The 42,805-nt window shown below is 66.3% G+C and carries 43 protein-coding genes; 28 read left to right on the forward strand and 15 right to left on the reverse strand.

The window, feature by feature from the left end; genetic code table 11:
• Positions 1 to 512: 512 nt before the first annotated feature.
• On the reverse strand, positions 513 to 1,118 hold the full coding sequence (locus tag ASD82_RS17625; RefSeq protein ID WP_157599180.1) for a hypothetical protein: 606 nt from the start codon (positions 1,116 to 1,118) through the stop codon (positions 513 to 515).
• 427 nt (positions 1,119 to 1,545) lie between these two features.
• Complete coding sequence (hemB, locus tag ASD82_RS04370) at positions 1,546 to 2,538, reverse strand: porphobilinogen synthase (protein WP_056715975.1); 993 nt, start codon at positions 2,536 to 2,538, stop codon at positions 1,546 to 1,548.
• A gap of 160 nt (positions 2,539 to 2,698) precedes the next feature.
• On the opposite strand from hemB, the gene glk reads away from it, so the two are divergent.
• From glk to ASD82_RS04385, 3 genes are all read left to right on the forward strand, one after another.
• On the forward strand, positions 2,699 to 3,715 hold the full coding sequence (glk, locus tag ASD82_RS04375; RefSeq protein ID WP_056715985.1) for a glucokinase: 1,017 nt from the start codon (positions 2,699 to 2,701) through the stop codon (positions 3,713 to 3,715).
• 31 nt (positions 3,716 to 3,746) lie between these two features.
• Positions 3,747 to 4,430 carry an HAD family hydrolase gene (locus ASD82_RS04380; protein ID WP_056715989.1) on the forward strand — a complete coding sequence of 228 codons (684 nt, stop codon included), beginning with the start codon at positions 3,747 to 3,749 and terminating at the stop codon, positions 4,428 to 4,430.
• 267 nt (positions 4,431 to 4,697) lie between these two features.
• The gene (locus ASD82_RS04385; protein WP_056715992.1) at positions 4,698 to 5,018 is read left to right on the forward strand and encodes a hypothetical protein; all 321 of its coding nucleotides are present in this window, start codon (positions 4,698 to 4,700) and stop codon (positions 5,016 to 5,018) included.
• 9 nt (positions 5,019 to 5,027) lie between these two features.
• Here ASD82_RS04385 and ASD82_RS04390 read toward each other — a convergent pair whose 3' ends face one another.
• From ASD82_RS04390 to secB, 3 genes are all read right to left on the reverse strand, one after another.
• Positions 5,028 to 8,048 (reverse strand): DEAD/DEAH box helicase, encoded by a 3,021-nt coding sequence (locus tag ASD82_RS04390; RefSeq protein ID WP_056716086.1) that lies wholly within the window; start codon positions 8,046 to 8,048, stop codon positions 5,028 to 5,030.
• Positions 8,049 to 8,158: 110 nt separating this feature from the next.
• Positions 8,159 to 9,184, reverse strand: a complete 1,026-nt coding sequence (locus ASD82_RS04395; RefSeq protein WP_056715995.1) for an NAD(P)H-dependent glycerol-3-phosphate dehydrogenase — start codon at positions 9,182 to 9,184, stop codon at positions 8,159 to 8,161.
• A 9-nt stretch (positions 9,185 to 9,193) separates the two neighbouring features.
• The gene (gene secB / locus ASD82_RS04400) at positions 9,194 to 9,697 is read right to left on the reverse strand and encodes a protein-export chaperone SecB (protein ID WP_007810352.1); all 504 of its coding nucleotides are present in this window, start codon (positions 9,695 to 9,697) and stop codon (positions 9,194 to 9,196) included.
• A 292-nt stretch (positions 9,698 to 9,989) separates the two neighbouring features.
• On the opposite strand from secB, the gene rpmB reads away from it, so the two are divergent.
• The 4 genes from rpmB to ASD82_RS04420 all read left to right on the forward strand — a co-directional run bounded on the left by rpmB (position 9,990) and on the right by ASD82_RS04420 (position 11,475).
• Positions 9,990 to 10,226 (forward strand): 50S ribosomal protein L28, encoded by a 237-nt coding sequence (gene rpmB, locus ASD82_RS04405; RefSeq protein ID WP_007810354.1) that lies wholly within the window; start codon positions 9,990 to 9,992, stop codon positions 10,224 to 10,226.
• A gap of 10 nt (positions 10,227 to 10,236) precedes the next feature.
• Positions 10,237 to 10,404 carry a 50S ribosomal protein L33 gene (gene rpmG / locus ASD82_RS04410; RefSeq protein ID WP_007810357.1) on the forward strand — a complete coding sequence of 56 codons (168 nt, stop codon included), beginning with the start codon at positions 10,237 to 10,239 and terminating at the stop codon, positions 10,402 to 10,404.
• Between the two features lie 89 nt (positions 10,405 to 10,493).
• Positions 10,494 to 11,069 (forward strand): DUF4166 domain-containing protein, encoded by a 576-nt coding sequence (locus ASD82_RS04415; RefSeq protein ID WP_056715998.1) that lies wholly within the window; start codon positions 10,494 to 10,496, stop codon positions 11,067 to 11,069.
• Positions 11,059 to 11,475, forward strand: coding sequence for a thiol-disulfide oxidoreductase DCC family protein (locus ASD82_RS04420; protein ID WP_056716001.1), 417 nt, complete (start codon positions 11,059 to 11,061; stop codon positions 11,473 to 11,475). The genes ASD82_RS04415 and ASD82_RS04420 overlap by 11 nt, the downstream gene beginning before the upstream one ends.
• Here the strand turns inward: ASD82_RS04420 and ASD82_RS18060 are convergent.
• The 3 genes from ASD82_RS18060 to ASD82_RS04430 form a co-directional block, all read right to left on the reverse strand.
• The gene (locus ASD82_RS18060; protein WP_235580635.1) at positions 11,465 to 11,668 is read right to left on the reverse strand and encodes a hypothetical protein; all 204 of its coding nucleotides are present in this window, start codon (positions 11,666 to 11,668) and stop codon (positions 11,465 to 11,467) included. The two genes, ASD82_RS04420 and ASD82_RS18060, sit on opposite strands and share 11 nt — an antisense overlap.
• A complete protein-coding gene (locus ASD82_RS04425) occupies positions 11,637 to 12,578 on the reverse strand; it encodes a saccharopine dehydrogenase NADP-binding domain-containing protein (RefSeq protein ID WP_235580636.1) in 942 nt (313 codons plus the stop codon). Before ASD82_RS04425 ends, ASD82_RS18060 begins: the two co-directional genes overlap by 32 nt.
• A 76-nt stretch (positions 12,579 to 12,654) precedes the next feature.
• Complete coding sequence (locus ASD82_RS04430; RefSeq protein ID WP_056716003.1) at positions 12,655 to 13,848, reverse strand: fatty acid desaturase; 1,194 nt, start codon at positions 13,846 to 13,848, stop codon at positions 12,655 to 12,657.
• Between the two features lie 163 nt (positions 13,849 to 14,011).
• Between ASD82_RS04430 and ASD82_RS04435 the strand changes: the two genes are divergently transcribed.
• The 6 genes from ASD82_RS04435 to ASD82_RS04460 all read left to right on the forward strand — a co-directional run bounded on the left by ASD82_RS04435 (position 14,012) and on the right by ASD82_RS04460 (position 19,222).
• A complete protein-coding gene (locus ASD82_RS04435; RefSeq protein ID WP_056716005.1) occupies positions 14,012 to 14,773 on the forward strand; it encodes an ABC transporter ATP-binding protein in 762 nt (253 codons plus the stop codon).
• Complete coding sequence (locus ASD82_RS04440) at positions 14,770 to 15,525, forward strand: ABC transporter permease (RefSeq protein ID WP_056716008.1); 756 nt, start codon at positions 14,770 to 14,772, stop codon at positions 15,523 to 15,525. The genes ASD82_RS04435 and ASD82_RS04440 overlap by 4 nt, the downstream gene beginning before the upstream one ends.
• On the forward strand, positions 15,525 to 16,880 hold the full coding sequence (locus tag ASD82_RS04445) for a GldG family protein (protein WP_056716012.1): 1,356 nt from the start codon (positions 15,525 to 15,527) through the stop codon (positions 16,878 to 16,880). The genes ASD82_RS04440 and ASD82_RS04445 overlap by 1 nt, the downstream gene beginning before the upstream one ends.
• Before the next feature lie 3 nt (positions 16,881 to 16,883).
• A complete protein-coding gene (locus ASD82_RS04450; protein ID WP_056716023.1) occupies positions 16,884 to 17,381 on the forward strand; it encodes a hypothetical protein in 498 nt (165 codons plus the stop codon).
• Positions 17,382 to 17,547: 166 nt separating this feature from the next.
• Positions 17,548 to 18,375 carry a bifunctional DNA-formamidopyrimidine glycosylase/DNA-(apurinic or apyrimidinic site) lyase gene (gene mutM, locus ASD82_RS04455; protein ID WP_056716026.1) on the forward strand — a complete coding sequence of 276 codons (828 nt, stop codon included), beginning with the start codon at positions 17,548 to 17,550 and terminating at the stop codon, positions 18,373 to 18,375.
• Positions 18,376 to 18,622: 247 nt separating this feature from the next.
• Positions 18,623 to 19,222: a nitroreductase family protein gene (locus tag ASD82_RS04460; RefSeq protein WP_056716030.1), complete on the forward strand. Its 600-nt coding sequence runs from the start codon at positions 18,623 to 18,625 to the stop codon at positions 19,220 to 19,222.
• A gap of 144 nt (positions 19,223 to 19,366) precedes the next feature.
• On the opposite strand, the gene ASD82_RS04465 is transcribed toward ASD82_RS04460, so the two are convergent.
• The 3 genes from ASD82_RS04465 to ASD82_RS04475 all read right to left on the reverse strand — a co-directional run bounded on the left by ASD82_RS04465 (position 19,367) and on the right by ASD82_RS04475 (position 22,264).
• Positions 19,367 to 20,137 (reverse strand): hypothetical protein, encoded by a 771-nt coding sequence (locus tag ASD82_RS04465; RefSeq protein ID WP_056716033.1) that lies wholly within the window; start codon positions 20,135 to 20,137, stop codon positions 19,367 to 19,369.
• Positions 20,138 to 20,159: 22 nt separating this feature from the next.
• Positions 20,160 to 20,792, reverse strand: coding sequence for a thymidine kinase (locus tag ASD82_RS04470; RefSeq protein ID WP_056716036.1), 633 nt, complete (start codon positions 20,790 to 20,792; stop codon positions 20,160 to 20,162).
• Positions 20,793 to 20,920: 128 nt separating this feature from the next.
• Positions 20,921 to 22,264, reverse strand: coding sequence for an NAD(P)/FAD-dependent oxidoreductase (locus tag ASD82_RS04475; protein WP_082585237.1), 1,344 nt, complete (start codon positions 22,262 to 22,264; stop codon positions 20,921 to 20,923).
• Between the two features lie 104 nt (positions 22,265 to 22,368).
• On the opposite strand from ASD82_RS04475, the gene ASD82_RS04480 reads away from it, so the two are divergent.
• The gene (locus ASD82_RS04480) at positions 22,369 to 24,351 is read left to right on the forward strand and encodes a UvrD-helicase domain-containing protein (RefSeq protein WP_056716039.1); all 1,983 of its coding nucleotides are present in this window, start codon (positions 22,369 to 22,371) and stop codon (positions 24,349 to 24,351) included.
• A gap of 36 nt (positions 24,352 to 24,387) precedes the next feature.
• On the opposite strand, the gene ASD82_RS04485 is transcribed toward ASD82_RS04480, so the two are convergent.
• A complete protein-coding gene (locus ASD82_RS04485; RefSeq protein WP_056716042.1) occupies positions 24,388 to 25,419 on the reverse strand; it encodes an AI-2E family transporter in 1,032 nt (343 codons plus the stop codon).
• Between the two features lie 138 nt (positions 25,420 to 25,557).
• On the opposite strand from ASD82_RS04485, the gene ASD82_RS04490 reads away from it, so the two are divergent.
• From ASD82_RS04490 to ASD82_RS04515, 6 genes are all read left to right on the forward strand, one after another.
• Complete coding sequence (locus tag ASD82_RS04490; protein WP_056716043.1) at positions 25,558 to 26,454, forward strand: HAD family acid phosphatase; 897 nt, start codon at positions 25,558 to 25,560, stop codon at positions 26,452 to 26,454.
• 294 nt (positions 26,455 to 26,748) lie between these two features.
• Positions 26,749 to 27,678: a hypothetical protein gene (locus ASD82_RS04495; RefSeq protein WP_056716046.1), complete on the forward strand. Its 930-nt coding sequence runs from the start codon at positions 26,749 to 26,751 to the stop codon at positions 27,676 to 27,678.
• Positions 27,679 to 27,709: 31 nt separating this feature from the next.
• Positions 27,710 to 30,358 (forward strand): glycerol-3-phosphate 1-O-acyltransferase PlsB, encoded by a 2,649-nt coding sequence (gene plsB / locus ASD82_RS04500; RefSeq protein WP_056716048.1) that lies wholly within the window; start codon positions 27,710 to 27,712, stop codon positions 30,356 to 30,358.
• Positions 30,359 to 30,386: 28 nt separating this feature from the next.
• Positions 30,387 to 31,154, forward strand: a complete 768-nt coding sequence (ubiE, locus tag ASD82_RS04505) for a bifunctional demethylmenaquinone methyltransferase/2-methoxy-6-polyprenyl-1,4-benzoquinol methylase UbiE (RefSeq protein WP_056716051.1) — start codon at positions 30,387 to 30,389, stop codon at positions 31,152 to 31,154.
• Positions 31,155 to 31,233: 79 nt separating this feature from the next.
• Positions 31,234 to 31,500, forward strand: a complete 267-nt coding sequence (locus tag ASD82_RS04510; RefSeq protein WP_056716053.1) for a DUF2249 domain-containing protein — start codon at positions 31,234 to 31,236, stop codon at positions 31,498 to 31,500.
• Positions 31,500 to 32,114 (forward strand): hypothetical protein, encoded by a 615-nt coding sequence (locus ASD82_RS04515; RefSeq protein WP_056716056.1) that lies wholly within the window; start codon positions 31,500 to 31,502, stop codon positions 32,112 to 32,114. Before ASD82_RS04510 ends, ASD82_RS04515 begins: the two co-directional genes overlap by 1 nt.
• Before the next feature lie 12 nt (positions 32,115 to 32,126).
• Here the strand turns inward: ASD82_RS04515 and ASD82_RS04520 are convergent, their stop codons facing one another.
• Positions 32,127 to 32,825, reverse strand: coding sequence for a glutathione S-transferase family protein (locus tag ASD82_RS04520; protein ID WP_056716059.1), 699 nt, complete (start codon positions 32,823 to 32,825; stop codon positions 32,127 to 32,129).
• Positions 32,826 to 32,844: 19 nt separating this feature from the next.
• Positions 32,845 to 33,762, reverse strand: coding sequence for a DMT family transporter (locus ASD82_RS04525; RefSeq protein ID WP_056716061.1), 918 nt, complete (start codon positions 33,760 to 33,762; stop codon positions 32,845 to 32,847).
• A gap of 139 nt (positions 33,763 to 33,901) precedes the next feature.
• On the opposite strand from ASD82_RS04525, the gene ASD82_RS04530 reads away from it, so the two are divergent.
• The 8 genes from ASD82_RS04530 (at position 33,902) to ASD82_RS17630 (ending at position 42,222) form a co-directional block, all read left to right on the forward strand.
• Positions 33,902 to 34,396 carry an Lrp/AsnC family transcriptional regulator gene (locus ASD82_RS04530; protein ID WP_056716064.1) on the forward strand — a complete coding sequence of 165 codons (495 nt, stop codon included), beginning with the start codon at positions 33,902 to 33,904 and terminating at the stop codon, positions 34,394 to 34,396.
• Between the two features lie 23 nt (positions 34,397 to 34,419).
• A complete protein-coding gene (gene acpA, locus ASD82_RS04535; RefSeq protein WP_056716066.1) occupies positions 34,420 to 36,117 on the forward strand; it encodes an acid phosphatase in 1,698 nt (565 codons plus the stop codon).
• A gap of 186 nt (positions 36,118 to 36,303) precedes the next feature.
• Positions 36,304 to 37,257, forward strand: coding sequence for a prolyl aminopeptidase (gene pip, locus ASD82_RS04540; protein WP_056716068.1), 954 nt, complete (start codon positions 36,304 to 36,306; stop codon positions 37,255 to 37,257).
• A 44-nt stretch (positions 37,258 to 37,301) separates the two neighbouring features.
• Positions 37,302 to 38,594 carry an NAD-dependent epimerase/dehydratase family protein gene (locus tag ASD82_RS04545; protein WP_056716071.1) on the forward strand — a complete coding sequence of 431 codons (1,293 nt, stop codon included), beginning with the start codon at positions 37,302 to 37,304 and terminating at the stop codon, positions 38,592 to 38,594.
• On the forward strand, positions 38,591 to 39,067 hold the full coding sequence (locus tag ASD82_RS04550; RefSeq protein ID WP_056716074.1) for a DUF2269 domain-containing protein: 477 nt from the start codon (positions 38,591 to 38,593) through the stop codon (positions 39,065 to 39,067). Before ASD82_RS04545 ends, ASD82_RS04550 begins: the two co-directional genes overlap by 4 nt.
• 406 nt (positions 39,068 to 39,473) lie before the next feature.
• Entirely contained in the window at positions 39,474 to 40,478 is a 1,005-nt protein-coding gene (locus tag ASD82_RS04555) for a thymidylate synthase (protein WP_056716076.1), read from the forward strand.
• A gap of 15 nt (positions 40,479 to 40,493) precedes the next feature.
• Positions 40,494 to 41,330, forward strand: coding sequence for a hypothetical protein (locus ASD82_RS17295; RefSeq protein WP_200946051.1), 837 nt, complete (start codon positions 40,494 to 40,496; stop codon positions 41,328 to 41,330).
• Positions 41,281 to 42,222, forward strand: coding sequence for a hypothetical protein (locus ASD82_RS17630; protein WP_157598759.1), 942 nt, complete (start codon positions 41,281 to 41,283; stop codon positions 42,220 to 42,222). The genes ASD82_RS17295 and ASD82_RS17630 overlap by 50 nt, the downstream gene beginning before the upstream one ends.
• Before the next feature lie 9 nt (positions 42,223 to 42,231).
• Here ASD82_RS17630 and ASD82_RS04565 read toward each other — a convergent pair.
• A partial coding sequence (locus ASD82_RS04565; protein ID WP_157599181.1) for an ImmA/IrrE family metallo-endopeptidase occupies positions 42,232 to 42,805 on the reverse strand: 574 nt, incomplete at its 5' end.

A 42,805-nucleotide genomic window follows, 5' to 3' on the forward strand; every position in this document is an offset into this window, starting at 1 on the left:
CCCGCCCGCCGCTGCAGAGGGGCCCCGGGTAGAGCAGCGGGCCATCCTGGCCAGCACTTTTCAGAAAAGCCGGATCAAGAGCAAAGCGCGGCGACCCGGAGCCTTGTGCTCTGGCTTTTTGCTCCAGCTCTGGCTTTTGCCTTTCTGCTTCACCACCGAGTGCGGGCCACGATGGCCCGCTGCTCTACCCGGGGTCCCTTGTGCGGCGGTGAGTCGGGGACGACAGGCCGCGCAGCGGGAGTCGACAGGACGTCGACTCCTTTTCGCACGGGCAGGAGGCCCGTTCGAAAAGCCCGGCACCGGCTCACGGACTTGTTGGGCAGGATGCCCAACAAGCGCCAAGCGGAGTGGCCTTTCTCTTTGGTTATCTTCCTCTTTGGCCACGCAAAGAGAAAGTAACTCGCGCGCCGAAGGCGCACGAAAGCTCTTGCTTCTGCAAGTGCTGCGCCTACTGCAAGAACCGAGGCTAACTGCGATATGGAGCACTATTTACGTCACGTCGCATATGAACTCTACGCGGACGGCATCACCCTGTTCGCCACACGAAACGATCGCTCTGTAGAGTCGAAAAGGCGTAGAACATCGATGCGGAACCGGCTGCAATTCTCTGGCAAATCTCGATAAGCAAACCAGATTTTCACCGCTTCTCGGCAATGACGAATTGCGGTTGCGCGATGCACTCGGGTCATTTCTTCCAACGAGACGACCTGTCCGCATTGTGCCTTTACTCGAGTCAATCGCTGATTTTCTGCTTTTCGGAAAGAAGGCTCAAGCTCTCGGCGAAGGTAAGACTGCAGCAAACTCTGCGCAAATAAGTAAAAGGACGTCGTAACCAACGCCTCACCTTCAGATGCATATAACTCGCGATTGGCCGCCTCCACTGCGTCGGGAATTGACCCATGGCCACCTCTCAGCAACTGTCGATACAACTCAATCATGCTGTCGAGTAGCCTCGATGGGTTGACTCTAGAGCTAAAGCCCACCAGCGCCGAAAAGGGCGCGGCTTGCCTGATATTGAAACCATCGAGCGCAGTGAGCCCGAAACAAGCAGCGCCAACAAGCAATAGCTGAAAGTAAGAAGCGATGTTCAGCTGGCCTAATAGCGGAGTGAGACTCACCCAGAGAAGATCCTCTTCCCCTCCCACCCCGTCCGGCCCTCGGAGCCCTGAGTCATCACCCGCGACTGGAGACTCGAGGCCATGGGCTTCTAAATGTATAACTGGCACCTCTCCAGTTATACGCAGACGGTCTAACGCGCCATAGAGCGCAACCAACACATCCTTCGCAGAGTGACAGCAGCACAACTCAACGGCAGAACCCCATGACCTTAGGCGTTCGGCCAATTCCGTACCGGTCTTCCGCTCATCATCGGCCAACCATTCAATGATCAGAGTGTGGTGTGAGCCCGCAGTCCACGTAATCTTCCGAGAACCCCGTCTGCGTTTAGCATCTCCCATGTGCTACTCGGCTCTTCATAGTGTTGAGTTTGACTAGCCGAAAGGTGTGTGCCGTGCCGTGACCTAACTAGCTACTCTCTAACCTTTTTCACTCCCCGCGCAACCACCGCGCCGCGTCCACTGCGTAATAGGTCAAAATCGCGTCCGCGCCCGCCCGCTTCATCGAAGTGAGCGACTCCAGTACAACGGCTTTCTCATCCAGCCACCCATTCTGCGATGCCGCCTTCAACATCGCGTACTCGCCCGACACCTGATACACAAACGTCGGCACGCCGAACGCATCCTTCACTCGACGCACGATATCGAGATATGGCAGACCCGGCTTCACCATCACCGCATCGGCGCCCTCGGCGATGTCCAGCTCGATTTCGTGCAGCGCTTCGTTGCTGTTGCCGACATCCATCTGGTAGGTGTGCTTGTTGCCCTTGCCGAGGTTGGCCGACGAACCGACTGCGTCGCGGAACGGGCCGTAGAAGGCGGAGGCGTATTTCGCCGAGTAGGCGAGGATGCGGGTGTGGATGTGGCCGGCGTCTTCCAGCGCTTCGCGGATGGAACCGATGCGGCCGTCCATCATGTCCGACGGCGCCACGAAATCCATGCCGGCTTCGGCCTGGGCCAGCGACATCTTGATCAGCGCCTCGACGGTGGGCTCATTCATCACGTAGCCGCTGTCGTCGATCAGGCCGTCCTGGCCGTGGGTGGTGTACGGGTCGAGCGCGACATCGCCGATCAGGCCCAGCTCGGGATACTTCGCCTTCAGCGCGCGGGTGGCACGATGCATCAGGTTGTCGGGGTTCCACGCTTCGCTGGCATCGAGTGATTTCACGTCGGCCCCGGGCGACGGGAACAGCGCCAGCGCAGGGATGCCCAGGCGCACGCATTCGCCGGCCAGCTTCAGCAGCTCGTCGATGGAGAGACGGTCGACACCGGGCATCGACGGCACCGCTTCGCGCTGGCCTTCGCCTTCGATCACGAAGGCCACCATGATCAGGTCGCTGACCAGTAAGGTGTGCTCGCGCATCAGGGCGCGGGAAAAGGCGTCGCGGCGCATGCGGCGCATGCGGATGACGGGGAAGCTCATGGCGTGGTCTCGTGGCGGGGCATCCGCCCATTTTACGCCGTTGCGGCGAGCCTCCACCGAATGTACCGGCCCGGCCATTCTGCGCCGTACGGTGAGCAAAACACTGGACTAACCGCCAGCGGGCCGGCAGGCTTGTCGCTTCACGTCGTCAGGAAGCTCCATGAGCCAGTCTCGCAGCGCCCCCACCCTGCTGGTCGATCTCGGTGGCACCAATGTCCGTTTCGGCGTGGCCGACCCCTCGCGCGACAAGCCGCTGATCACCGACAGCATCCGGCGCTACCGCGTGGCCGAGCACGACTCGCTGGTTTCCACCGCGAAGCAGTACCTCGCCGACACCGGCCTGGAAGTGCGCCGCGCGATCGTGGCTGCAGCCGGGCGCATCGTGGACGGCGAGACGGTCAAGGTCACCAACAATCCGTGGGCGATCTCGGCGCAGCAGACCGCCAGCGCGCTGGACCTGGAGTACGTGCATCTGGTCAACGACTTCGCCGCGCAGAGCATGGCGGTGACCCTGCTGCACGGCGACGACCTGGTCGACGTGGGCACGCTGCCGCGACCGGTGATCGGCGCCGAGGCCGAGCAGACCTTCGCCATCGTCGGGCCGGGCACCGGCCTGGGCGTGGGCGGCCTGCTGGTGCGCGCCGGCCACTGCAGCGTGCTGCAGACCGAAGGCGGCCACGCCGGCTTCGCCGCGCACACGCCGGAAGACATCGCGATCCTCGACTACCTCAACCACAAGTACGGCCGCGTCTCCAACGAGCGACTGATCTGCGGCCAGGGCCTGGTCAACCTCTACGACGCGATCTGCCACATGGTCGGCGCGACACCCGCCGACCTGAAACCGGAAGACATCACCGCCCGCGCGAAGGACGCCAGCTGCCCGCTGTGCACGCGCACGGTGGAAACCTTCGCCGGCATCTTCGGCAGCGTCGCCGGCGACCTGGTGCTGACGCTGGGCGCGTGGGACGGCGTCTATCTCACCGGCGGGCTGATCCCGATCCTGCTGCCGTGGCTGGAACGCGGCCGCTTCCGCGAACGCTTCGAAGCCAAGGGCCGCTTCCGCGACATCATGGAAAAAGTGCCGACCCAGGCGATCATGAATCCGGAGCCGGGCCTGCTTGGCGCGGCGGCGCTGGCGGTGCTGGAGTCGGGGCGGTCGCTGTTGCAGCGGCCCTGAAACCACCTACCGATCCAGCACGGAGTCCCCCATGCCCCGCCGCGACACCGCCTTCCTGTTCGACCTTGACGGCACCCTGATCGACAGCGTGTACCAGCACGTGCTGGCGTGGAAGGAATCGCTGGATCGCGAAGGCGTGGAGCTTTCGGTGTGGCGCATCCATCGCAAGATCGGCATGAGTGGCGGACTGTTTTCCCACATGCTGCTGCGCGAAACCGGGCTGGAAATCACCGAGGACCGCCTCGAACGCCTGCGCCGCTGGCATGCCGAGGCGTTCAACCGACAGCATGCGCAAGGTGCCGTGCGACCGCTGCCCGGCGCGCGCGAACTGCTGGACTACCTCACCGCGCAGGACATCCCGTGGGCGATCGCCACCAGCGGGCGGATGGAAACCGCCGCGCCCAACCTGCAGGCGCTGGGCGTCGACCCGGCGAAGGTGCCGGTGGTGACGCGTGACCAGGTGCGTCACGCCAAGCCCGACCCGGACCTGTTCATCGCCGCCGCCGAACGCCTCGGCGTGGACATCCGCCAGTCGCTGGTGATCGGTGACAGCGTGTGGGACATGCTGGCCGCGCAGCGTGCCCGGGCGCTGGGCGTGGGCGTGCTCAGCGGTGGCTACGGCATGGCCGAGCTGCAGCAGTCGGGCGCGTTCCGCGTGTATGACGATCCGGCCGACCTGCTGCGCCACGTGGACGAAGTGGCGGCGCGCGACTGAGAGGTTGTGCTTTTTTCAACCTCGAAGTCCGGCCAGGGATGGCCGGACGCGGATCGGTCACGCCAGTGACTGATCTGCGTGAGCGAGTCCGGGCGTGTACTGGACTCGCGATGGAAGAAAACCACGGGAAATGGTTTTCTTCGCAGGTTCTGAGCGCATGCGCGGCAGCTGAATCGCCACGCGCCATCTCATGAAAAATTAATCACCGGCCACGGGCGACGCAGTAGGCTCCGCTGCATCCTGCACTCATCGCCAAGGGAGCCGCCCATGCGTCGACTTCTCGCCAGTCTGCCGCTCGCCCTGTTGCTCGCCGCCTGCTCGCCGGCGCCGGCGCCGCCGGAAGCCGCTACCGCCCAGGGAGCGAAGGCCAATGCCGCACTCGGTTCCACCCAGTGGTATGCCTGGGTCGATCAATCCCTGCATATCAGCGACGACGGCCACGGCCCGGACCAGGGTTCGGCCGAATGGAACCAGGCGGTGCAGCGCAAGCTGGGTGAGGAAGCGCCCCAGTCGCAACCCGGCTCACCGGAATGGCAGCAGTCGGTGGATGCCCTGCTGCGCACGCGACTGCCGCCGCAGTCGTCCTGACCGGACCCTTCAACCACCCGGCGCCAGCAGCGCGTCCAGGTCGCCTTCGTCGAAACTGAGCTTCTGCCGGCTGCCGCCGCCTTCCAGCACGGCAGCGGCCAGTTCGGCCTTGCGTTCCTTCAGTTCCTCGATGCGCTCCTCCACCGTGCCCGAGGTGATCAGGCGGAACACGAACACCGGCTTGTCCTGGCCGATGCGGTGGGCGCGGTCGGACGCCTGCGCTTCGGCGGCGGGATTCCACCACGGGTCGTAGTGGATCACGGTGTCAGCGGCGGTGAGGTTCAGGCCCACGCCGCCGGCCTTCAGCGACAGCAGGAACAGGGGCACGTCGCCGTTCTGGAAACGCTGCACGGGCTCGGCGCGATCGCGGGTGTCGCCGGTGAGGGTGACGTAGCGGATGCGCCGGCGATCGAGCTCGGCGGCGATCAGCTTCAGCATGCCGGTGAACTGCGAGAACAGCAGCACCTTGCGGCCTTCGTCGAGCAGGGCCGGCAGCATGTCCATCAGCAGTTCGAACTTGGCCGATTCATGCACGCCGCGCGCGGCCTCCAGCTTCACCAGGCGCGGGTCGCAGCAGACCTGGCGCAGCTTGAGCAGGGCGTCCAGCACCACGATGCCCGAATGCGAAATGCCGCGCTCGGCAATCACCTCGCGCAGCTCCTCGGCCAACGACAGGCGCAGGCCTTCGTACAGTTCGCGCTGGCGGCCTTCCAGCACCACGTGACGGGTGATCTCGGTCTTCGGCGGCAGCTCCTTGGCCACCTGCGACTTGGTCCGGCGCAGGATGAATGGCGAGATGCGCAGGTTCAATCGCTGCTGGCATTCCTCGTCGTGCTGCTTCTCGATCGGCACGCGGTAGAAACGCCGGAACGCACTCTCGTCGCCGAGCAGGCCGGGCACCGCCAGGTCGACCTGAGACCACAGCTCGCCCAGATGGTTTTCGAGCGGCGTGCCAGTGAGGCAGACATAACGCGGCGTGCGCAGGCTGAGCAAGGCGCGGCGCGCCTGGGTGCGCGGGTTCTTCACCTGCTGCGCTTCGTCCAGCACGATCAGCGCGAACGGTTGCTGGCGCAGCGCCACCACGTCGCGCGGCAACAGTGCATAGCTGGTCAGCACGATGTCCTGCGCGCCCAGCTGGTCGAACTCCTCGGCGCGCTGCGGGCCGTGCAGGGTCAGCACCTGCAGCATCGGCGCGAAGCGGGCGATTTCCGACTGCCAGTTCGGGATCAGGCTGGTCGGCACCACGATCAGCGCGGGCTGGCTCAGCGCACCGCCCTGTTTCAGCGACAGCAGATGGGTGATCAGCTGCAGCGTCTTGCCCAGGCCCATGTCGTCGGCCAGCACGCCGCCAACGCCGGCCTCGGCCAGCGCATTCAGCCAGCGCAGGCCTTCGCGCTGGTACGGCCGCATCTCGACGGTGAGGCCTTCGGGCACCGCGTCGCTGGCGCGCTCGGCGGCATCGCGCAGGCGCGCGGCGAAGCCGAGCAACGGCTCGGCCGCTTCCAGCTGGCTGCCGCCGGGCATCGCCGCGGCCAGCTCTTCGAGCCGGCCGGCCTGCACCCGCGGCAGGTGGAGCTTCTTGCGCGGCTTCTCCAGGTATTCGGCCAGCGGCGCCAGCAGGCCGCGCAACTCCTTCAGGCGCACCGGCACGCGTCGGCGCGCATCGACCGGCGCGTACCACACCGCGTCTTCCGGTTCGTTCGGCGCCGGGCTCAGGTTCAGCTGATGCTCGGCCAGCGCCTGCGCCACGGCGGGCAGCAGGTTGTGCCGCTGGCCATCCAGCTCGATGCCGATTTCCAGGTCGAAGGCATGGTCGTCGGCGTCCTCCACCGCGTGGCCATACCAGTGCACCGGGCCTTCCAGCACCTCGAACGGAAAACTGGGCGCGTACTCGACCTGGAAATTCTCGGTCTCCAGCTTGGGCCGCAGCGCCAGCCAGCGGGCCGGCGTGTTGACCTCCAGCGCGCCGGCATAACCGGTGCCGGGAAACAGCCAGGCGTCGTCGGGCAAGGTCTCGGCCACGTCCCAGGGCAGGCCTTCGGTATCCACGCCGGGGGTGAGGCCGGCGCGTTCGAGCTGTTCCATCGCGGTCAGTTCTTCGGCGCGACGACGGTTGATCTCGACCAGTTGCCCGTTGCGCACCCGGCGCACCAGCGGTTCGCCGCCGCGACCGGGCAGGCGTTCGCCGGCGTAGTCGAAGGCCAGCCTGGCGTAGCCGAGCGGCGGCGTGCCGGCGGCCAGCCGCGCATGCCGGGTCAGCGCGTGCAGGATCAGGATGGGCTTGGGCGCGAGCTCTGAGCGGCGCACCTCGCCGAACACCTGGGGCAGCGGCACCCGGGTGGCCAGCCGGCTGCCGCTCAGGCGGTTGCGCAGGCGGCGACCGTGCTCATGCTTCAGCGGCGGCAGGTCGAGCCAGTGGGTTTCCTCGCCGGCGGCATCGAAGCGCCCCACGGTGGCGCGCTCCACATCGAGATACCACAGGCAGTCGATGCGCAGCAGGCGCTGGCTGTGCGGCAGCACCGGCAACAGGCGCTGACTGCCGTCCGGTTCCATCTTCCAGTGCCAGTTGAGCTGGTGCGACTTGCCGCGCGACAGGCGCAGGCCGGCCAGCCCGCCAAGGAAGCAGGGCGCGGTGTCGAGGATCTCGGCCAGCAGGGTGTCGCCGACGTGGCCGCCCATGCGCGCATAGCTGCGTCCCTTGCGCACGCTCTGCGGCAGGCCGAGCATGGTCGCGGCCAGGCGCTGCTCGTGGGGCTGCAGCGGCGACTGCGCCAGGTGCCGACTGTCCAGCGGCACCGGCCGCGCGTAGCGGCCGTGCTCGGCCACGCCGAGCAGCACCGGCGCCACGTCCAGGCGCACGAAGGCGGCGTTTTCTTCGGGCATCACTTCCAGGAAGAAACCGAGCACGCCCTGTTCGTCCGTCGCGGTCGGCCGGGGCGCAGCCAGCAGCCGTCGCCATGCCTGCGGCAGGGCTTCGTCGTCGCCGGGTGCTGCGCTGGCGGCGTGCTGTTTCTCGTCCGGTTGCTGCATGCGCATGCGGTCCGTGGCGATGACCAAAACATTGAGCTTAGCAGCGCGCGGGCAGGATGCGACCGTCGCGATCGCATCCCCGGCCAATGCGGACCGGGGCGCGGGGGGAATCAGGCGTTGCCGAACAGCCCGTGCGGATATTCCGGCTTCTGCTCGCGCGCCATCAGCGCCTTGAGCCCTTCCACCGGAGTGACCTCGCCATGCAGCACGGCGCGCACACCGGCACTGATCGGCAGGTCCAGGGCGTGCTTGTCAGCCAGTCGCGCCACCTCGTCGGCGGTGAGGATGCTCTCCACCACCTGGCCGATCCGGCGCACCGCTTCGTCAATCGCGATGCCCTGGCCCAGCGCCAGACCCAGCCGGCGGTTGCGCGACAGGTCGCCGGTGCAGGTCAGCACCAGGTCGCCCAGGCCGGAAAGCCCGATCAGGGTTTCCGGCCGCGCGCCCAGCGCCACGCCCAGCCGCAGCATCTCGTTCATGCCGCGGGTGATCAGGCCGGCGCGGGCGTTGAGGCCCAGATCCATGCCGTCGGCGATGCCGGTGGCCACCGCCAGCACGTTCTTCATCGCGCCGCCAAGCTCGGCGCCCAGCACGTCGCCGCCGGAATACGCGCGCAGGTTGGGCGCGTGCAGCAGGGTCGCCAGCTGTTGCGCGAACACCGCATCGTCCGAGTGCACGGTGACGGCGCTGGGCAGGCCGGACGCCACTTCCTTCGCAAACGAGGGCCCGGTGACCACGGCGGCCGCGCGACCGGGCAGCTTCTCGGCCACCAGTTCGTGCAGGAAGCGACCGGTGCCCGGCTCGAAGCCCTTGGTCGCCCAGGCGATCGCGGTATCCGCATCAAGCAGCGGTGCCAGTTCGTCCAGCATGCTGGCGAAGGCATGGCTGGGCACCACGATCAGCACGATGCCGGCGCCGCGCACGGCGCGGGCCAGGTCGCTTTCGTAGCCCAGCTGCTCCGGCAGCTCGATGTCCGGCAGGTAGCGCTGGTTGACGCGAGCGGCCGTCATCGCCGCCAGCGCCCCGGCGTCGCGCCCCCACAAGGTGGTGGGCACGCCGTTGCGTGCGATCAGGGCCGCCAGCGCAGTGCCCCAGGAGCCGGCGCCGAGAACGGTCAGCTTCGGGTGGTCAGGCATGGGCCGGACTCAGCTGTTCAGCGTGGCCGGGGCTTCGTCGCCGCCCATCGCGCGGCGCTGCTGTTCGGCGAACAGCGCATCGAAGTTGATCGGCTGCAGCAGGAACGGCGGGAAACCGCCTTCCAGCACCAGCGACGAAATCACCTGGCGGGCGTACGGGAACAGCAGGTTCGGGCAGTAGCTGCCGATGATGCCGGCCTGGTCGGCCTCGCTGAAGCCGGCGATGCCGAACACGCCGGCCTGCTCCACTTCCGCCAGATACGCGGTGCGCTGGCCGATGGTGCAGGTCAGGGTCAGGCTGAGCACCACTTCGTACATGTTGTTGCCCAGATCGGTGGCCTTCTGGCCCAGGTTCAGCTGCACCTGCGGCTGGTCCTTCTCGTCGATCTCCTGGAAGATCTGCGGCGCGTTCGGCGCCTCGAAGGACACGTCCTTCACGTAGATCTTCTGCATCACCAGCTGCGGCTGACTGGACTGGCCGTTGGCCTGGTCGTTGGTGATCTCTTGTGCCATCGGGCGTTCCTCGAGTCGGGTCGTTTGAATAAAAGAGGACGATTGTTCCATACATCCCCGCCGCGCGCACGCCGGCGGGAACCGCCAAATGCGGCAAAGATTGCGCAGGGCGCTGTTTTTCTGCGAGAATAGGCGGCTCGCCTCTGTCGACCCGGTGCTTCCGGGCGGTCCGCCACGCGGTACGGACCTCACGCTCATGCGACGCAAGACCTCCAGCATCGCGTGGCGCATGGCGCCGCTGGGCCGATCACACCCTGGCCAACGGGTGTCAAAAATATTTACGGAGGTCGTCATGGCCCGTGTATGTCAAGTCACCGGTAAGGGTGTGATGAGCGGCAACAACGTCTCGCACGCCAACAACCGTACCCGTCGCCGCTGGTTGCCCAACCTGCATGAGCGTCGTTTCTGGGTGGCCAGCGAGAACCGCTGGATCAAGCTGCGCGTTTCCAACAACGCCCTGCGCACCATCGACAAGAATGGCATCGAGGCCGTGATTGCCGACATGCGCGCCCGCGGCGAAAAGGTCTGAGGATCAAACCATGGCTAACAAGACCCAAGACAAGATCCGCATGATCTCCACGGCCGGCACCGGCCACTTCTACACCACGCAGAAGAACAAGAAGAACACCCCGGAAAAGTTCGAGTTCAAGAAGTACGATCCGGTGGTTCGCAAGCACGTGATGTACAAGGAAGGCAAGATCAAGTAATTGATCGACGCGCCGAAGAAAACCCGCCCCCGTGGCGGGTTTTCTTTTGCCTGCTTGCCGGGCCGGCGACCGCCACGCATCATCGCCGGATGAGTCCCGCCCCATTGATCGCATTGTTTCCCGAGCTGCTCGGCGACGAGAGCTGGCGACAGTTGCCAGCGGCGGTGCAAGCCATGCACGGCTCGTCGCCACGGCTGCAGGCCAGCGGCCTGGCCGACATCACCGGCGACCGCCGCCTGCCCGCGCGCTGGTTGCGCCGGCTGCTGGGCTTACCGTCGCCAGGCTCGGCGCAAGCACTGGCACTGACCATCGAACGCTGCGACGACCGCGAAGTCTGGACCCGCCGTTTCGCCACTCGGCAGATGCGCTCCACGCTGGGCCGGCGCAACGGCTCGCCCCTGCTGTTCGAAACGCTGGGGCCGGCCCGGCTGGGTTTCGCCCTGCGCCAGGACGGCGACGCGATCGACTGGCAGCTGCGCAGCGTGCACTTCCTCGGCCTGCCCTGCCCGCGGGCGCTGCATGGCCAGGTGCTTTCGCGCAGCAGCATCCGTGACGGTCGCTACCAGTTCAGCGTCGACGTGCGGCTGCCGTGGCTGGGCCAGCTGGTCGCCTACCACGGCTGGCTGGAACCTTCGCAAATCGGGGCGACACCGGATGAAGGCTGAAACCGCCGCACCGGTGATCGTGTTCGACGGCGTCTGCCTGCTGTGCAGTCGCTGGGTGCGCTTCCTGCTGAAGCACGATCGCGCATCGCGCTACCACTTCGCTGCGATGCAGTCGGAGCACGGCCGCGCCCTGCTGCTGGCGCACGGGCTGGACCCGGACTCGCCGCTGTCGTTCCTGCTGGTCGAAGACCATCGCGGCTACACCGACACCCGGGCGATCGTGCAGATCCTGCGCAGCCAGCGCCAGCGTCGCTGGCGCTGGCTGGGCCATGCGCTGCATCGGGTGCCGCGCTGGCTCGGCGACCCGGCCTACCGCTTCGTGGCCCGCCACCGCTACCGGATCTTCGGACAGAGCCGCAGCTGCTTCGTGCCCACGCCGGAGCAACGCGCGCGTTTCAGCCCGTAAGCGTTGCCAGCTGCGTTTCGATCGCGAAGACATCGAGTGCTTCAAGCGCCTCGTCGAGCGTGAACAGGCCCATGCACGGCATCGCTCCGCGCGCCGACAGGCTGCCGTCGGCCAGCTTGCGGGCCAGCACCACCGCGGGCGTGGCGGGGATCTGCGGGCCGTCACCGGCACCGGCGCACAACGACCAGCGCAACTTCAGCGCCTGCCCTTGCGCGTCGCGCCCACCCAGTTCCACCAGCATGCCGCCCACGTCGCTGCCCGCGCCGAGGAACCACTCGCTGATCCGGCGCAGGCGCGTGGCGTGGCGGGCCAGGTCGCGCAGCAGTCCCAGCCGCACCAGCCACGCCGCGGCCAGCGTGCCGAAGTGCAGGCGCTTCAGCTCCAGCCCCCGCCCGGAAGATCACCGTGCGCACGCCGGGATAGCGCAACGGGAACAGGGCCAGATCCGGCACGTCGCACAAGCCGACCCAGCGCGGGCCGAACGTAAACCGCGGGCGACGCGTCAGCATCCAGCCGTGGCCCCGCCGCCAGCGACCGTCGCGCCACAGTTGCACCGGTCGACCACAATAACCCAGGATCGCCGCCACCGTGGCGTCGCCACGGGGCGTGCGGTTGCCGGGGCTGATCGCGTGTTCGATCACGTCGAGGGTGGCGAAGCGCGGCAACAAATCATCCACCACCGCGCTGCTCAGCGCCGGCACCGTGGAGGCACCGCTGACCAGCAGGCGACCGGCTTCCCGTGCACGGTCGTCCAGACGGCTCATGCCGCCGACGAAGTCGCGTCCGTCGGCAAGGTCGATGTAGTCGCTGGCGCAGGCCAGGCAGGCCTCGGCCACCCGATAGTCCCGTTGCTGGAACGGACCGGCCGCGTGGATCACCAGTTGCGGCCGCAACGCGGCCAGCGCATCGGCCAGACCCGGCGCGGCCACGTCGAGCACAGCCAGCTGCACCGAGGCATCGCCCAGTGCATCACGCAGCGCCGCCAGGCTCTGCGCCCGTCGGCCGGCGACGACCAGCTGAAAGCGCGGATCGCCCGCCAGCTGGCTGGCGATGCGCGAACCGAACACGCCGGTGGCGCCGATCAACACTACGCGCAAGGCCATCCGCTTCCCTCGTGCCAATCCCCGAAAAACAAAACCCGCCGGACGGCGGGTTCTGCTGAAACATGCTGGCTTCCGATCAGGCCGTGGCCACGCCGTAGCCCTTCAGCCGCTGGGCGAATTCCTGCAGTGCCCGGATGCCGCTTTCCTCGGCTTCGTGAATCCACTGCTGCAGGCCCTTCAGCGCCTGCTCGGCACCGCGCTGCTCCATCAGCGCCACTAGGCGGCTGCGGAACTCGACCACGGTGGCCAGCGTCGGACGCCTGGCCAGCACCGCCTGCATGCGGTCGCGGCCTTCGCTGTCCAGCCAGCGGCCACCGTCGGCCAGCGCGCGACGCAGGCGACGCGGGGTGGACTTCAGGCTTTCGCCGGCATGCTGCGCTTCTTCGGCGATGGTAGGCAGGATCACGCCGCGGTAGTAGTCGGTCATCGCCTGGAAGCGATGGGTCAGCACGGCCTTCAGCGTTTCGGCATCGGGCAGGCGCACGTTCGGACGGATGTCGAGGGTGGGCGCCACGCGCAGCACCTTGGCCAGGCCTACTGCACGCAGGCCGCAGATCGCCGCCCAGCCGATGTCGAATTCCCACTTGCGCAGGGCGAACTTGGCCGAGCTGGGGAAAGCGTGATGGTTGTTGTGCAGCTCTTCGCCGCCGATCCAGAACGCCCACGGGATCAGGTTGCGCGCGGTGTCCGCACTTTCGAAGTTGCGATAGCCGGCCCAATGGCCGATGCCGTTGACGAAACCGGCGGCCCAGAACGGAATCCACACCATCTGCAGCGCCCACAGCGCCGCACCGATCACGCCGAACAGCGCCACACTGATGAACAGCATCAGGGTCGGGCCCCAGTAGGGATGCGCGCCGTAGACGTGCTTCTCGACCCAGTCGTCGGGGGTGCCGCGGCCGTACTGCTCCATGTCCTGCTTGTTCTCGCAGGCGTCGCGGTACAGCGACACGCCATCCCAGAACACCTTCTTGATGCCGTAGATCATCGGGCTGTGCGGATCGTCCGCGGTCTCGACCTTGGCGTGGTGCTTGCGATGCACCGCCACCCACTCGCGGGTGACCATGCCGGTGGTGAGCCAGCCCCAGAAACGGAAGAAGTGCGCCAGCGCCGGGTGGAAATCCACGCCGCGATGGGTCTGGCTGCGATGCAGGTACAGGGTCACCGTGAAGATGGTGAGCTGGGTCATCACCAGCATGTACACGGCGATCTGGCCCCAGCTTGCGCCGGTCAGACCATCGTTGAGGAAATTGATTACCGCGTCGAGCATGGAAGGCACCGGATGAGGGACAAGTCAGTGTAAATCAGGGGCTTCCGTACCCACCAGCATGTTGCGAACCACGAATGATAGCAGTTGGTCAAGCCGTGGAAGCTAAGGCGACGTTATTCACGCGCCTGTTGTTTCAGGATGGGGGCGCCATGACAATCAGGCAATGACCACCATCGTTCCGGCCTCACCCAAGACCGTGCTGCAACTGGATCGCCTCAGCCGCCGACGCGCCGGCCGCCAGGCCGTGCGCGAGCTCAGCCTGGCGCTGAGAAGCGGCGAGGTGATGGGCCTGCTGGGCGTCAACGGCGCCGGCAAGTCGACCACCTTGTCGATGATCGCCGGCGCGCTGCGCCCGGACAGCGGCGGCATCCAGCTGAACGGCGAGGATTTCCTCGAGTATCCGGAACTCGCCCGCCACCAGATCGGCTGGCTGCCCGAGCGCGCGCCGGTGTGGGCCGAGCTCACGGTGGAAGAGCACCTGGACGCGCACGGGCGCTTGCGCGGCATGAACGGCAGCGACCTGCGCGCGGCCCGCAACGCAATCATCGAGCGACTGGAACTGCAGCCACTGGCCCGGCGCCTGGCCGGCGTGCTGTCGCAAGGCCAGCGCCAGCGGCTGGGGCTGGCCTGCGCGCTGCTGCATCGCCCGGCCCTGCTGGTGCTGGACGAACCGGCCAACGCGCTCGATCCGGTGCAGGTCGCCGCCTTGCGCGCGCTGATCCGCGAGCAGGCCGCCGCCGGCACCGCGGTGATCCTGTCCACCCACCTGCTGGCCGAGGTGACCGCGGTGTGCGATCGCGTGGCGATCCTGCACGAGGGCACGCTGCGCCATGACGGCGCCGTGCTGGCCGACGACCACGCGGCACTGGAACAGACCTTCTTCGGGATTGCGATGAACGGCAGCGACAAGGCGCAGGCCGCATGACTCTGCTTGCGGTGGCACGACTGGAATGGCGCCGGTTGCTGGTGCGCCCGCTGGCCTGGGTGCTGGCGGCGTTGACGCTGGCCTGGCTGGCCTGGAACTTCACCCTGCTGCTGGGCATTTTCCTGGCCGGCCAGATCCAGCGCGCCGCCCAGCCTGACGGCCCCGGCTTCGTCGACCTGGTCGGCGTGCCGCTGCTGGGCCAGCTCGCCCAGCTGGCCTTCCTGGTGGTGCCGCTGCTGGGCATGTCGGTGATCGCCGGCGAACGTCGCAACGGCACCTTGCCGCTGATGTTCGCCGCGGGCGTGCCCGCTTCGCGCATCGTGCTGGGCAAGTACCTGGCCCTGCTCGGCTGGCTGCTGCTGTGGCTGGCACTGACCCTGGCGATGCCGCTGGTGCTGGTGCACGCCACCCACTTCGACTGGGGCAAGCTGGCCGCCGCCAGCCTGGGCCTCGCCCTGATGCTGGCAACGCTGGCGGCGATCGCGGTGGCCTGCTCCAGCTTCGCCTCGCATCCGGCGATTGCGGCTGCCGCCGCCCTGGTCATCGCGCTGGCGCTGTGGAGCGTGAACCTGGGCGCGCAACTGGCCGGCATCAACGGTGGCGCGGTCAACTGGCTGGCGATGAGCTCGCACCTGCAGCCGCTGCTGCGCGGACTGGTGTCCAGCGCCGACGTCGCGTGGTTCGTGTTGCTGGCCGCGCTGTCGCTGGTGCTGGCGACGCGCCGGCTCGCCGCCGACCGGGAGCGTGGCTGATGCGAAACCTGTTCAGACGTCTGGACGGCTGGCTGTTTGCCGCGCTGCTGGTGCTGGCCTTCGCCGCGCTGGGCTATCTCTCGGCCCGTTACGCGAAGCAGTCCGACTGGACCGCCAACGGCCGCACCAGCCTGTCGGCGGAAAGTCGCGCCGTGCTGGCGCAGCTGCAGGGCCCGGTGGAAATCGTCAGCTACGCGCGGCCGCAGGGCGACCTGCGCCAGACCGTGGCCGGCTTCCTGCAGCGCTACCAGGCGGTGAAGCCCGACCTCACGCTGCGCTTCGTCGACCCGCAACTGGACCCGGCGAAGATGCGCGAGCTGGGCATCACGGTCGACGGCGCGCTGATCCTGCACTACCAGGATCGCGAGCAACGCCTGGACGAGTTGTCCGAGCGCAGCCTCACCAATGCGCTGGAACGGTTGCTGCGCGGCCGCGACCGCATCGTGGCCTTCGTCACCGGCGACGGCGAGCGGCGCGCCGACGGCCAGGGCAATGGCGACCTGGGCACCTTCATCACCCAGTTGGAAAGCCGCGGCATGCGCGCGGTGCCGCTGAACTTCAGCCAGGTCAGCGCCGTGCCCGAGCACACCGACCTGGTGGTGCTGGCCAGTCCGGAAGTGGCGCTGCCGCCGGCGGCGGTGCAGGCGCTGGTCAACTACGTGGCCAACGGCGGCAACCTGCTGTGGCTGGCCGAACCGGCCAACGACGATCTCGGCCTCAAGCCGCTGGCCGCTGCGCTGGGCGTGCGCGTGCTGCCCGGCGTGCTGGTCGATGGTTCGGGCGCCGCGCTGGGCCTGCATGACCCGCGCCTGATCACCCTGGGCGACTACCCGGCGCAGGCGATCACCCACGGCTTCAGCCTGACCACGCTGTTTCCGCAGGCCTCCGCGCTGGCGCAGCTCGACCAGAGCGGCTGGGCGTTCGCGCCATTCCTGCGTTCCAGCGCGCAAAGCTGGACCGAGTTCCAGCCGATCGACAACGCGAAGTCGTCCGACATCCGTTTCGATGCCGACGTGGGCGAGCTGAAAGGTCCGCTGGATTTCGGCTTCGCCCTGAGCCGGCTGTCGCCCAGTCCGGACAAGAGCGAGCAGCGCGCGGTGGTGATCGGCGACGGCGACTTCCTGTCCAACACCTACCTGGGCAATGGCGGCAATCGCGCGCTGGGCGAACGCGTGTTCGACTGGCTGCTCGGCGACGACAAGCTGGTCAACCTGCCCCCGCGGGGCGCGCCGGACCGGCTGCTGCAGATCTCGCAGGGCGAGTTGAACGCGCTGAGCTTCGGCTTCCTGATCGCGCTGCCGCTGCTGCTGTTGCTGATCGGCGGCGCCATCGTGTGGCGTCGGCGGCGGCGCTGAGCGATGAAGCGCGCGCAGCGTGGCAAGCTGTTCCTGGTGCTGGGCGTGCTGATCCTGCTCGGCGTGGCCGGTTGGCAACTGCAGCGTGATGCCAGCCGGGAAACCGGCCCGCTGACCACGCTGGACCCGGCGACCATCACGCAGATCAGCCTCACCCTGCGGGGCGCCACCCCGCTGGATTACCGCAAGCACGACGACGGCCACTGGTGGCGCACCGACGGCACGCCCGGCCGCGTCGCCAACGACGACCGCCTCGACGATCTCGCCGGCATCGCCGCCGCCCATGTGCTGAGCTGGCGCCCGGCCAGCGATTTCGACCCGGCGAAAATCGGCCTGCAGCCGCCTCGCGCGGTGCTGGTGCTGGATGGCGAAAAGCTCGAGTTCGGTGAAAGCTCGGTCACCGGGCCGCAGCATTACGTGCGCGTGGGCGATCGGGTGGCGCTGGTGTCGTCGCGCTACATGCCGCGATCGCCGGCCATCGCCGTGACCGAGCTGCACTGAGAGGTTGTGAGCTTCAACCTCTCAGGCCGGCCACGGATGGCCGGGCGCGAATCAGTCATGTAAATGACTGATTCGTATGAGCACGTCCGGGCGTGTACCGGACGTGCGATAGAGGAAAACCACAGAAAGTGGTTTTCTTCACAAACTCTGAGCGACCGGATCGAACGTGCCCGAACTGCCCGAAGTCGAAACTACCCGTCGCGGCATCGCGCCGTACCTGATCGGCCGGCGCGTGACCGGGGTGACCCTGCGTCGTCCCGACCTGCGCTGGCCGATTCCGCCGGAGATCAGCTCCGTGCTGCCCGGCCAGCGCATCGACGCGGTGGAACGCCGGGCGAAATACCTGCTGCTGCACACCGAAGCCGGCAGCGCGCTGCTGCACCTGGGCATGACCGGCGTGCTGCGCGTGCTGCCGCCGGACGCGCCCATCGGCAAGCACGATCACGTGGACATCGCGCTGGAACGCACGACGGCACAGGCACCGCGCATCCTGCGCTTCACCGACCCGCGCCGCTTCGGCTGCCTGCTGTGGCAGGCGCCCGGCGAGACCCACGAACTGCTGGCGAAGCTGGGGCCGGAACCGTTGACCGACGCGTTCGACGGCGACCTGATGTGGCACCTGTCGCGCGGACGCACGGCGGCGGTGAAGCTGTTCCTGATGGACAACGCCGTCGTGGTGGGCGTGGGCAACATCTACGCCAGCGAGGCGCTGTTCTACGCCGGCATCGATCCTCGGCTCGCCGCGGGCAAGGTCTCACGCGCACGCTACGCACGACTGGCCGCCGAGGTGAAACGCCTGCTGGCCTGGGCCATCGAGCGCGGCGGCACCACCTTGCGCGACTTCATCAGCCCCGACGGCGCACCGGGCTATTTCTTCCGCGAGCTGATGGTCTATGGCCGCGCCGGCGAACCCTGCCGGGTGTGCAACACGCCGATCCGCCAGGTCACCCTGGGCCAGCGCTCGACGTTCTGGTGCCCGCACTGCCAGCGCTGAAGCAGGCCGGCACCCGTCCGCCCATTGTTTCTTTCTGGAAACAGACTAACCACGAGCCGCCGGCTAGCCAGGCCGATTTTCGGGCCTAACATGTTCGCCATGGATCGCGAAATGCAGCGATGAAGGCGACAAAGCGGAACTATTCCGTGGCCACAAGGGACAACACGGCCATCCGGCACTGTTTCCGTAACAAGCCTTCTCCAATCCGCGATTCCCATGCATTGACCCCATTGCCCGAGGAATCCCCATGAACAGCACCCTGATCGAATCGCTCAAGCAGCGCCGCACCCAGTACGCGCTGGGCAAGAACGTGTCGCTGGACAAGGACGCGCTGACCCAGCGCATCAAGGAAGCCATCCGGCATACGCCGTCGTCGTTCAATTCGCAGAGTTCGCGCGCCGTGATCCTGTTCGGCGAGCAGAGCGAGAAGTTCTGGGCGCTGACCAAGGCCGAGCTGAGCAGGATCGTGCCGGCCGACGCCTTCGCCCCCACCGCCGCCAAGCTCGACAGCTTCGCCGCCGGCGTCGGCACGGTGCTGTTCTATGAGGACCAGTCGGTGGTGAAGGGTCTGCAGGAGCAGTTCGCCCTGTACGCGGACAACTTCCCGGTGTGGTCCGAACAGGCCGGCGGCATGGCCCAGTTCGCCGTGTGGCTGGCGCTGACCGAGGCCGGCGTGGGCGCCAGCCTGCAGCACTACAACCCGGTGGCGGACGAGGCGACCCGCCAGGAATGGAATGTGCCGGCGACCTGGAAACTGCGCGCGCAGATGCCGTTCGGTTCGCACGAAGGCGGCTTCGGCGAGAAGGCCTTCATGGACGACAGCCAGCGCTTCATCGTCAAGGGCTGAGAGGTTGTGAGCTGGCTCGGCCACGGATGGCCGGTCGCGGATCGGTCACGCGAGTGACTGATTCGCAGTCCCTCATCCTTCGGGCTGGCGAAAAAAAGGGCGACACTTCGGTGTCGCCCTTTGTCGTTGCGGCCGCGGCGGCGCTTACTGCGGCCAGTGGAACGCGATATGGGTGTTGTTGAAATCCGGATCGTCGAGGCTGCCGCCGGGTTGCGCGACGAGGCCTTCGGCCAGGCCGTCGACCTCCAGTTCCTGGCCGGCGGCGAAGTTCGCGCCCAGCGACAACAGTTCCACCAGTCGTTCGCACAGCACGCCGGCGCGATCGATGTCGCCCTCGGGTACGTTGTGCAGGCTGAGGTCCGGACGGCCGAACTTGCGCATGCCGCGGGTGTGTATCCACGACCGATCGGCTGCTTCCTCGCCGCTGCGCAGGATCAGCACGTGGTTGCGCGGCGGCGCGCCATCCTTCACCAGGTAGTGGCGGCGCCAGTGGTCGGCGTCGAACAGGGTGAGGATCTGCGGATCGAGGATCGCCGTGCCGCCCACGTCGAGCATGCCGGCCAGCACGCCCAGCGTGTCGCGCAGGTAGTCCAGGGTGTCCGCGTCCTTGAGCACGCCGCGCACCACCAGCACCTCGGGCGCGATGCGCGCGTTCTCGTACGCCGCCGGCGTGTCTTCCCTGATCAGCTGGCCCAAGGCGCCATTCAGCGGATAGCCTTCCCACTGCCGCAGCACCGCGTTCTGGAAACGCTGGATCTCTACACCGGCGGGCAGGCCCGGGCTGCCATAGCGGGGCGACGGGATCAGCAACTCGGGCTCGAACTTGCCGAACACATAGAACTGCAGCACGGCCTCTTCTTCGCCAGGCTGCCAGTACGGCCGCGGCCAGCTGACGGCGGGGGTGACTTCGCTCATGCAGATTCCTTGATGGTCCGTTTCATTCGCGCTCGCCCAGCGGCAGCACGGTCTGCTGCAACTCGATGCGGCCGTCGCCCGCGCTGATCTTCTTGAACTCGGCGCGGCTCACCGAGACATAGCGGTCGTTGCCGCCGATCTCAACCTGCGGGCCGTCGGTGACGGCACGGCCGTGCTCATCCACGCGCACCACCATGGTCGCCTTGCGGCCGGTGTGGCAGATCGTCTTGATCTCTTCCAGGTTGTCGGCCCAGGCCAGCAGGTGGCGGCTGCCCTCGAACAGCTCGCCGCGAAAGTCGGTGCGCAGGCCGTAGGCCAGCACCGGGATGTTCAGCCGGTCGACCACGTCGCTGATCTGCCACACCTGCGCCTTGCTGAGGAACTGCGCCTCGTCGACGAACACGCAGTTCAGCGCACCGCGCGCCGCGATATCCTGCTCGACCAGCGCAAACAGGTCCTCGTCATTGCTGAAACGGCGCGCATTCGCCTTCAGGCCGATCCGCGAAGCCACCACGCCCTCGCCGAAACGGTTGTCCAGCGCCGGCGTGAGGATCAGCGTGCGCATGCCGCGCTCGTGATAGTTGTATGCGCTCTGCAGCAGCGTGGTGGTCTTGCCGGCGTTCATCGCCGAGTAATAGAAATAGAGCTTGGCCATGGGTGCCGGGATTGGAGAATGGGAACGGGGAACAGGGAACGGCAGGAGCAGCGCCGAGGCCAGACCACGCCGCCCAGTTTCTCACAGACACCGGACTGCCAGAGCCGCCGCCCGACCGTTCCCCGTTCCTAATCCCGATCCAAAGGCGTATTGCCGCCGGTGAACCGCAAGCGCGCCTGCACCAGCCGATACCTGTGCTCGTCACGCCAGCGGCGCCAGTCGCGCAGGCCGCAGATCGCGTAGACCAGCTTGAACAGCTGCAGGCGCCACAGCACCTTCGGCGTATCGAACAGGTCGCCAGCCAGCATCGAGATCACGCCCTGCTCCAGCTGCCAGGTGTTGCGGGGCTGGCGGAACATCTGCTGCATCACCGGGCCGTTGAAGCGGTAGATGAAGAACGAGAAGCGGGCCATGCCGGCGCGCTGGCGCTTTTCCAGCTTGCGCAGCAGCGACAGCTCGCGCGACGGCTCGCGCAACGCCTGGTCAACCACCTCCGCCGCCTGCTCGGCGCCGCTCATCGCCAGGTACACGCCGGAGGAAAACACCGGGTCGAGGAAGGCGAACGCGTCGCCGACCAGGATCCAGCCCGGCCCGCCCATGCAGGTGGAGTCGTAGGAGTAGTTGCCGGTGACGCGCACCTCGTTGTCGACCAGCTCGGCATGCTGCAGGCGCGCCCACAGCGCCGGGCTGAGCTTCAAGGTATCGAGCAGGAAGTCGACGGTGCGGCCCTTGCGCTGCTTCAGATACTCCGGCCGGCACACCGCGCCCACGCTCATCACGCCATCGGGTAGCGGGATCATCCACATCCAGCCGTAGCCGAAGCTGTAGATGCTGATGTTGCCCGCGTCTTCGCCGGCGCGCGTTTCGGCGCCGCGAAAGTGGCCGAAGATCGCCGCACTCTGGTGCTGGTCGTTCTTGCGGCGCAGCTTCTTCCTCGAAGACAGCAAGGCATCGCGACCGCTGGCGTCGACCACGTAGCGGGCCTGGATCGCGTAGCTGTCGCCCTGGTCGGTCTTCACGTCCAGCCAGCTCTCGCGGGCGCCGCGCTGCTCGACCTGCACCACCTCGTGGCCCTCGCGCGCATCGGCGCCGGATTCGCGGGCGTGGTCGTAGAGCATCTTGTCGAAATCCTGCCGCCACACCTGGTACGCATGTGGCGGGCTCTGCCCGATCGCGCGGGCGAATGCGTAGGTGTTGTAGCCGCGTTCGTTGTCCGCCTCGAAATCGGCGCCGGGCTTGAACACGCCCATCGCACACACCTTGTCCAGCACGCCGAGACGCTCGAACACCGGCAGGTTCATCGGCAGCAGCGACTCGCCGATATGGAAACGCGGGTGATGGGCCTTTTCCAGCGCGATCACCTTGTAGCCCTTGCGCGCCAGCAGCGTCGCCGCGGTGCTGCCGCCCGGGCCGCCACCGATCACCACCACGTCGCACTGTTCCACCTGCTGCTCCACCTGCTGCTCCGCCATGCCTCTCCCCAGCGACTGTCGTGGGCGGATTATGGCCGATGCGCGGCGGCGCGCCAGCGAGGCTCTGCTAACATCGGCCTCCGCATCACGCACTGTTCCGATCCATGCTCAACCCCCAACAACAGGCCGCTGTCGAACACTGCGAGGGGCCGCTGCTCGTGCTGGCCGGCGCCGGTTCCGGCAAGACCAGCGTGATCACCCAGAAGATCGCGTACCTGATCCAGCGCCGCAAGCTCAGTGCGCACAAGATCGCCGCCATCACCTTCACCAACAAGGCCGCGAAGGAGATGCGCGAGCGCGTGGCGAAGCTGGTCAGCAGCGAGGACGCGGCCGCGCTCACCGTGAGCACCTTCCACGCGCTGGGGCTGAAGTTCCTGCAGATCGAGCACGCGCGCGCCGGCCTGCGCCGCGGCTTCTCGGTGCTGGACGCGGACGACAGCGGCGGCATCGTCAAGGAGCTGGCGCCCAAGGGCGTGAAGAACGACGTGCTGTTCGGCATCCGCAACCTGCTCAGCCGCGCCAAGAATGGCGGGCTGTCGCCGGAGGAGGCGCTGGCCGCCGCGCGCAGCCCGCGCGAGATCGAGGCCGCCACCATCTACGACCTGTACCAGCAGCGCCTGAGCGCGTTCAACGCCGTGGATTTCGACGACCTGATCCGGCTGCCGCTGCGCATCCTGGAGTCCGACGCCGAATGCCGCGAGGCGTGGCGCGAACGTTTCCGCTACCTGCTGGTGGACGAATACCAGGACACCAATGACGCGCAGTACCGCCTGCTGAAAGCGCTGACCGGCGAGCGCGGCGGGATCACCTGCGTGGGCGACGACGACCAGTCGATCTACGCCTGGCGCGGCGCGAACCCGGAGAACATCGATCAACTCGGCCGCGACTGGCCCAACCTGCGCGTAATCAAGCTGGAGCAGAACTACCGCTGCGGCAAGCGCATCCTGCGCACGGCCAACAAGCTGATCGCCAACAACCCGCACCTGCACGAAAAGAAGCTGTGGAGCGAGCACCCCGAAGGCGCGCCGATCCGCGTGCTGGAATGCAAGGAAGCCGAACACGAGGCCGAGCGCGTGGCCGCGATCGCCACCACCCTGGCCGAGAAACACAAGGCGCGCTGGGACGACATGGCGATCCTGTACCGGGGCAACTTCCAGGCGCGGCCGCTGGAAAAGGCACTGCGCCTGGCGCGGATTCCCTACCACCTCACCGGCGCGCTGAGTTTCCTCGACCGCGCCGAGGTGAAGGACATCCTGTGCTACCTGCGCCTGCTGACCAATCCCAGCGACGACGCCGCCTTCCTGCGCGTGGTGAACGTGCCCAAACGCGAGATCGGCGCGACCACGCTGGAGAAGCTGGGCCAGCTTGCGCAGTCACGTCACTCGTCCCTGCTCGACGCTACCCGCAGCGACGGCGTGCTGCGCCAGCTCACGCCGCGCCCGGCCGCGGCGCTGGCTTCGTTCGCCAACCTGCTGGACGAACTGCGCAGCGCCTCGCTGCACGAGAACGCCGCCGACCTGGTCGAACTGATCTTGAAGCGCACCGGCTACGCCGCGCAGATCATCGCCAGCACGCCCGACGCCAGCGCGCGCGATCGCAAGCTGGGCAACCTGCAGGAACTGGCCGGCTGGTTCCGCGCGATGCAGAAAGGTGGCAACACGGCGGGCGACCTCGCCTCGCAACTGGCCCTGCTCAGCCACGCCGATCGCGACGAGCCGGGCAACGCGGTGCGCATGATGACGATGCACGCGGCCAAGGGCCTGGAGTTCCGCTTCGTCTTCATCGTCGGCTGCGAAGACGGCACCCTGCCGCACGAAGGCGCGATCGACGAAGGCCGCGTCGAGGAAGAGCGCCGGCTGATGTACGTGGGCATCACCCGCGCCAAGGAATTGCTGACGCTGTCGTGGTGCGCGCAGACCAAACGCTACGGTGAGGTCCACCGCAACCAGCCCAGCCGCTTCCTGCACGAACTGCCGCAGGAGGACCTGCACTGGCAGGGCAAGGACCCCGAAGCGGACAAGGAAGTGACCCGCGAAACCGCCGAATCGCACATGGCGCGGATCAAGGCGATGCTGGCCGGCGGGTGAGTCGGGATCCGGGATTCACCCCGGCATCGCCCGCGGTTACAGCAGGTTCTCCGCTTCCAGTTCGCTCTTCAGGTAGGCGTAGTAGATCGGCGCGGCGATCACTCCGGGCAGGCCGAACGCGGCTTCCATCAGCAGCATGGCCACCAGCAGCTCCCAGGCGCGGGCGCGGATCTGCGTGCCCACGATGCGCGCGTTGAGGAAGTATTCCAGCTTGTGGATCAGGATCAGGAACACCAGCGCGGCGATGCCCACGCCCAGCGACACGGACAGTCCCGCCACCGCGATCGCGGTGTTGGAGATCAGGTTGCCCAGCACCGGCAGCAGGCCGACCACGAAGGTCACCACCACCAGGGTCTTGGCCAGCGGCACGTGGATGCCCATCAACGGCAGCACGCCGAGCAGGAAGATCGCGGTGAACACGGTGTTGATCAGCGAGATCTTGATCTGGGCGAACACGATGTTGTGGAAGGCCTCGGCCAGGCGCTGGCAACGCTGGCTCAGCGCGGCGGACAACGGCCCCATCTGATGCGCGGGACGGGTGCGGCTGAGCGCCACGATCGCGCCCAGCACCAGGCCGATGATGATGTGCACGAACACCCGCACCGCGCCCTTGCCGGCCAGTTGCAGGGTCGCCGCATGCTTGCGTGCCAGTTCGATCGCGCCCACGCGCAGGTCGTCCACGCTGTCGGGCAGGTTGTTCACCAGCAGCGGCGGCAACTGCGCGCGGGCCTTTTCCACCAGCGGCATCAGCTGCTGCTGCCACAACAGCTGCGGGTTGCCGATCTCGTTGTGGAACAGGCTGATCGCACCCAGGATCAGCAGGATCAGCAGGCCCACCACCACCGCGCCCAGCACCGCCACCACCACCACGCGGGCGCGATCGCCGGAAATGCGCCGGCCCAGCAGCGGCACCATCGCCTGGACCAGTTCGAACACCAGCAGGCCGGCCAGCAGCGCCGGCAGCAAGTGGATTTCGATGACCAGCAGCAGGGCCGCCGCGGTCAGCAGGTAGCTCGCGTAACGGATGGCCGGCGAAGGCGCGCGCGAGGCGGGCAGGGAAGAATCCATGCGGATGAAGTCGTGGCGGCGGGGACGCCAGTCTGTCAGCAGGCCGCCGCCGCGGCCAGCCCCGCCATGCGACTGTCGTAGACTCCGTTCATGCTGTCCTACCGCACCAGCTCCAGTCCGTCTTGCCAAGGATTCCCCATGTCACTGCGCCTTCCCTCGACCCTGCTCGCGTTCGCCCTGCTGGCCGGTTGCGCCGCCGCGCCCACGCAGCACGCGGCCGTCGCGCCGCCTGCTGCGCCGGTGCCTGTCGCCACGGCGACGGTCGCCGCCAACGACAACCTCAATGCGGTGGCGTGGAGCCAGCACGCGATCGAACATGACCTGATCTACCTGCAGACTTACCGCGACGCACAGTCGCGCCTGCTGGCCGCGCTGCGTGACCGCCACTGGGATGCGCTGGGCCGCAACGATCGCACCACGCCACTGAAGGGCCTCAAGCCCGCCGTGATCCTGGACATCGACGAAACCGTGCTGGACAACTCGCCGTCCGCCGCCCGCATGATCCAGGGCAACCGCGAATACAACGAGGCCGAATGGGCCGCCTGGTGCCGCGAGGCCATCGCCCGCGCCCTACCCGGCGCCGTCGAGTTCACCCAGTTTGCGGCGAAGCACGGGATCGCGGTGATCTACATCTCCAACCGCGCGAAGGACCTGGACCAGGTCACCCTGGCCAACCTGCGCAAGGCCGGCCTGCCGGTTGCCGGCCCGGAATCGTTCCTGGGCCTTGGCACCGTGGTCGAGGGCTGCGAACAGGCCGGCTCGGAGAAGGGTTGCCGCCGCCAGCTGGTGGCCCGGCACTATCGCGTGCTGATGCAGTTCGGCGACCAGATCGGCGACTTCGTCGACGTGCCGCTGAACACGCTCGACGGCCGGCGCAAGGCGGTGGCCGACTACCTGCCGTGGATCGGCACGCGCTGGTTCGTGCTGCCCAACCCCACCTACGGCTCGTGGGAACCGGCGCTGTTCGGCAACGACTGGTCCGCTTCGCCCGAGCAGCGTCGCCAGAAGAAGATCGAGGCCTTGCGCACGCATTGAATTTCATTTTTAAATCAATAACTTGTAGAACAAAAGAAAAGTGTTGCCTCAGCTTTGACGAATCGTTAATATCTCGCTGCCAACACCTGCTGACCGAAGTGCTTTGCAGGCAAGGCCATTTCCCTTCCGGCTCTGCCGGATTTCCCCGCGAGGCCAGCGCCCGCGGGGTTTTCTTTTGGCGGCTTCGCAAAAACCTGCAGCCGCGCTTGTCTCGACCTCGTCACGGCCCTTACCCTGCGCGCCTACCCGCCAGGCGGCGCATCCGCGCCCGCTCCCCACGCGAGAACCGATTCGATGCGCCTGCCCGTCCTGCGTCACGCCCTGCTGCCCCTCGTCGCCACCCTGCTGCTGGCCAGCTGCCACGGCAAGGACGAGCCGGCACAGGCCGGCGGCAGCACGCCGGAAGCGGCGCTGCAGTCGTCGGTGGACCTGCTCCGCAGCGGTGACATCAACGGGCTGTGGAGGCATCTGCTGCCGCCGGCCGACTACGCCAACATGCGCGCGGACTGGACCCTGCAACAGCGCCACGCCCAGCCAGACAGCGCCGCGCAGCGCGCCCGCTTCAGCGAAACCCTGCGCAAGCTGACGGCCCCGGACGCGGAGAACACGCTGTATGCGGAGCTGCAGCCGAAACTTACGCAGATGCAGCAGCAGTACCAGGACCAGCTGCCGGTGCTGATCAGCGTGGGCGAGGCGCTCCTGAAGCGTTCCATCGCGCGGAGCCCGAGCCTGGGCGAGACGCAGAAAGCCCAGCTCGGCAGCGTGCTGGACACCTTGCTGCCGTGGGCGCAGCAGGCCCCGTGGTTCGACGCGGCCCATGCGAAACAGGCGATCGGCGTGGCCGTGGCCACCGCGCGCAAGCTGGACGTCAAGGATGCCGACCAGCTGCGCGGCCTGGATTTCGACGCCACCATGACCAGGTACGCGACCGGCTACGCGGGCGCCAAACAGCTGCTGGCGATCTACGGCCTGTCGATCGATCAGACGCTGGACTCGGTCCGCTTCACCCCGGTGTCGAACAGCAACGGCCACGCCGTGGTGAAGCTCGACTACACCCTGCTCGGCAAGCCGCTGTCCGCCGAAGCGAAAATGGTCGAGGAAAACGGTCGCTGGTACAACGAGGAACTGCTCGAGAACGCCCGCCGCTCGCACGCCCGGCTGCAGCAGCAGGCGGCCCTGGCCGGTACGGTCGCCGCCGCGGCCAGCCCCGTAACGAAAGACTGATCCGCCCAACCGTTAGAATAGGCGGATGCCCATGATCACGACCGCGGACGCTCCTGCCCGCCAACCCGCTCCCTGGTGGTTCAACCTCGCCGGCCAGCTGCTGCAGCCCTGGGTGCGCATCCGCCGCGATCCGGCCGAACCGGCGACCCTGCTGCAGGCCGGCGTGCCGGTCTGCTACGTGATCGAGCGTGACGGCTTTTCCGACGCACTGATCCTGCAGCGCGCCTGCCGCGAGGCCGGCCTGCCCAGCCCGATGCAGGCACTGTCCGGCACCCGCCGGCGCCGCTCGGTGTTCGCGCTGACCCGCCGCGACGGCTGGCTCTTCGGACGCAACCGCAAGCGCGCCGCCAGCGAGCCGCTGCGCCAGCTGGTGCATTCGCTGGAAGGCCGGCCCGAGCTCGACGTGCAGATCGTGCCGGTGTCGATCTACGTCGGTCGCGCGCCCAGCCGCGACAGCGGCTGGTTCCGCGTGCTGTTCTCGGAAAACTGGGTGATGGTGGGCCGCTTCGGACGCCTGCTTGCGCTGCTGCTGAACGGACGCGACACCGTGGTGCACTTCTCTGCGCCAGTGTCGCTGCGGCAGATGCTGGACGAGTCCGGCACGATCGCGCCGGAGCGTTTCGCGCGCAAGGTCGCCCGGGTGCTGCGCACCCATTTCCATCGCATCCGTGCGGCGGTGATCGGTCCCGACCTGTCGCACAAGCGCACCGTGGTCGACGCGGTGCTGAACGCCGAACCGGTGCGCGCGGCGATCGCCGCTGCCGCCGCCAAGGAAAAGATCAGCCACGCCAAGGCCTGGCGCAAGGCGCACAAGCTGCTGCTGGAAATCGCCGCCGACTATTCGCATCCGGTGGTGCGTTCGGCCTCGTTCCTGCTCAGCAACTTCTGGAACAAGCTGTACGACGGCATCGCGATGCACCACTTCGACAAGGCCCGCGCCGCCGCGCCCGGCCACGAAGTGATCTACGTGCCCTGCCACCGCAGCCATGCCGACTACCTGCTGATGAGCTACCAGCTGCACGTGTCCGGCGTGGTGGTGCCGCACATCGCCGCCGGCGTGAACCTCAACCTGCCGGTGATCGGGCCGATCCTGCGCCGCGGCGGCGCGTTCTTCCTGCGCCGCAGCTTCAAGGGCAACGCGCTGTATTCGGTGGTGTTCAACGAGTACGTGGCGCAGCTGATCGATCGCGGCGTGCCGATGGAATACTTCATCGAGGGCGGTCGCTCGCGCACCGGCCGCCTGCTGGCGCCACGCGCCGGCATGCTGGTGATGACGGTGCGCGCGTTCCTGCGCGCGCCACGCCGGCCGGTGCTGTTCCAGCCGGTCTACATCGGCTATGAAAAGTTGATGGAAGGCAAATCCTACGCCGGCGAGCTGAGCGGCCAGGCGAAGGAGAAGGAGTCGCTGATCGGCCTGCTGCGCGGCCTCAAGGTGCTGCGCCAGCGCTATGGCCACGTGGCGCTGAACTTCGGCGAGCCGATCGAACTGACCCCGTTGCTCGACGCGGCCAGCAGCGACTGGCGCGCCGCCGGCGCCGATCCCGACGTCAAGCCCGAATGGCTGAACAGCGTCACCGACCGGCTGGCCGAACAGATCCAGATCAACATCAACCGCGCCGCCGACGTCAACCCGATCAACCTGCTGGCGCTGGCCCTGCTGGCCACGCCCAAGCACGCGATGGCCGAGGCCGACCTGCTGACCCAGCTGGAACTGGGCAAGGCGATGCTGGAAGAACTGCCGTACTCGGACCGGGTCACGCTGACGCCGATGAATCCGGCTGCGATCATCGCCTACGGCGAACAGATGGGCTGGATCCAGCGCGTGCAGCATCCGCTGGGCGATGTGCTGACGGTGAGCGCCGAACAGGCAGTGCTGCTCAGCTACTTCCGCAACAACGTGCTGCATCTCAACGCCACCGCGGCGTGGGTGGCCTGCTGCTTCCTCAACAACCGCCGCATGTCGCGCGCCTCGGTGCTGCGGCTGGGCCAGATCATCTACCCGTTCATCCAGGGCGAGCTGTTCCTGCCCTGGGATGCGGACGGCTTCGTGGCGCAGCTGGAAGCGACCATCGACTTCTTCGTGCGCCGCGGCCTGCTCGAGTCCACCAACGACGGCCGCAGCCTCGAGCGCAGCCCCGGCCAGGACGACGGCGCGTTCCAGCTCAAGGTGATCGCCCGCAGCCTGATCCAGGCGTTCGAGCGCTACTACATCACCATCGCCGCACTGGCCAAGAACGGTCCACACACGATGAGCGGCGGCGAACTGGAAAGCGCCTGCACGCTGACCGCGCAGCGGCTGTCCCTGCTCAACGAACTGAGCGCGCCGGAGTTCTTCGACAAGGCGCTGTTTCGCGGCTTCATCCAGAAGCTGCGCGAGCGGCGCATCGTGTGGACCGATGCCGACGGCAAGCTCGATTACGACGCCGCGCTGGAAGGCATGGTGCGCGATGCGCGGGTGATCCTGTCGCGCGAAGTGCGCCATTCGATCCTGAAGATCACCCCCGGCGGCGAGCGGGAAACGGCCACCGAAGAATCGGCCGATGCCGTGCCCGCGCCGCCCATGGCGCTGCCCGACGACGCCTCCGCCGCCGACCTGCACCAGCGCCACGTCGACGCCGAGCAGCACGAACACGAACGACGCAGCGGCGACGATCGTCGCGGCCCCACTCCCGACGCCTGACCACGGCGTTCCTGTAGCATTGCCGGCCATGAACGAACAGCCCAAGACCACGCCCGAATCGACCACCCACTTCGGCTTCCGCGACGTACCCGTGGGCGACAAGCAGAAGCTGGTCGGCCAGGTGTTCACCTCGGTCGCGCGCAGTTACGACCTGATGAACGACCTGATGTCGTTCGGCACGCACCGGCTGTGGAAGCGCCACTTCGTGGCCACCAGCGGCGTGCGCCGGGGCGACCGGGTGCTCGACCTGGCCGGCGGCACCGGCGACATCGCCGCGCTGCTCAAGCCGGTCGTAGGCGACCAGGGCGACATCGTGGTGGGCGACATCAACGCGGCCATGCTCGGCGTCGGCCGCGACCGCATGACCGACCGCGGCCTGGTTTCCGGCTTGCGCTGGGCCCAGCTCAACGCCGAGGCGCTGCCGTTCCCCGACAACAGCTTCGATGCGGTGACCATGGCCTTCGGCCTGCGCAACGTCACCGACAAGGACAAGGCGCTGGCCGACATCTGCCGTGTGCTGAAACCCGGCGGCCGCGCCCTGGTGCTGGAATTTTCGAAGGTCCAGAGCGAGCTGTTCGGCAAGCTCTACGACTTCCACTCGTTCAGTATCCTGCCGAAGCTCGGCCAGCTGTTCGCCGGCGACGCCGACAGCTACCAGTACCTGGCCGAGTCGATCCGCAAGCATCCCGACCAGGCAACCCTGAAAGGCATGATGGAGCGCGCCGGCTTCGGCCGCGTCGAGGTGCGCAACCTCACCAACGGCATCGTGGCGATCCACCGCGCGTACAAATTCTAGACGCGCGCTGATCCAGATCAGTGGCCCGCCGCGGCTTGCGGCGTATGTTGGGCTCCTCTTCCCCGTGAGCCCAACCAAGATGTCCATTGATCTCGCTGCAGAACCGAACACCCATCTTTTCGATGCCCGCGGCGTCGCCCGCCGCTTCCGCCATTCGGCGATCTTCGGCGCGATCGGCGCGCTGCGTTCGGGCGAGACGATGCGCTTCGTCAACGACCACGATCCGATTCCGCTGATCGCCCAGTTGCGCGAACGCCTCGGCGACAACCTCAGCGTGACCTACCGCCAGCGCGATGCGGACGCCGTGGTGATCGACTTCGGCATCACCGGCCTGCCGGTGGAGTGATGCGCTACCCGCCCTTCTTCGACGAGGCGCCGGCGATCACCTTGCGCGATCCGCTGGCGGACCTGCTTGGCGCGGCCGACGACGGCCTGATCGACTACCGCTACATCGACGCCGTGCGGCTGGCCGGCCACTCCTGTCCCACCGTGGCCGGCGCCTGGCTGATGGCGCGTGCCGCGCTGCGCGCGCTTTATCCCGATGGCCCCGCCGAACGCGGCGGAGTCAGCGTGGAAATGAGCGGCGCGGAAGACGAGGGCGTCAACGGCGTGATCGGCCAGGTGTTCACCCTGGTCACCGGTGCCGCCGCGGCCAACGGCTTCCACGGCATTGCCGGCCGCTTCGCCCGGCATTCGCTGTTGCACTTCTCCACGCCTGACGCAGGTGCAGGCCTGCGGGTGCATCGACGCGACAACGGGAGAAGCGTGTCGGTGGAGCTGGATCTCGGCGATGTCCCCGCACCGGCCAGCCTGCGCCCGCTGCTGGGGGCGGCGCTCGATCCGAAAGCCACGCCAGAACAGCGCGCGGCCTTTGGCCAGGCGTGGCAGGAGCGGGTGAAGTGCCTGTTGCTGGAGCATGCCGACGATCCCGCCGTCGTTCGCGTGACGCGGCTGAACTGAGCGCGGCGCGCCTCAGCTCGCCGGCGCGCGCAGGTCCTGCCAGACCGTGCCCGACTGCCGCGCCTCGCGCTCGTGTTCCTCGTCGCGCCAGCTCTCCTGCAGCGCGGCGTCATACCAGCGGCGCATGCCGGGCAGCGCCAGCAGCCGTTGCGCATAGTCCGAGGCTGGCGCGCCCAGCTGCAGGCCGTAGCTCTGGATGCGGAAGGCCACCGGCGCGAAGAATGCATCGACGGCGCCGAACTTCGCGCCGGCCAGGAACGGTCCGCCGAACCGTACCAGCCCTTCGCTCCACAATTCATCGATGCGTGCGATGTCGCCCTGCAGCGCCGCCGGCAGCTCGTCGGGCAGGCGGATGCGCAGGCCGCAGTTCATGCCGCACCGGTTGCGCAGGGCGGCGAAGCCCGCGTGCATTTCCGCGGCGGCGCAACGCGCCCAGGCACGCGCATCCGGATCGGACGGCCAGACGTCCATATGCCGCTCGGCCAGGTATTCGGCGATCGCCAGCGAATCCCATACCACGCGCTCGCCGTCGTGCAGGCACGGCACCTTGCCGCTGGGCGAGAACGCACGGAATGCCTGCCAGCTGGCACCGTTGCCCTGGGCAAACGTCACCAGGTGTTCTTCGAACGGAATGCCCAGCTCGCTGAGCAGCAGCCACGGCCGCAACGACCACGACGAATAGTTCTTGTTGGCGATGTGCAACTGGTACATGTCGTGCAACCTCCCGTGGTCAATTCTGTTCGCAGGTTTCGATCGGCGGCGCGACCCGCACGGGCCGCCGCCGCGCGTTGGCCAGCACCACGCCGCCGATGGTGACCGCGCCGCCCACCAGGATCGGCGCGTTCGGCACTTCGTGCAGCCACAGCCAGCCGATCAGCAGCGCGATCGGCGGCGACAGGTAGATGAAGCTGCTGACCTGCGATGCCGAGGCACGGTTCACCGCCATGTTCCAGGCCAGGTAACCGACGAAGGTGGGCGCGATGCCCAGCCACAGCAGCGCGCCGATGTGCGACCACGACGCGGCCGCCAGCGCCTGCGGCAGATGCCAGCCGAACGGCAGCGCGCCGAGCGTGCCGGCGAACATCGCGAACGCGGTGACGCCGACCATGCTGCTGCGGGCGAACAGTGCCTTCTGGCCCACGAAGAAAATCGCCGAGACGGCGACGCAGACCAGCACCAGCAACGCATGCGGGTCCACCTCCACCCGCTGCCCACTGGCCAGCACCACCAGCACCGTGCCGAGCAGGGCCAGCGCCAGGCCGATCCAGGTGCGCAGGGTCAGCCGCTCGCCGATCCAGAATGCCGACACCGCCGCGGTGGCCGCTGGCACCAGCGAGATCAGGATCGAGGCGGTGCCGCTGGCGATCCGCGTCTCGGCGTAGTTCAGGCACAAGTGATAGACGGTGAGGCCGAGCACGCCGAGCAACGCCAGTTGCGGCCAGTCACGCGGCGCCGGCAGGGGCACCCGCTTCACCCACAGCAGGACGGCGAAACACAGCGATCCGGTCAGCAGCCGCGCAAAGGCCACCTCGCCCGGGGTGAACGAGGGCAACGCATAGGCGATCGCGGCATACGCCGACGACCAGGTGAGCAGGGCGATCGCGATGGCCAGCAGCGCGCGGCCATCGAGACGGTCAACGGTACCCATGGGGACGCATTCCTGAAACGGGGAAGTGCGCATCCTAGTCTTGCCGGTCGCGCCGAGGAATAATGCACCGAAGCGTTTCACGCCGTTTCGCCAGCGATCGAATTCATCGATACCTGATCCTGCCTTGGAATCGAAAGTCATGGAATCAAAGCTCGAACTGGACGCGAAGGACTGGCAGCTGCTCGAAGCGCTGCAGCAGGATGCGCGCCTGGGTTACGCCGAGCTGGGCCGCAAGGTGCGGCTGTCCGCGCCGGCGGTCGCCGAGCGGGTGAAGCGGCTGGAGGAAGCCGGTGTGATCAGCGGCTACCGCGCCACGGTGAACCCCAGGCGGCTGGGCTACGGCATCAGCGCGATGATCCGGTTGCGTTGCGACGGCGTCACCTGCGCGCGCATCGGCGCACTGGTGGAGGACATCCCCGAGGTGCTTGAGTGTCGCCGCCTGGCCGGCGAGGATTCCGCCCTGCTGCACGTGGTGGCGATGTCGATCGGCCACCTGGAATCGGTGCTCGACCGGCTGCTCAAGACCGGAGCCAGCAACAGCACCACCACCCTGATCGTGCTGCAGACGCCGCACGAACACCGCCCGCTGACCCGCGCGATGTGGAACGCTGCACTCGCCGCGTCACGCGACTGACCCTCTCCCCTGCGACCCATCCCATGACCGACAAGCCCACCACCCCGCCCCCTTCGACCACCACCGGCGCGCCCGCCGATCCGCAACGCCGCCGCCTGCTCGGCGGCCTCGCGATGGCCGGTGCCGCGCTCGGCGTGAGCGGCTGCCAGCCGTTCGGCGAGCGCCGCGCAGCCACGGCGCCGGGCGCAGGCGACGCGGCACTCGATGCGCAGCTGCGCCAGCACATCCACCACGTGGTGGTGCTGTACGCCGAGAACCGCAGCTTCAACAACCTGTTCGCGAACTTCCCCGGACTGGCGCAACCGCTGCAGGCGCTCGACTCGCCCGCCTACCGCCAGCGCGAACGCGATGGTCGATTGCTCGACGAATTGCCGCCGGTATGGGGCGGCCTGGCGCCACACGCGCAGACCGTCGACGGCCGTCACTACCAGATCGGGGAAGACGCGATCCGCGGCCTGCCCAACCGCCCGTTCGTCCTGCGCACGCCCGAGGGCGACGCACTGCCGCACGGCGTGATCACCCGCGACCTGGTGCACCGCTTCTATGAGAACCAGCTGCAGATCAACGGCGGCAGGAACGACGGCTTCGTGGCCTGGGGCAACACCGGCGCGATGACGATGGGCCACTACGGCGACGGCGCGGCCAATCTGCGGCTGTGGAAGCTCGCCGAACAATTCACCCTGTGCGACAACTTCTTCATGGGCGCGTTCGGCGGTTCCTTCCTCAACCATCAATACCTGGCCGCCGCGCAGCCGCCGTATTTCCCGCACGCCGACCGGCACCCGGCGAAGATCCAGATCGCCACCGTCGAAGGCGACGACCCGACCGGCCTCCAGCGCGTGATGGCCGAGGATTCGCCCGCCAGCGCGATGCAGGGTCGCCCGGAGTTCGCCTCGCGCGACGCACTGACGCCGGACTTCTGGGCGGTCAACACGATGGGGCCGGCCTACGCGCCCGCCTTCAGCCACGACAAGCGCGACCCGCGCTTCGCCGATCCGGACAGCCACAACACCTTGCCACCGCAGGTGCACGCCAGCATCGGCGATGCGCTGTCCGACGCGGGCGTCGACTGGGCCTGGTACGCCGGCGGCTGGCAGCTGGCGCTGGACGGCCATGGCGACGGCGACCACAAGGCGTTCCCGGAAATACCGAACTTCCAGATCCACCACCAGCCGCTCAACTACTTCCGCAGCTTCGCGCCGGGCACGCCGGCACGCGCGCAGCACCTGCGCGACGCCGGCGTGGGCAACCGCGCCGACAGCAACCACTTCATCGCCGCGATCGAAGCCGGCACGCTGCCGCCGGTGTCGTTCTACAAACCCCAGGGCGACCTCAACATGCACGCGGGCTATTCCAGCGTGGATGCCGGCGACGAACACCTGGCGCAGGTGGTAGCGGCGCTGCAGAAAAGTCCGCTGTGGCCAAACATGCTGGTGGTGGTCACCGTGGACGAGAACGGCGGCTGGTGGGATCACGTGGCGCCGCCGAAGGGCGATCGCTGGGGACCGGGTTCGCGCATCCCCGCGATCATCGTGTCGCCCCACGCGAAGAAGGGTTTCGTCGACCACACCGTCTACGACACCGGCTCGATCCTGCGCTTCCTCACCCGCCGCTTCGGCCTCAAGCAACTGCCCGGCCTGAAACTGCGCGACGCCTCGATGATCGCCGCCGGCGGCCCGCCACCCGGCGACCTCACCGCGGCGCTGCAGTTCGACGCCTGAGCCCCTCCCGGCCTCCCCCTGCAGGCAGAGGGAGAAGCAAATCGGGCCGCGCGAAACTCCATCGCCGCCGGGATACCCTCCCCTGCTCCGCAGGGGAGGGCAGGGGTGGGGTCCACGCCGCGTCGAACTTCATCGAAGCCGATTTCCCCGTAAGCTGCACCTTTCCAGCGACACGCCAAGATCACCATGCGCGACTTCTACCCCGCCATCGAGCCCTACCAGACCCATCGCCTCGCCGTCGACGCGATCCACACCCTGCACGTCGAGGAATGCGGCAACCCTGACGGCTTGCCGGTGGTGTTCCTGCACGGCGGCCCCGGTGCCGGCCTGTCCGCCTATCACCGTCGCTTCTTCGATCCGGCACGCTACCGCATCGTGCTGTTCGACCAGCGCGGCGCCGGGCAATCCACGCCGTTCGCCGAACTCACCGACAACACCACTTGGCACCTGGTCGCCGACATCGAGACGATCCGCGAACAGCTCGGTATCGAGCGCTGGGTGGTGTTCGGCGGCTCGTGGGGTTCCACGCTGGCGCTGGCCTATGCGCAGACGCATCCCGAGCGCGTGCTCGGCCTGGTGCTGCGCGGGATCTTCCTTGGCCGCGAACCGGAACTGCGCTGGTTCAATGAAGTCGATGGCGGCGCTTCGCAGATCTTCCCCGAGCGCTGGGCGCGCTTCCTCGCCTTCATTCCCGAAGCCGAGCGCGACTCGATGCTGGAAGCCTACTGGCGCCGGCTCACCAGCAATGACGAGGCGACCCGGCTTGCCGCAGCGCAGGCGTGGAGCGCATGGGAAGGCGGCAGCACCACCTTGCTGCACGATCCCCACGGCGGCGGCGACTTCGAGGACCCGCACAAGGCGGTGAGCCTGGCGATCATGGAAGCGCACTACTTCCGCCACCGCATCTTCCTCGAACCGAACCAGCTGCTGCGCGACATCGCGCGCGTCCGGCACATCCCCGCCACCATCGTGCACGGCCGCTACGACATCATCTGCCCGATGACGAGCGCATACGACCTCAGCCAGGCCTGGCCCGAGGCGGACCTGCACGTGGTGCTGGCCGGCCACAGCGCCGCCGACCCGGCGATCGTCGACCAGCTGGTGCAGGCGACGGATCGGCTGGCCGACCGCTACTCCTGAAGCGCACCGTCATCGTTCCCCGCAAGGCAAACCAGGGAGTGTCCATGCGCGTGCTGGTCACCGGCGCCTACGGCTTCATCGGCGCGCACATCGTGGCGGCGCTGGTCGCGGCCGGCCATGACGTCGTCTGCGCCGTGCGTGGCGCACGCTTCGACACGCGTTTCCCCGGACTCGACGCGATCGCCTGCGACATGGCCCGCGACGTGCGCAGCGAGGACTGGCTGCCCCGCCTCGCCGGCATCGAGGCGGTGGTCAACTGTGCAGGCATCCTGCGCGAGCGCGGCGCGGACAGCTACGCGGCGGTGCACGAGCAGGCGCCGCTGGCCCTGTTCCGCGCCTGCGTGCAGGCCGGCGTGCGGCGGGTGATCCAGGTCTCCGCATTGGGCGATCCCGCCGACGGCGAGTTCATCGCCTCCAAGCATCGTGCCGATGCGGCGCTGGCCGCGCTGGAACTGGACTGGCTGGTGCTGCGCCCGTCGCTGGTCTACAGCGCACATGGCTCGTACGGGGGCAGTTCGCTGCTGCGTGCTCAGGCCGGGCTGCCCGGCCTGCTGCCCCTGCCCGGCCGCGGCGCGCAGCCGCTGCAGCCGATCGCCGCCGAAGACGTCGGTGCGGCCGTGGTCGCGGCGCTGGCCCGGCCGCAGGTAGCCTGCGAAGTGCTCGAACTGGTCGGCCCCGAGGTGCTGACCCTGCGCGACTACCTGCTGGCCTGGCGACGCTGGCTCGGCTTCGGGCGCGCGCGCACGCTCGCCGTGCCGATGCCGCTGGTGCGACTGGCCTGTGCGCTGGGCGAACACCTCGGCAACGGCCCGCTCGGCAACACCATCGGGCGCATGCTGGAACGCGGCAACGTGGGCGCCGCCGATGCCGGCGCACGCCTGCGCGAGCATCTCGGCCTGCAGCCACGAACGCTGCAACGCGCGCTCGCCGAAGCGCCCAGCCACGTGCAGGACCGCTGGCATGCGCGGTTGTATTTCTGCCTGCCGCTGCTGCGCGTGTCGATGGCTCTGCTGTGGATCGGTTCGGGCGCGGTCGGCTGGCTGACCCCGGCAACCGACGTGGTCGCCGCCGCGCCCGGCAGTTCACTCGCCGCCGGCAGCCTGCTCGCGCTGGCGCGCACCACCGCCAGCGCCGACCTGCTGCTGGGCACGCTGTGCCTGCTGCGCTGGCGGCCGCATCTGGTGCTGGGCCTGATGCTGGCGATGCTGCTCGGCTACACCTTCGGCATCGGCATCGCCTGGCCCGTCCACTGGCTGGACCCGTTCGGCGGCCTGCTGAAGAACCTGCCGCTGATCGCGGCACTGGCGCTGTTGCTGGCGACGGAACAACGCCGATGAATGCCTACGTGCTGCTGAAAACCGTGCACATCCTCTCCTCCACCCTGCTGTTCGGCACCGGACTGGGCACCGCCTTCTTCATGTGGTTCACCCACCGCAGCGGCCAGCTCCCCGCCATCGCGGTGGCCACGCGGCTGACCGTACGCGCGGACTTCCTGTTCACCACCCCGGCGGTGATCGTGCAGCCGCTGTCCGGCTACCTGCTGATGCGCCTGATGGGTTTCGACCTGCACACACCATGGCTGCAGGCCGCCATCCCGCTGTACCTGCTGGCCGGCGCCTGCTGGCTGCCGGTGGTCTGGCTGCAATGGCGAGCGCGCAACCTCGCCGCCGCCGCGCTGCGCGACGGCACCGCCCTGCCGCCGGCCTACCATCGCTGCATGCGCACCTGGTTCGCGCTGGGCTGGCCTGCGTTCCTCGCCGTGATCGTCACGTTCTGGCTGATGGTGGCGAAGCCGCCGTTGTGGGGTTGATGCGGCCGCAGGCGGCGCAGGAAATGGGATATCGCACGATGGCCGATGCCACCACCATCAGCGTATCCACTCCATGGGCGACGCTTTCATCAGGGAACTTAATTGGCAACGTCCCCTTTTTTCCTTCAAGAAGGCTAGGGAGCCGGATGGAAGACGGCGGTCTGTTTAGGTTTCCAGCTGAAGATATTTGCCAACTGAGCTACGCTTAAGGTCGAACGTCATCTTTAGACTGGGGGAGTCGAGACGGGATGCTCGTAACGTCTGAAAATTTCTGGCGGGTAGGCGCTCGACCTCTCTTTGCGATGTTCACCGGACGATGGCTGGCTATCGTGATGAAGCCGACGGTCCGTTCTGATCACTCTGCGGATACCCGTAGTTTTCAGTTTTTTGTCGGTGAGGTGCTTTGATGTATTTCAAAGCAAAAACCCTCGACGACGTACTTCGGCGCGTACTGAAGAAATTGACCACTGATGAGGCCACGAGTATCAAGGCTAGTCGGGGTGAATCCAGTGAAATTACCGGCGTACTTTTTCAGATAACGCGCCCAAGGGCTAGGCTCAGCCGAACGGAAAAACGAGGCCTGATCTTCAGTCCTCTTGGAGAGCTACTTTGGTACCTGGCAGGTAGCGAGTCGTTGAAGCAGATCGCTTACTACGTACCAAAGTACAAGGAGGAATCAACTGACAAGAGGACGGTCTATGGCGCCTACGGGCCAAGGCTCTTCCCGAAAGAGGGTCGAAGTCAAATTGAGAACGTACTCGATTTGCTTCGTCGCAAACCTTGGTCGAGAAGAGCCGTAGTTCAAATTGTTGAAGCTCGCGATCTTGCTCATGAACAGGTGCCGTGTACATGCACCTTGCAATTTTTAATTAGAAAGAAGCAATTGCACATGTATGTCTACATGCGGTCCAACGATGCTTTCATGGGTCTTCCGCACGATGTCTTCGCCTTCACAATGATCCAAGAATTGATGGCAAGAAGTCTTGCCATCGAATTGGGATCCTACAAGCACATGGTAGGAAGTCTTCATCTATACGACAAGCATCTGGCGAGTGCGAAGCAGTATCTCAAAGAAGACTGGCAAGAGACGGAGGAGATGCCGCCCATGCCGCCGGGAGACCCTTGGGCTCGTATAAAGCAGATGGTGCGTTGGGAAAAAACTTTGCGTGCAGGCTCGCCTCTCGAAATCGACAATTTGGATGTTGAGCTGTATTGGAAAGATCTCTTGAGGCTTCTTCAAATCTTTGCGATATCGAAGAAAGAAAAAAGTACAAGGTCGATCACCGCACTGAAAAAGAAGATGAGCAGCAAGGTCTACGACGCCTACATTGATCAACGTCGCAGAAAACTAGAACAGAAGGCAGAGGATCAAAAGCCGATCCAGGTTCCGATGTTCAACACAAGCGAATAAAATTCGGATGCAAAAATGTTGTTAGAAGCAAATATTCTTGAGCTCGTCAAGCTCCTAGGCGACGAAGCTTTACACTCGGCAGGGGTCATCCCATGGAGCTCCCCCATCCCATCCTTCGGTGACTTAGGTCAGGCGAAGATCGCGACGCTTGGGTTGAACCCAAGCAATCGAGAATTTGTTGATGCTCGTGGTGACGAACTTGATGGCGCCAACAGGCGATTTCATACGTTGAAATCGTTGAGCTTGTCTTCTTGGGCCAAGGCCAAAGACAGGCACCTTGAGCTTATGGCCGAATCCTGTCGAACTTACTTCAAAGCCAACCCCTATGATGGTTGGTTCAAAAGGCTTGATGAGATCATTGTAGGAACGAAGTGTTCTTATTACGAGAGACAAAACGACCTTGCATGCCATCTAGACCTCATTCCATTTGCTACAGCCGAGAAATGGATGACGTTGACCAACTCGCAACGATTGGCGCTGCTTTCATATGCTGGCGATACGCTAGGGCACCTTGTGAGAGATTCGTCCATCAAGGTCCTCATATTGAATGGAGCATCCGTGGTTGCAGGGTTTGAGCGTGCCGCTGGAGTTTCTTTGAACCATCAGGTCATGCCAACTTGGGCTCTTCCCAGAAGGTCGACTCCAGATGTTCCTGGGATTGGATACCGAGGCAAAGTACACCGTATGGGGCATGTCAGTTTGGGACGCGAAGTTCTTGTTCTTGGCTTTAACCACAACATCCAAAGTAGCTTCGGTGTCACCAAGGACGTTAAGTCGGAGATCGCAAAATGGATAGGAAAGCATGTTCCACGGGCTACGTATGAGACAGAAAGACCTTTCTCTCTTAACTGAGTTGGATGATCAGCTTCGAGTTTTTTCAGCTACAAACCATGAACTCGTCGGCTTGGCCGAAGACATTGCTCGTGACGCGTTTGCTCAACAGATTGTTGAGAGTATCAGGCGTGTAGGTTTCACCGACGTCATTCAGCAACGCGCTTTGGCGCCGGAAAGGGCTGATCCAAGCAGCGACCTTTTTGACCCGTTCAGAGCAGCAGTGGTAGCCAAGAATGCAGGCAATTTTGAAGAAGCATGTTGGTTGGTTTTTCTTGGCACACAGTTTGGTAAGCATGGCAAGCAAAAGTGGTCAACGACAGCGCAAGTCTACGGGGCTCTAGGAGGTCCGAACTGGACCTTCGAGCGAGTAAGTGTGGACCCCCACGCGTTTAGCCTCTGGCTTGAAGGCCACCAAAAGGACATCAAACGCTACGTCGGAAATCATCGCAAGTACATCTCTCTTTCGGGGCGAAAACTTCACTGTACAGGCGTGACAGTTGAGACCTACGTCGCATGGATTCTTGAAAACGGTGGCCATCAGGCCCTCTTTAACGACGCCATTGCGAATGCTAAAGGTGATGCCCGCGTAGCCTTCGCCAAGCTTTTTAAATCTATGGATGTGGTTGACGGCTTCGGACGTACAGCTAGGTTCGACTATTTGGGAATGATTGGGAAACTTGGCCTCGCTGACCTTAAGCCCGATTCGGTCCACTTGAGCGGAGCCACTGGGCCACTTACAGGTTCAAAGCTGCTCTTCACTGGTTCGAAAAAAGGCAAGATCTCCAAATCGCAGCTAGATACGATGTTGTTGGAACTTGGAGATGCGTTGGACCTGGATATGGGTGTCATCGAGGACGCGATCTGCAACTGGCAGAAAAACCCCAACAATTTTGTTCCGTACCGAGGATGACGCGTTGCTTCAGTCCGCCCAGCGGAATTTTCTCTTCAGTGAATTCATCTGGTGATGGCCGATGATGCCCTTATGCTGAAGTTGCCCAACAACCAGCCCCGCTGAGATGCCTATTTCGCGCGCAAACTTGATGATCTCAAGTTTTCTCGCGCTTAATTGACCTAGTCTCTGCTGGAACTGCTTAGGGACCAAGAGTTTTTCAGCGTACAGATTCGCCTCATCTTCGTACTTTGAGGAAAGCTCTCCGGTGCCCTCAAGGAAAAAAGCTCTGTTTCCATGTAACAGGACGTGCGCTGCTTCATGAAAGAAGGCAAACCAAAAGTGGTCTTCAGAAAGGTAGCGGGCGCTCAATAGAATCAGGGCTTTGTCGTCTCGTATGAATTTGGTGGCTCCACTTGCCCTGCATCCGGCCGGGGCTCTAACCACCACCACTGCGACACCCGATCTTGCACAGATTGCCTGCAATTCCACGAGGAATTGATCGGGGTTCTTTTTGCGGGTTAGCTTTCTGATTTCAGTCAGGTTCTCCGAAAACTCCATCTTGTTCCATGGCGCGCAGTCAATTTCTTCGGCCTCTAATTCA

Origin of the sequence: Rhodanobacter sp. Root179 (assembly GCF_001428465.1) — a bacterium.
Taxonomy (GTDB): domain Bacteria; phylum Pseudomonadota; class Gammaproteobacteria; order Xanthomonadales; family Rhodanobacteraceae; genus Rhodanobacter.

Bases quoted from the DNA above. Each gene is read 5' to 3' on its own strand.
- hemB (WP_056715975.1), bottom strand. From the start codon at position 2,538: ATGAGCTTCCCCGTCATCCGCATGCGCCGCATGCGCCGCGACGCCTTT.
- glk (WP_056715985.1), top strand. From the start codon at position 2,699: ATGAGCCAGTCTCGCAGCGCCCCCACCCTGCTGGTCGATCTCGGTGGC.
- ASD82_RS04380 (WP_056715989.1), top strand. From the start codon at position 3,747: ATGCCCCGCCGCGACACCGCCTTCCTGTTCGACCTTGACGGCACCCTG.
- ASD82_RS04385 (WP_056715992.1), top strand. From the start codon at position 4,698: ATGCGTCGACTTCTCGCCAGTCTGCCGCTCGCCCTGTTGCTCGCCGCC.
- ASD82_RS04390 (WP_056716086.1), bottom strand. From the start codon at position 8,048: ATGCAGCAACCGGACGAGAAACAGCACGCCGCCAGCGCAGCACCCGGC.
- ASD82_RS04395 (WP_056715995.1), bottom strand. From the start codon at position 9,184: ATGCCTGACCACCCGAAGCTGACCGTTCTCGGCGCCGGCTCCTGGGGC.
- secB (WP_007810352.1), bottom strand. From the start codon at position 9,697: ATGGCACAAGAGATCACCAACGACCAGGCCAACGGCCAGTCCAGTCAG.
- rpmB (WP_007810354.1), top strand. From the start codon at position 9,990: ATGGCCCGTGTATGTCAAGTCACCGGTAAGGGTGTGATGAGCGGCAAC.
- rpmG (WP_007810357.1), top strand. From the start codon at position 10,237: ATGGCTAACAAGACCCAAGACAAGATCCGCATGATCTCCACGGCCGGC.
- ASD82_RS04415 (WP_056715998.1), top strand. From the start codon at position 10,494: ATGAGTCCCGCCCCATTGATCGCATTGTTTCCCGAGCTGCTCGGCGAC.
- ASD82_RS04420 (WP_056716001.1), top strand. From the start codon at position 11,059: ATGAAGGCTGAAACCGCCGCACCGGTGATCGTGTTCGACGGCGTCTGC.
- ASD82_RS04425 (WP_235580636.1), bottom strand. From the start codon at position 12,578: ATGGCCTTGCGCGTAGTGTTGATCGGCGCCACCGGCGTGTTCGGTTCG.
- ASD82_RS04430 (WP_056716003.1), bottom strand. From the start codon at position 13,848: ATGCTCGACGCGGTAATCAATTTCCTCAACGATGGTCTGACCGGCGCA.
- ASD82_RS04435 (WP_056716005.1), top strand. From the start codon at position 14,012: ATGACCACCATCGTTCCGGCCTCACCCAAGACCGTGCTGCAACTGGAT.
- ASD82_RS04440 (WP_056716008.1), top strand. From the start codon at position 14,770: ATGACTCTGCTTGCGGTGGCACGACTGGAATGGCGCCGGTTGCTGGTG.
- ASD82_RS04445 (WP_056716012.1), top strand. From the start codon at position 15,525: ATGCGAAACCTGTTCAGACGTCTGGACGGCTGGCTGTTTGCCGCGCTG.
- ASD82_RS04450 (WP_056716023.1), top strand. From the start codon at position 16,884: ATGAAGCGCGCGCAGCGTGGCAAGCTGTTCCTGGTGCTGGGCGTGCTG.
- ASD82_RS04460 (WP_056716030.1), top strand. From the start codon at position 18,623: ATGAACAGCACCCTGATCGAATCGCTCAAGCAGCGCCGCACCCAGTAC.
- ASD82_RS04465 (WP_056716033.1), bottom strand. From the start codon at position 20,137: ATGAGCGAAGTCACCCCCGCCGTCAGCTGGCCGCGGCCGTACTGGCAG.
- ASD82_RS04470 (WP_056716036.1), bottom strand. From the start codon at position 20,792: ATGGCCAAGCTCTATTTCTATTACTCGGCGATGAACGCCGGCAAGACC.
- ASD82_RS04475 (WP_082585237.1), bottom strand. From the start codon at position 22,264: ATGGCGGAGCAGCAGGTGGAGCAGCAGGTGGAACAGTGCGACGTGGTG.
- ASD82_RS04480 (WP_056716039.1), top strand. From the start codon at position 22,369: ATGCTCAACCCCCAACAACAGGCCGCTGTCGAACACTGCGAGGGGCCG.
- ASD82_RS04485 (WP_056716042.1), bottom strand. From the start codon at position 25,419: ATGGATTCTTCCCTGCCCGCCTCGCGCGCGCCTTCGCCGGCCATCCGT.
- ASD82_RS04490 (WP_056716043.1), top strand. From the start codon at position 25,558: ATGTCACTGCGCCTTCCCTCGACCCTGCTCGCGTTCGCCCTGCTGGCC.
- ASD82_RS04495 (WP_056716046.1), top strand. From the start codon at position 26,749: ATGCGCCTGCCCGTCCTGCGTCACGCCCTGCTGCCCCTCGTCGCCACC.
- plsB (WP_056716048.1), top strand. From the start codon at position 27,710: ATGATCACGACCGCGGACGCTCCTGCCCGCCAACCCGCTCCCTGGTGG.
- ubiE (WP_056716051.1), top strand. From the start codon at position 30,387: ATGAACGAACAGCCCAAGACCACGCCCGAATCGACCACCCACTTCGGC.
- ASD82_RS04510 (WP_056716053.1), top strand. From the start codon at position 31,234: ATGTCCATTGATCTCGCTGCAGAACCGAACACCCATCTTTTCGATGCC.
- ASD82_RS04515 (WP_056716056.1), top strand. From the start codon at position 31,500: ATGCGCTACCCGCCCTTCTTCGACGAGGCGCCGGCGATCACCTTGCGC.
- ASD82_RS04520 (WP_056716059.1), bottom strand. From the start codon at position 32,825: ATGTACCAGTTGCACATCGCCAACAAGAACTATTCGTCGTGGTCGTTG.
- ASD82_RS04525 (WP_056716061.1), bottom strand. From the start codon at position 33,762: ATGGGTACCGTTGACCGTCTCGATGGCCGCGCGCTGCTGGCCATCGCG.
- ASD82_RS04530 (WP_056716064.1), top strand. From the start codon at position 33,902: ATGGAATCAAAGCTCGAACTGGACGCGAAGGACTGGCAGCTGCTCGAA.
- acpA (WP_056716066.1), top strand. From the start codon at position 34,420: ATGACCGACAAGCCCACCACCCCGCCCCCTTCGACCACCACCGGCGCG.
- pip (WP_056716068.1), top strand. From the start codon at position 36,304: ATGCGCGACTTCTACCCCGCCATCGAGCCCTACCAGACCCATCGCCTC.
- ASD82_RS04545 (WP_056716071.1), top strand. From the start codon at position 37,302: ATGCGCGTGCTGGTCACCGGCGCCTACGGCTTCATCGGCGCGCACATC.
- ASD82_RS04550 (WP_056716074.1), top strand. From the start codon at position 38,591: ATGAATGCCTACGTGCTGCTGAAAACCGTGCACATCCTCTCCTCCACC.
- ASD82_RS04555 (WP_056716076.1), top strand. From the start codon at position 39,474: ATGTATTTCAAAGCAAAAACCCTCGACGACGTACTTCGGCGCGTACTG.
- ASD82_RS17295 (WP_200946051.1), top strand. From the start codon at position 40,494: ATGTTGTTAGAAGCAAATATTCTTGAGCTCGTCAAGCTCCTAGGCGAC.
- ASD82_RS17630 (WP_157598759.1), top strand. From the start codon at position 41,281: ATGTTCCACGGGCTACGTATGAGACAGAAAGACCTTTCTCTCTTAACT.